Origin of the sequence: Marinigracilibium pacificum, assembly GCF_012926615.1 — a bacterium.
In the GTDB taxonomy this organism is placed as follows: domain Bacteria; phylum Bacteroidota; class Bacteroidia; order Cytophagales; family Cyclobacteriaceae; genus Mangrovivirga; species Mangrovivirga pacifica.
Map to the genome: position 1 here is coordinate 1 of NZ_JABBNU010000011.1, position 57,671 is coordinate 57,671.

Consider the following 57,671-nt stretch of genomic DNA (forward strand, 5'->3'; position numbering starts at 1 on the left):
GTCTATGAACATCCAAAGTTTGTCATGACTGTGATAAATGATTCAGGTTATTTTAAGAGTGATAACATAGCCTTTTATTTGACTAACGGTATTGAGGATCTTTCAAAACTAAATACAGCCCTATTACTATCATTAAAATCTAATTTAGAATCGGGATATACTGCTAGTGAAGAAGAAGAGCAGATTATAAGACTCAAGGAAGCTATTAGAGGCAAATTGATGGGAGTGAAGAGTAGTGAGAAGAGTGATTTTGATAATCACAAATTGAAACTAAAGAGAGGAGTGTTAACCATCGTTGCGGAAGGAAGTGATGAACAAACAAAATATGTTCATTGGCCTAAAACCGATGCATCAGGGGTTACTTTAGGAAAAGGTTACGATTGTGGTAATAGGTTGAGTGAAGATATTTATGATGATCTGTCAACAATGGGGATGAAAAAGAATCAAGCAAGATTAATATCTAAATCAGCTGGCTTAAAAGGGGGGGAAGCAAATGATTGGGTGAAAAAATATAAAAAAGAGGTAGGGGTAATTCCTTTAGCTGTGCAATATAAATTGTTTAATTTAGAGTATGAGAAACAAACAGAAACAGCAAAGGAATTGGCAAATACAAAGAAGAAATATAAGTCAAATATAAATGCAAGGGCACGTGAAATTAAGCATAATAAACCAGTAGATACTTATCGAATGACTGAATCAGAATGGGATAGTATGCATCCAGCGATTAAAGAATTTATAATTGATTTAAAATACCGAGGAGACTATGGATGGGATAGGATTGAATGGGTGAATGAAATTGTCAAAAATAAGGAGTTATCTGATCTAGAGAAGCTTAAAGCTTTAAAAAAGTTAAATGATGGTGCATTGCAAAAATATACAAAAGGGGTGCCTAGGAGATCACGATTGCGAAGTTCTTATCTGAGTTTAGTCATTGAGGCTATGGAATCAGGAAAGGAAATAGAAATTGAGAAATTTAATGCTGATGAGGATAAAAAGTATATAAATGAATTTATTGCTTATGATCAGAATCTAAAAAATAAAAATAAACTTTTAGCTTCTGTAGGTAAAGATGGGAAGAACAATCCTGCTGACATAAAAAAAGTGAAAAAGTGGTTGAAACAGAAAGGTTATTCTGTAACTGAAGGAAACAAATGGCAGGAAGCAGATCATCAATCTTTGATTTCTTTCCAGGAAGAATTGATCAATAAGAGTCTTTTAAAATCAAAGTACAAAGATGGTCGTGTTGATGTGAAAGGAACTACAATTAAATATTTATCTAAATAAATAATAAATGAAAAATGTTATAATGCTTTTAATGATATTAATGACAATTTCTTGTAATTCAGAAAAAAAACAGCACAAGTTACTTAGTTTAGAAGAATTAAATGATGCTGAATATTATTTTGGCTTAGATGAATTAGAAAACGTTAAAGAAATAGATAGTGTTTATGTCTATTTAGTCAAAGAAGAAGATCTGAATAGTGATAATAAATTACCAGATGAATTATTGAAATACGAGAATATACAATTATTATCTTTTCGAAACCTTTCTTTAACCAAGTTGAATTTTCATGATTTAATTCATTTTCAAAATCTACAAAATCTTAATTTGAGTAGAAATAAATTGGATAAAATTGATAAGGAAATATCTGAATTAAAAAATTTAAAAGTTCTATCAATTGAAGAAAATAATATTTCTGAATTACCTGATGAATTACATCAGTTAACAAAACTTGAAAAGTTATATATTGGCTACAATCCTATTAGTAGTGAAGAACTTTTAAAATTCTTATCTAAAAAAGATCCGAAACTTACTATTTATGCTGAAAAACAAATTGTTATTGATTCTGCTTTTTTACAATTATCTGATGAAGAAATGATGAATTTATATGACAGTCTAGGTGGTTATTAATGTTATATTTAGATAATTTATTTTGTTGCACCTCATAAATTTTTTATAAAGCGACAATCAAAGCGATAGAAACCTTTCAGCAGAAAGTGATGAAGGTGGGCAGTACAGTAGATGGCTGGATCCAGATTGGAGGGACAACCCATGGTGCCTTGATGAAAAGTACACCTGAGCTTACAGCAATGCAACTCAGGACTTACAAGCAGCGCCAGGCCCGATATGACAGCGATCAGTATTTTGCAAAGGAAGCCGAAAAAGCCATAGAGCGAACTAAGAAGCAAAAAGCCGCAAGGGAAAGAGCGAAGAAGGAGGCAGAGAAAGAAAATAAAGTAGAAGTATTGTCAAATGAAGATATAATAAAATCATTGATTATCAAATACAATGAAGATTCTCCAGCCCTAAGAAATGAATTAATTAGCTATTCTATTACTAACCCAAGTGTTGTAACTGAAGTGCTTAGTAAAGTTGACTATAGTGATACTGATGATTTATCGGTTGAAATATTGAAGTATTTCACACAAAAAAATAAACTGCATTTATTATCCAATGATTTATTAATGGTTTTAAAAACACATTTGATAGAAGGGTGGACTACAGATGAAGAATACAGATTAATTGAGAAAATTGAAAACTTAAATTCAAATAAGAAAAATATTAATGTCAAAAAGGAATTTGATAATAATCGAATTTTGAAGGATATAAAGAGTATAAGGATAGCTTTTAATGAAAATTTAGGTGGTTCCGTAGGCTTAGATTGCTTAAATAACCCTGTGGATGTTAGGGAGGTGTTTCTAAAATTGTCATCAAAAGGGTATGAGCCTTCAAAATCAAGTCTTGAAGATGGTATAATTAAAGAAAGTGATATTGAAATAATTAAAAAATTCCAGAAAGATGTATTAGGTTCAACAAATCCAGATGGTAAAATTGATCCTGGTAAAGGAACATTCAAAGCTCTATTTGGCAAAAACGGAGAATACAAAAGTGGGTTACCAAAAATTTATGCTGGTAGAAGTGAATTGAATAAATACTTAAATACATATAATTCTTCACTGAAGGGAGATGTTGGAGCGGACTCTAAAGGGAATAAAGCGGAGAATTTCAAAGAAGACGTTATTCAAGTTTCAGAAAAATTAGAAAGTAGAGAAATCAAAGTTCCAAAGGATAGTATTTTGAAGGGCTCTTGTTCAGGAGAATTTATCAGCTCAATTAAAAAATTCCAGAAATCAAAAGGTATAACTTCTGATGGTAATATTACCAAAGGAGGAAAAACTGATAAGATACTTAATGATTATGAAAATCAATATTTTAATAGAATTGAGAAGAAAGGATCTCCAAATGATTATGAAGGAGTAACAAATTCTGAAGATTATTATAAAAAAGTTGACACCCTTATTGAAAATTTGGATGTTTCCGAAGATCTAAAAACCGTTTTAGCTATTGCTAAAAATGCTGCCACTAATAATAAATATTATGAAAGTATAACTTCTGGAGTTAGTGCAAACTTATTGATAGAGAGTGAGGATGTTGAAAGTGGAGGATCATCTCTAAGTTCTGTATTTGAGACTAGGATGCGTCGATTACATAAGTTTTTAGTTTTGTGTGGTCTTTATAAAGGAGATATGAAAGTCAATGATGCTGTAAGGAGTGAAAAGAAAGCACATCAGTTTTCAGTTCAATATCAAATTTTGAAAGGAACTTACGAAAATAAAATTAAAGATAATTTAATAAAAATGTATAATAATGAAGAAGAGTTATATACATTAGAAAATTATATACAAGATATCCACAAAAATAAATGGGCTAAAAAATCATATTTTAAGGTCGATAATAAAGGTAAAGCTATTGATTTAGATATGGGCAAAGTAAGGACATATGTGGGAAATCTTGATTTTGGTAGAAAAAACATTAGAGACGCTGCTTCAGCTGGATTTAGAAATGAACCATTCTGCCTTCCTTTACCAGAGAAATTAGGAGTGTCGATGCATACAAAAGGAGGGGCTATGGATGTAGATAGACATAATTTTATTTATCAAAAGGAAGCAATGATAGATTTGATAGCCTTAACATTTGGAGTGGTTCGTTCAGGTGGTTGGGATGAAACTTGGCATTTTGAATTGAGTGATCTCGAGTTATCAAAGTCTGAAAAAGAAATGGCATTAGAAAAAAATAGATAATGAAGCATACAGAAATTTTAAAATTCGGATTTTTATTGTTTTTGCTAGCTAGTTGTAGTTTTAGCAGACAACACAATGGGGAAAGAGATTTGTTAGATATTAGGTTTGAACCTGATACTGCTCATTATTTTAATTCTAATATTTTGAATTTAAAACAAGAAGTTTTAGCGAAATATAATTCAATAAATAATTTTTATAAAATAATAAATAATGGAATTACCTATGTATTCACTAGGGAAGAATGGAAAATGTCTGGGAAAGGATTTAAAGTTAAGGAATCAGAAATAATCGATTATATAAAAGAGGAAATGGCTTCAGATATTGAGAAGTCTTCTCAATTGACAAATAAATTTAAAAGTAATTTAAAAGAAAGAATAAGTATTCTAGATCATCCGGCAAGTTTTGCAGAACTCATGATGGAAGATTCAGTTGGAAGTACTTTATTTTTGCTAAAACCAAAAAATAGCATTTCATATCATGAATACTATTCAAGATTTACAGATTCAACGACTTATAGATTAGAAGGTGAATTTATAGTGCCAGTTAGTGATGAGGGTGTTCAAAAAGCTTTGTTAGAATTAACTTGGATTATTGATGAAAACTCAGCTAGGATTCTTATTCCCTACAGTATGTTGGGAGAGGAAATGAGGTATTATTATAAAAAATATTTTTTGTTTTTTTATGAGAAACAAGATGGTCAATGGTTATTAGATGATGTAAAATCTGTTGATTATAAACCTGAAATAAATCTGGAATAGAGAATAGTCAGAATCAAGTTCTTTAGATTCAGCTGATACCGTTGCGATCAGCGAATTGTCAGCAACTATAAAGGCGATAGAAACCTTTCAGCAGAAAGTAATGAAGGTGGGCAGTACAGTAGATGGCTGGATCCAGATTGGAGGAACAACCCATGATGCCTTGATGAAAAGTACACCTGAGCTTACAGCAATGCAACTCAGGACTTACAAGCAGCGCCAGGCCCGATATGACAGCGATCAGTATTTTGCAAAGGAAGCCGAAAAAGCCATAGAGCGAACTAAGAAGCAAAAAGCCGCAAGAGAAAGAGCGAAGAAGGAGGCAGAGAAACAAGCTGCTAAACCATTATTACCAACCAAGGAGGAGTTTTTAAAAATACATGAAGACTCTGAAGATGAAGCAATAGCAAATGAATTACTATGCTATGTCTATGAACATCCAAAGTTTGTCATGACTGTGATAAATGATTCAGGTTATTTTAAGAGTGATAACATAGCCTTTTATTTGACTAACGGTATTGATGATCTTTCAAAACTAAATTCAGCCCTATTACTATCACTAAAATCTAATTTAGAATCGGGATATACTGTTAGTGAAGAAGAAGAGCAGATTATAAGACTCAAGGAAGCTATTAGAGGCAAATTGATGGGAGTGAAGAGTAGTGAGAAGAGAGACGATATATTTGAGATTAAAGAAAGTGATTCTGATTATCTTAAAGAGCTAAAAGAGAAAGAATTCAAGACTTATGTTGGGAAGGAATTTGAAGTGACTGGAGGTGATGCATGGGCTCGAAATGATGACTTTGAAGCAATAAATGAGAATGGAGAAGTAGTTGCTAAACCAACCAAAACTACTGTGAAAATTGTTCCTAAAGGGAACTATAAAGTGACCAAGGTGAAATTTAAATATGAGGATATTCCTAGAGATTCGTCAGGTAAATTAAAGGGGCAATCAGGTTTTCGATATAGAAGAGCCTATGCATTTATTGAGTCTGAAAATTGCTGGATAGATGTAGCTTCAAACTTTGTTAAAAATGATGTTAATCAATTTTCTGGTGAATTTTTAGATGTTACCCAAGTAGAGTATGTTTCAGAGAGTGACGACCATAAAACTGTTGCAAATAGGGATGCCAGAATTAGAGAAGGGAAAGAGACTAAATTTAAAACTACGAAAAGTAAGCTACCTCAAGGATCATTTGTAGTAGTAAAAGAATATGATGAGACTGGTGAATACACAAAAGTAGCTCTGATAACATCAAAGGAAAACAAACATACAATTAGTTCTTTAGAAGAAGAGTGGATTGAAGGGACAGAAGTTTGGACATCTGCTATTAACCTTGTAGATGGCTGGTCTGATATTAAAGCTGGGACAGCAAAATGGAGTGAAGGGAATTTTGTAGGGCACGATCATGTTATTGAATCACATGATGCGACGAACCAATTGTTAATGACACCTGCAGAGAATGTAATTAATATGGTTGCAGCAGCTGAAAAAGATGGTGTCTCGCTACCAATAAATAGTGGGTTTAGAGAATATCGAAAACAGGAGGAGTTGAAAGTCAGGCATAAAGGTGGCGAAGGGGGAATTCACTCTCCTGCAAGGTTAGGATGGTCAAAACATCAAAATGGTATAGCGTATGATTTAGGAAATGCAGATTATAATGATTCTCCAAAATATGCAAAACTACCTTCAGAGGGTATGAATGCCCAAAAGAAGAAAACCGATAAATGGCTGAGGAATAATGCTTGGAAGTATGGGTTTGTATTACCATTGTTGATGGTGAATGAACGACATCATTGGGAATTTATAGGTATGGAAAAGACTAAAAACATGGATACTTATGTATCCTTTCATTTACCTGTTGGATTTAAAGATAATAAAGGGAAGGATGCAAGAAAACCTCATAAGAACGAGAGCTTTAGCTTAAGGAAAAATTCATTAGGTGAGATGTATATAAAACTTGAAAAGGACTAAAATTGATCAAAATGAAAAAGATACCTTTAATATCATTAATAGTAATTCTTTTATGTAAGTGTAATTATTCAAATGAAAAACAATCTAAAATGAATAATGATTTAAACTTAACAACCCAAAATGAAAAAATGAAATATTTTGGGGAGCCTCTTACAGATAGTTCTAGGTTTGTCCTCTTACTTCAAGGCCTAAAGCTATATAAAGAAAAAGATACAACTAGTGAAGTTATAAAAGAAGTTAATGTAGGCGAACGGATTGAAATAGTTGAAGCGACAGATGAAATAATTAGAATTGGTAGTTTAAAAGGATCTATTATAAAAGTAGATTATCAAGGTACTATTGGCTATATTTTTTCTGGAGGATTAGGACATTATCCAATACCATCTTTTGCATTCGATAGAAAATTTTATCAGCAAGGTGATATGAAGTTATATGTTGCTGAATTAAAAAAATACGGTGCTGTTGTTGAGTGTGAAAGTGAAAATTGCGCAATTATTGAAATTTCAAATTTAGATTCCCAAGAAGCATATCTAATAGTCAAATTATTATGGCCAGGACTAATGGCTAATGTACCATTTTTGAACGAGGAAATTATAAATGATGAAAATGCAGAAACTATGGCAAATGCTATAATAGGATATGATTTGGAATTTGGTAATGAAACAGCTGAAGCGGTATATGGAGAAACAGAAGTATATTATGCAAATAAGGAAAATGATTCAGGTGAAGTAATATTTTGGAATTATGATTTTTATTTTCAGAATTATTCAATTCCAAATACTCTGTTAAGGTTCAAAAAAAGTAATCATGGAAAAGGAATTATTCACCAAGGTTTTGTTATAGATTAATTAAAAAATAGCATTTTTTAAGGACTATTAATTTTAATTAAGATAAGTCATGAGGGTATTGGGGTATTTTTACTTGATTTTTATTTTGGTAAGTTGTAATGGAAGGAATGAAAAAGGTAATTCAAATATAGGGAAATTGACCGATGAACACGGGCTTAATGAAAATTATAAAGAAGATTATCAAGTTGAAACTAAAATAAAACTCATAACTGATAACACTCGATTTGTGTTAATTAAGCAAGGATTATCTTTATATCAAAATCAAGACACGACCAGCGAAGTGATTACAATTGTTAAGCTAGGTGAACCAATTGAAATCCTGGAGGAATCTAACAAGGAAATCGAGATCAATAATTTAAAAGGCTCCATGGTAAAGGTGAATTATCAAGATACAAATGGCTATATCTTTTCTGGGGGGGTAGGACATTACCCAATTCCGACATTTGCAATGTCAAGAAATTATTATAAAATAGGTGATATCGAATTATATATTAAGGAATTACAGGGATACGGTATGGTAGTGGACTGTCAAAATGATAAATGTTCAAAGGTTTCATTCCCTAAATTAGATGCTCAAGAAGCTTATTTGATTGCCAAATTGCTATGGCCAGGATTAATGGGAAATATGCCATATTTAAAGAATCAAATTATTAAAGATGATAATGCAGAAACTGAAGGAGATTTTTACCTTTATGAAGGTGATTATGATAATGATGATGCATATTCAAAATACGGTACTACAGAAGTATTTTTTTCTAATTATTTAGATGAAAATAAAGAGATTAATAATTGGGAGTATTATTTTTTTTATGGTGATTTACCAAAAAATCAAGCAATAATAGCTTTTAGTTTAAATAAGGATGGTATTGGTAGATTAGTTCATTCATTTAATGAAGACTAAGCATAGATTATAAAAATATTTTATAGTGTTATATTTTTAATATAACACTATATACTTCTCATTAATTCTTTTCTAAAATTAATCATCGAAATCAGTTAATTTTGGTTTCTGCATATTAATATCCTTTTTTACTTCATGTAATGATACTTCTAAACAAAAATCAAAACAAAATGATAATTTGGTCTTGGAAAGTGAAATAAGTGACAACCAACTTAATGAAAGTATTTCCAAAGTAGAAAAGTTTTATTTTGAGTTATCAAATGAGGATTTCTTTGGCTGTGAATTTTCACCAGATTTAACTCATGAATTCAAATTAAAGAATATTGCATACCTCAATAACGAACAAAATTATCTTATTGCCACAGATAGCTTTGATTTTCAATTAGAAATAAAAGTATTTGAAAAGACAGATAAAAAAGACCAAGTGATAGCTGTGTTTAGTAGATCCTGTAATATTTGTGGTCAGTGTCCTCCTGAATACAAATTTTTTAAAATTATTGATTCTGGTTTAGAGGATATTACTACTAGCATTTTTGATCGCACTACTTTAGAAAAGAATTTAAATGTAAGTCATCTGGTTGGTTACCAATTAAATGATAATGACCTTATTGTTGTAACTAATTGTGAAACAGAAGAAGTAATAGCACATTTAGATTTTTATAATGATCAGTTCAAAATAAAAGAATTTTAGGAATAATTTTCTCAAATCCTATAATGTCATTAATGTAGTTTTGAATCCTTACTAGAATAGAAGCTATTTTTTTATAATTATTATCCAAAGGTTTGCAAATATACCCTGACCTTTTAAATCTTTTATAAGCAATTAAACTTGATACTAATTCCGAAGTTTCGGAACTTAATATTAAGTGGAAAAGGAAATTTCGATATTGATTACTGCCCTTGGACTCGGGTTACTAGTTGGGCTTCAACGTGAGCGTGGAAAAGCTAAAATCGCTGGTATACGGACTTTCAGCTTAATAACGCTATTCGGTGCCATCAGTGGAATTATTGCATATACAATTGATAATTATCTGGTTCTGGCGGGAGGCTTTTTTGCTTTGGCTATCCTGATGGGGGTAGCTAATTTTTTAAAAAGATCAGATCCTGAGCCGGATATTGGCCAGACTACTGAGATTGCTGTGCTGATAATGTACTCAGTAGGAGTTTATCTTTCTATTGGCAATCTTACCATTGGTGTAGTTATTGGTGCCGTCGTTGCTCTGCTACTTTATCTAAAGAGTTTCTTTACCAGAACAATTCCCAAGCTTAGTGAAAAAGACCTACAGGCCATTATGGTTTTTGTTGCTGTTTCCATGGTTGTATTACCAATCCTTCCTGATAAGAATTACGGGCTCTATAATGTTCTTAATCCCCATGAAATTTGGCTAATGGTAGTTTTGATTGTAGGGATAAGTGTTGCTGGTTACTTCGTGTATAAAATTTTTGGCAAAAGGATGGGAACAGGAATAAGCGGTGTCCTCGGGGGACTTATTTCCAGTACCGCCACCACTGCCACCTTTTCTAAGATGGCATCAGCAACAAAAGGTTCTGAACGGATAATTGGTTTTATAATCGTTGCAGCTTCAGCGGTATCATTTATTCGGGTGATCGTTGAAGTAATCGTAGTAGCACCGGAACTTACTATTAAGGTAATTCCTCCGTTGGCAATTATAGCATTTCTATTTACAGTAATTTCATTAGTCTTATTTCTCAAGAGTGAGAGGAAGCATGATCAGGCTGTCCCGGAACCTGAAAACCCTGCCCAGTTTAAGACAGCTATAGTTTTTGCTATTTTATACGGCGTGATTATCCTATTAATTGCTTTTGCTAAAGACAAGCTGGGGAGTGGAGGTTTGTATATAGTTTCGGTATTAAGTGGATTAACTGATATGGATGCTATTACCTTATCTATGGCCAATACAATGCAAAAAGGGACTATTGATCCTTCACAAGGATGGAGATATATACTCGTTGCCGGAATGGCAAACTTAGTTTTTAAAGGAGGAATGGTTGCTGTATTGGGAAATAGAGCAGTAAAGAAAATTGTCTTCCCTGTTTTTCTGGCAATTATTGGTTGTGGTATAATTCTGGTTCTTTTATGGTAGAAGTTTCCTTCTTCCTGGCTGTAATTTCTTCCTACCTGAATTAAATATTATTAAGTAACTTATAAGAACTAATCATTTTAAGTTCTTCGAGGACAAAGTATGACCCCACCAAATTAACAAAGATGAAAAATATATTGATTACTGGCTGCAGTTCCGGTTTTGGATACAATGCGGCAAAATTCCTGGCTGATAAAGGCCATCATGTGTATGCTACCATGAGAAATGTTGCAGGTAAGAATTCCGCACCAGCAAACGAGTTAACAGATTATTCAGACAACATTGAAGTTGTTGAGATCGATGTTACTAATGATGCAAGTGTTAATAAGGGTATCAAGAAAATTGACCAACTCGATGTCCTCATTAATAATGCCGGTTTAGGTTACGGAGGGCCCTTAGAGGCATTTACAGCACAAGAAGTAATTGATCAGCTTGATCTCAATATTGTAGGAACATTCAGGATGGCCAAAGCTGTCTTACCGATGATGAGAAAGCAAGGTAATGGACTGATCATTCAGGTGAGCTCTACAGCGGGCAGGGCAGCATTTCCTGGTTTTGGTGTATATCATGCAAGCAAATGGGGACTGGAAGGCATGAGTGAAGCATTGCGATATGAATTAGCTCCATTGGGCATTGAAGTTGTATTGGTTGAACCCGGACCTTTTGATACAAATTTCTTTGGAAATGTAGTGATGCCAAAAGATGAGGAGGTGGCAAAAGCCTATGGTCATGTTATGGAGTTTCAACAAGGATTCGGATCGCAGGTACAATCAATGTTTGAGGATAAAGATGCTCCAACAGATCCGCAAGTTGTAGTCGATATCTTTAATGAGTTGATTAATATGGAACCAGGAACCAGACCAATTCGAACTGTTGCCGGTCTTGATTTTGGTTACAGAGAATTTAACAAAGCAACTGAAAAATACCGAAAAGATACTCTCGCATTTATGAATATTTCCGAGTGGGATGGACCACAGAAAGCAAATAAATAGAGATTGCATTTGGTTTTATATACTTCTGTAAAACAATTACACTATAGGAATTAGGTTTGATCTTCTTGAACAATTTATTTAAAATTACATAAACTAATCTTTTAGTTTTAACTAAATAACTATATATTTAGTTAAATAAATGAATATAGTATGAAGGAGATAAAACTAATTGGATTGGTGCTGATAATAGTATTTTTCACCAATTGTAATCATGAAACTCAGTCAGGTTATGCCAATGACGAGGTAATGATGGACTTTGAAGTACATGAAGAAGCAATGGAGATGGTTCCTGCTACAATAATGGGACCACCGGCGCCACCATCATATAATTTGGTTAATGATTCTGAACAGATTACCAGAAAGGTAATTAAAAACGGGCTAATAGAATTCGAATCAGAGGATATTGGCAAGAGTTATAATGCAATCTCGACAATGCTTAAACGATTTGATGCTTACATTGAGAATGAAGAGGAGTATAAGTATAGCCAGACATTAAATTACAATGTAACTATAAGGGTGCCTGCAGATAAATATGATTCGCTCTTTAGTCAATTATTATCAAGTGCAGGAAGACTACTTCGGAAGCAAAGCAATGTTGAGGATGTAACTGAGCGATATTATGACTTGAAAACCAGGTTGAAAAACAAGAAGGTCCTTGAAGGGCGATATCTTGAGATCCTCAAGAAGACTAACAAAATTTCCGAGATATTAGAGATCGAATCAAAACTGGCAGAATTGAGATCTGAGATAGAAAATCTTGAAGGTAAATTCAGGTATCTGAGTAAGCAGGTGAACTACAGCACCATTCAATTGATTTTTCATCAGGATTTACCTTATGAATATATACCTGAAAAGAATATTGGTTTTGGAGAAAAACTAATGGCATCATTTGGAGGAGGGTGGAAGACCTTTTTATCATTTACTCTTGGTGTATTCCGCCTATGGCCATTTATACTAATTATGGTAATTATGATCACATTGATAAGAAAATATAGATTCAAATTTTCAAGAAGCAAGAAATAAATAAGGCCCCTTTGTGGGGCCTTATTATTATAATTTATAAGTATCGATTTTATTTGTATCCGATTGGTAATAAACAAATCCGGTAACTCCATCCATTTCATATCTTGGATTTCGATCATTACCCAGATCAATTTTTCCGGTAATCTGTCCTGTTTGTTTGTCTACCTTTAATAGGTAATTGTTTTTCTCAATACGAGATAAAATAACCATATATTTTTCTGCTTCTTTAGTTGCTTTAAAGCGCATGTTTGCTTGTTTAAAAGACTGTGTAGCAAAAGCACTTGCCTGGTCACCTAACTCACCATAAGCATTTCCAATTTCACCGGCTATCGCCTTTTCTACTTGTTGACCTGCCCCTGCTTGTTGAGCAGCCGAGGTAAATGCAGCACTGGCAGTGTATGATAATGCACCAATATATGCAGCTCTTACTGCCTGAGCGTAACGTAAAGCACGCATTAACCCTGGTTCTTTTGGTGCTTCATAATATTCATGATAGACTGTATTTCCGTCATTATTAATTAACATTATATTCTGCGAAGAAGTAACAAGAATTCCATTTTCAGAAAGTTCAATATATTCCGGAGATTCCTTGCCGTAAAATTCGATTTTACCGGATAATTCTTTAAGGACTCCTGAGTGTTTATCTAATACTTTCACAATTCTATCTCGTATATCATATGCATATAAGAATTGTTCGTTTTCTGCAATCAGGTTTGGATTAGTATTGATTGCATTTGAAAGCAATAGTGAGCCATCCACAATATTCAGGATATTTACTTCCTGATCAGTCGCATATAAAAGTCCATTTTTGATTGGCTCACCAAATACCAGTTCGCCATCAATTTTAACCGGCTTATCAAAAGTTAATATTCCCTGATTCGTATCCAGATAGTAGATATAATTCTTTTCATTAACATTTTTTGAAACTAATAATAGCCCGTCTTTTACATCGATAAATGTATAGATTCCACCTTTTATTTTAATTCCATTTCCTTTTTTACCCCATTTTCCTTCCTGGGTTTCGTGATCATACAAGTTGATCTTTGAATTTCCAGGGTCATTAGGCATAACTATCAGGTCATCGCCATGAAATGCAATTACACCCATTCTACCATTTACCATTAAAGGCTTTTCCCAATATTTTGATCCATCTGAAAGGTTGTAAGCATTGTACTCCGTTTGCATTGGAGGTAGTCCGCCATTTGAAGAAGTAAACCCTGTAGAACCTTCTTTTTCTACGCCGATATAAAAAATATCTTTGTTTGGATGTTGATGGAAAGTAACATTAATTTCCATACTTTGAGCTTGCTGGGAAGCTGCTTGTTTCATCATTGCCCCTAAGGCTCCAAGTTTTTCAAGCTGCTGGTTTACTTCTGAAATGTTATTTTTCCAAACTACTTTTCCGGTTTTAGTGTTGATTCGGTAATTGTAATATAAAGTCACAATCAATACTTCCTGATCATTAATTTCATTAGCGCTGATCAATCGCCCATAGTCATCATTGATTTCCCAAGCAACTTTCCCTGATTCTAGCGATGAAAAGAGTATTTTATCCTTGTTTCCGGCTGTTTTTCCTGAAATTAAAATTCCATTTGCCTTGTACAATATTTCCTGATCGTTGATATCTAATATTCCGGATTGTTGAGAGTTGAATTTCACTTTTCCGGTGTAAGGATCGATCATATGAACTTCATCGCCGGTATTAATTGAAAAAAGTGGAGAATTTCCTACCTGTGCGATATGGTCTGGAGTCAAATTGTTAAATGTATCATTGGTCCATAAAATTTCCCCACTTTCCGGGTTTATACATTGAATTCCGTTGTTGGTTCCAATGATATAATGACCAAATGATGAAACTTTTTGCCAATTTATGGTATTACCAAGGTCTTTTGTCCAGACTTTCTGAACTTGCGCCTGACTTACAATACTGATGGCACTAAGTAGAAGGATTGCCAATTGTTTGTTGAAAAAATTCATAAGGCATTTGTTTTAAGATTAAAAAATTTCATAAAGGCAACAAGCGTGCCATTAGTAAAATATTTAAAATTAGCCCTTTGAATTTTAAATTTTTGAACGAATAGGTGGAGTAAACCTTAAGTGAAAGATAAAAGCAGTAATCGAAGAATAACAGGATTTAATTACTTCTTCCTGTATTCGGATTCAGAAACTAGTTTAAAAAGATAAATCACCATATCATCATCTGTTTTTCCATCGATCATCAAACCTTTTGGAAATACTTTTTTATCACTGATTATGGTGTTTAGATTCTTTTCCCTGTAATTATAGGCTCTTTTGTCTTTAAACCGGGTTACTAATATGAAGTCGTATCTATCGCTATCAAGCACTCTTTGAACTTCATATCCGGAAATAAACCCTTTCTTTAAAGCAACTTTATTTTGCTTTTCCCAGATCTCTTCAAGATAATCCTCGAAGTGTCTGCTTTCTCCTTCCTTTACTTTTAAATATTGCTGAGAAACGATTTCCTGAGCAGAAAGATTGAGGCTAAAAAATAGTCCAAAAACAATGATTAATGCTGAAAAATATCTCATGATTATTGTATTTGTTTCAAATATAATAAAATCATAATTCTGTGAATTATAGAACTGAAATTATGTATTCAAATAGAAATGACAATCAATGATATCTGTTATTTTGTCTGGGAATAATTAAAGGTATAAAATTCATCGGCTAATCCGGTTTGGCGGATTAGATATATTTCGATTTTTTAAAAATTGTTCATTAATCATAAACAATTTGTTATGTGATAAGTTATTCGAAATAGAAATCACAAGGATTATTTATAGATTATGAACTTCACATTGCATCAACTTAGAGTTTTTGCTGCCGTAGCAGAGCAACAAAGCGTAACTAAAGCTGCTGAATCATTATTTATGACTCAGCCAGCAGTAAGTATTCAGTTAAAACATCTTCAGGATCAATTTGATGTGCCTTTAACTGAAGTAATTGGTAGAAAAATCCATATCACCGATGCAGGTGAAGAGCTTGCTGTTCTGGCAAAAGAAATATTAGATAATGTTGATGAGATCCAGGTTAAAATGTCCGCATTAAAAGGTGTGACTGCTGGCAAACTAAAACTTGGGGTAGTTTCAACGGGGAAATATTTTATGCCTCACTTCATAAGTGAATATCATGAGAAATATCCTGAAGTAAAGTTGATTGTTGATGTAAGTAACAGAAGAAAGGTTTTGTCATCACTACAAAGTAATGAGGTTGATTTTGCAGTTGTTTCGATTTTGCCTGAACTGGATGGAATTGAGCATTTAGAAATTATGCCTAATCCATTGTATGTTGTTTCAGGACCTGATAATAACTATGATGTAGGAAAGGAGATTAGTCCTAAAGAACTTGAACAAATGCCATTCATATTAAGAGAGGAGGGGTCGGGAACCAGGGCAATGCTTGAAAAGTACATTCAGGAAAATGATATTGATCCAAAAGTAATGCTTGAGCTTACTACTAATGAAGCTGTAAAGCAAGCTATAATGGCCGGCTTGGGAATCTCAGTGATATCGGCATATTCTATGAGGCTTGAATTGAAGAATAATGAACTGAAGATATTGCCTGTTAAAGGGTATCCATTAGTTAATACCTGGTATTTGGTCTGGCTTAAGGGGAAAAAGTTTTCTCCAGCTTCTTCAGAATTTCTGACTTTTATTAAAGAATCGAAAGAAAGAATTTACCAGGATAAATTTTCAGATTATTTTATAGGAAAACAAAAACTTGAATTGTGAAAATTCCGTAATCAAAAATTAATAAAGTTTCCACATATACTAAACCAAAAAAAGAGAGGGTTTTCCTCTCTTTTTTTATTTATAGTTAAATTTCTTCGTTTGCTAATTTGTTGATTAATTCATCAAAATGCTCTGCAAACCTGATGTAATGATCACCTGTTCCGGGTCCACTAAAACCAGTATGGATGTATCTGATATCTTTGTTTTTATCTAGAACAATAGTTGTCGGAAAAGCAATAACATTGTTAAGCATAGGCAGCGTTTTAGCAGCTTTTTCCTTATCAGCATTACCTGCTATAAGAATAGTGTAATCTACTTTTAGCCTGTCTTTCAATTTTGAAACTCGACCGGAAGCATATTCAAAATCATCTTTCTGCTCATATGCCAGACCGATGATTTCAACCGGTAAATCTTGGTTGTTATTATACCACTCAGCCAAAAATTTTGTCTCATCCATACAATTAGGACACCAGCTGCCTAAAAGTTGAATTATTACAACCTTATTATCATACTGCTCATCAGAAACAGAGACCATATTTCCTTCTAAATCAGGAAAACTAAATTCGAAAGAGTCATAGCCTTCTTTCATATATGTTAACTCACCGGCATCAGGAAGTGTAGCGTTTGGATCTGGAATAGCTGTCCAGTCTTCATACCAATGAATTCCAGACCAAAATGAACCAGTTAGTTCATTATTTTCATTAATCGATGCCAGGAATAAAAACGCATGATCACCATCAAATGTACTTAGCTTCAAACTATCACCATCAACTACTCCTGTTAAAAACCTATAGTCACCTAAAGGAGTAAGGAATGTTCCTTTTACATCATTTCCAGTTTGTACAAACTCACCTACAGATTCAGTAACAATACCTTCTTCATCAACGAATTTTACTGAATATTTTTCCGCAATTTTTACCGCTTCCTTATTATTTAACTGAAATTCAGGATCGTTTGAAAGCTCTCCTTCAATCGGAATCCTGTAGTCATCTTTCTTATAGTATTTTACAAATTCACCTTTGAAGCTGTCATTATTGAAAACAATCTCGAAGGCGCTATCAAAAATGTTAAGCGTAACTTTTGCCGAATCGTTAACTATCGAGAAAGTATCCGAGGGCATTCTTTCCTCTCCATTAACAAAAGTCATCAGATAATTTTGATTGTCGAATTTAGTTAGCTCGATTGTAAACGGAAGAGTCTGTCCTTTCATGTGCATTTCAGCTCGATACCTTCCGGCTTTAACAAAGTTGTTTTCCGTTTCGGTATTATTTTCTGAAGTACTTCCACATCCCCCCACCAAGATGAACATTGTAAATACAAATACAGTTTGAATCAGATTTTTAAGGTTCATATATCTCTTCGTTTGTCGTATTCAACGATTCTAAAGGCCTCAAAGATAATTTTTTTTATGAAAGAGTCGTCACTTTGACAAATAATATCACTCAATCACTAAATATGGTGGAATTTTCTCCCACCTTTTCCCACTTCATGCTAATAAAAATATTATTTAATTATAAATAATTGATAATCAAGTGTTTATCTAGTATTTGTTAGATTGTAAATAACTGATAATGAAATAATTAATATCTTTTGTTTGGAGCTAAATAATAAGAATTTTATATTAGGTGGTAAAAAGTGGGGGAAAGTGGTGGAAATTGTCATACTTTACTCTACATTTGTGGATTGAAAAGGAAGAAATAGTAAGCGCGCAACTTAATGGCCTTTTTTACAAGTGAATATGAAATAAAGCTGGATGCTAAAGGTCGGCTAACATTGCCGGCAAAGCTTAAGTCCGGTCTCCCTGAATCGAATGGGAGTGAGCTTGTATTGCGTAGAGGTTTTGAGCAGTGTTTGATACTGTATCCCATGACTGAGTGGAAAAAGATCTATCAGAAGATTGTGGGGTTAAATGAGTTTAATGAGGAGCACAGAAAATTGCAGCGCAATTTTTTCAGGGGAAATTCGGTTGTAGAATTAGATAGTTCGGGCCGTATCCTGATTCCGAAGCCAATGATGAGTTTTGCAAATCTTGATCGTGAAGTGGTAATGGTGGGAGTTGGAAATAAGATTGAGTTGTGGAACCCTGATGTATATAATAATTATTTGATCGATGACCAGCAAGAATTTTCTGATTTAGCAGGAAAGTATCTGGACACGAATTAATGTTCTTTGACAGCTATGATGTACCATAAGCCGGTAATGCTTGGAGAGTGTATTGAAGGTTTAGCCATAAAACCAGAAGGAGTCTATGTTGATGTTACTTTTGGAGGAGGCGGACATTCAAAACCTATCTTAAAGTTATTGTCGGAGGGTAAACTGTTTGCATTCGATCAGGATGTTGATGCTAAGGCGAACGCTGACCAAATTGAGTCGCCAAATTTCCAGTTTATTCAGAGTAATTTCAGGTATTTAAAAAAGTATTTAAAGCTGTACGGTATCAATAAGGTTGATGGAGTTCTCGCTGACCTGGGGATTTCATCCCATCAGATTGACGTACCGGAGAGAGGCTTCTCGACCAGATATGAAGCCCAGCTTGACATGCGGATGGACCAAAACTCTAACCTAACAGCCGAAGAGATTGTCAATACCTATTCTGAAAGTCAACTGCATCGTATCTTTGGTATTTACGGGGAATTGAAAAATGCCCGTACTGCTGCTGCTACGATTGTATCACATCGAATTAACAACCGAATTCAAACCGTTAATCAGTTAAAGGAAGTCTTAAAGTCATGCACGCCACGGGGTAAGGAAAATAAATACCATGCCCAGGTTTTTCAGGCTTTGCGTATCGAAGTCAATGACGAAATGAAGGCTCTTGAAGATTTTCTTATGCAGACTGCTGAAGTAATCAAGCCTGGCGGACGCTTGGTAGTTATGTCTTATCACTCTTTGGAGGATAGGATGGTTAAAAACTTCATTGCAAAAGGCAATTTTCAGGGACAGCCCGAAAAAGACTTTTACGGTAATCTGATTCGTCCTTTCGAACCGGTAAATCGAAAACCCATCATAGCGTCTGATGAAGAAGTGGCTGAAAACAGCCGTGCGAGAAGTGCAAAATTGAGAATCGGTGAACGATTAGAAGATGAGTAAAAACAAAAACAGAGTTAAGCAACAAAGTACGTCTACTGGTAGAAAAACGGGTTTTTTCTCTCGTTTTGAACAGGTAGTAAGCTTTGAATCTCTTTTTAGAGAAGGGCTTCCTGTAAAGTTTTTGCCATACATATTGTTTTATACTGCGATATGTATCTTTTATATCGGCCATACTCATTTTGTTGATAAGACCATTCTCAAGATTAATCGTCTTGAGCAAGAGGTAGAAGATTTACGGGCAGACTTCCAAACGTCACAAGCTGAGTACAAGATTCAAAGTAAGCAGTCTGAAGTGGCTAAAAGGGTGAAAGCCTTGAAGTTGAAAGAAAGTGATGAACCACCGTATAAAATTGAGTTGACGGAAAAATGAATATCAAACGTTCCATAGTACTGAGGGTAAGAATAGCCTTTATTATTATGTTCGTTTTTGCTCTTGCCATCGTTTATAAGATTGTTGAAATCAAGTATATCGAAGGCGAAAAATGGGTGAAAATGGCAGAGAATATTGGTTTTCGCGAGAAGGAGGTGAGAGCTGTCAGAGGAAATATCTACTCTGATGATGGTTCTTTACTGGCTACTTCTTTGCCTTTTTATCGTGTGGCTTTTGATGCGACCGTCAGTGATGATGAAATATTCAAATCTGGAGTCGATTCCCTTTCCATGATGCTTTCAAGTTATTTCGGAGACAGAAGTAAGGCTTCTTACAAACAGCTAATCAGTCAGGCACGTGCCAAAGGCGATAGATATATTATTCTGGGCAAACGATATATTAATTACAGAGAGAAGAAGGAAATGGAAAGCTGGCCAATTTTTAGAAAGGGTCAGATGAAAGGTGGGGTAATATTTGAAAAAGAAAACAGAAGATATAAACCGTTCAGACAATTGGCTGCACGGACTGTTGGTTTTACCAATAGTGATAAAAAGGGTGTAGTTGGGCTTGAGTTTAGTTTTAATCAGGAGCTCGCAGGTCAAAATGGCCGTGCTCTGTTTCAAAAAGTTGGAGGAGGGAATCTCAGACAAATTTTTGACGGTAACGAAGTGAAGGCTACTGATGGACTTGATATCCAGACTACTATTGATGTTAACCTTCAGGATGTTGCTGAATCATCATTGAGAACTCACCTTCAAAAACACGACGCAAATTATGGTTGTGTAGTTGTGATGGAGGTTGCGACCGGTGAAATCAAAGCTATTGCCAACCTGAGTAAAAATGATAAAGGTGAATACAGGGAACGATATAATTATGCTGTAGCAAGTTCTGTAGAGCCGGGGTCGACATTCAAGATTGCCTCTGCAATTGCCTTGATGGAGGAAACCGGACTTGAGCTTACTGATACCATTTATACCGGCAATGGAGAATATAAGTTTTATGATCGTACCATGCGTGATCATAAACCTGGTGGTTACGGTACAGTGACATTTAAAGAGGCAATAGAGAAGTCCTCAAATATTGCAATATCAAGATGGGTTGATGAGAATTTTAATACCAAGCCACAACGATTTATTGAATATATCAGAGCGTTCGGCTTATCTGAACCACTGAGTTTTCAAATGGTCGGAGAAGGTGAAACATACTTTAAAGATCCGAATTCTTCTGAATGGTATGGTACCACATTGCCTTGGATGTCAATAGGTTATGAGTTGCGTGTTTCGCCGCTTCATATTTTAACATTTTATAATGCTATTGCTAATAATGGAGAAATGGTTGCTCCTCTGATTGTTAAGAGTATCAGAAAGGCAGATAATGAAGTAGAAAGGTTTGGTACCAGAGTAATCAGAGATCAAATTGCTAGTGAATCAACTTTAAAGAAGATAAGACAGGCCTTGGCTGGAGTGGTTGAAAGAGGAACGGCCATGAACATCAAAGGAACGGATTATATGATTGCCGGTAAAACGGGGACAGCACAAAAATTAATAGATGGCAGATATACCAAGAATTACTACACGAGTTTTGCAGGCTATTTTCCGGCTAAAAAGCCAAAGTATTCTTGTATCGTCGTAATTGATAGTCCTAAGGGATATTTTCAATATGGTAGTGATGTTGCCGCTCCGGTATTTAAGGAAATCGCAGACAAGATCTTTTCTCTTGACCTGAATTTACATCAACCGATGCCTACTGAGTTTGCAGTTGAAAAAGGAGTATTTCCTGTAATTCAGTCGGGTTATTATGATGATCTGAATATGATCTGTAATCGAATGGGAATAAGTAATCATTTATCTGAACCATCAGACTGGGTTAAAGCCTCAATAGATGGGACAAGTATAAAGTGGAATAAAAAAACACAAACTGAAGGACTAGTCCCTGATGTGACTGGAATGACCGGACGCGATGCTCTTTATCTACTCGAAAATAGTGGGCTTAGAGTTGAAATGGCTGGTAAAGGTAGGGTAGCTAAGCAATCGCAATTACCTGGAAGCAAGTTGATTAGAGGTAGTTACATGACATTAACACTTGAATAAAATATAGTGAACAAGTTAAGCGACATATTATACAAAGTTTCAATCAGGCAGGTGAAAGGCGATACCGGGATGACTATCAGTGGTCTCGAAATTGACTCACGTGCTGTAATGCCTGACAGTTGCTTCGTCGCTATCAGAGGGACTGTCGCTGATGGACATAATTTCATTAGTAATGCTATAGAAAAAGGTGCTAAGGCAATCATTTGCGAAGCATTGCCTGATGAATTAAATGAAAAAATAACCTATGTGGCAGTTGAAGATTCAGCAGCTGCATTAGGTACCATGGCTTCGAATTTTTATGGAAATCCTTCCACTAAAATTCAGTTGGTAGGTGTGACAGGTACTAATGGAAAAACTACTGTAGCTACTATGCTATTTAGGCTTTTTCAGTCTCTTGGTCACAAGTGTGGATTGATTTCGACTGTTGAAAATAGAATTGGAGATGTTGTTATTCCATCTACTCATACTACTCCTGATGCTATCAGGTTGAATAGTCTCTTAGCAGACATGGTAAAAGATGGATGTACCTATGCTTTTATGGAGGTGAGTTCTCATGCATTAGTACAACACAGGGTTGCAGGGGTGAAGTTTGCTGGTGGTGTTTTTACTAATATCAGTCATGATCACCTTGATTACCATAAAACTTTTGATGCTTACATCGAAGCTAAGAAGTTATTGTTTGACGGATTGGGTTCCGATGCATTTGCTCTGGTAAATGTGGATGACAAGCGTGGGAAGATAATGGTTCAAAACACTAAAGCTTCAATAAATACATATGGTTTGCGTCAGCTTGCTGATTTTAAAGCCAGAATGATAAGTAATACCCTGCAAGGCATGGAGCTTCAAATCCATGACCAGCATGTTTGGTTTAAGCTAATCGGAAGGTTTAATGCTTATAATCTACTTGCTGTATATGGAGTAGCGGTATTACTTGAAGAAGATCCGACCGAGGTATTATCGGCAATGTCAGAATTAGCCGGTGCTCCTGGAAGATTTGAACTTGTGATTTCGCCTGCAGGAATAACAGGAATTGTCGATTATGCACATACTCCGGATGCTCTGGAGAATGTTTTAGAGACTATTACTGACCTTAGAACAGGAAACGAGAAAGTAATAACAGTAGTAGGGGCGGGTGGTAACAGAGATACTACCAAGCGTCCTGAAATGGCTGCCATTGCAGCAAGATTTAGTGACAAGGTTATTTTAACCAGTGATAATCCACGCTTTGAAGATCCAGTTGAGATCATTAAGGATATGGAGAAAGGTTTAGGGCCAAGTCAGTTGAAAAAGAAAGTTAGTCTGCCAGATCGTAAAGAAGCAATCAGGCTGGCAGTAAATTTTGCGGAACCCGGAGATATAATCCTCATTGCCGGAAAAGGTCATGAGACTTATCAGGAAATCGAAGGAGTGAAGCATGACTTTGATGACCGGGCTGTGTTGAAGGAGATGTTTGATATAATGAACGATTAAAAGCGATGTTGTACTATTTATTTGATTACCTGGAAAAACATTTTGATCTGCTTGGGGCAGGGGTATTTCAGTATATCTCTTTCCGTGCAGGAATGGCAGCATTGTTTTCATTGTTGATAACAATCATTTTCGGTAAAAAAATAATTCTCTGGTTGCAAAAAAAGCAAGTAGGAGAAACTGTAAGAGATCTTGGATTACAAGGACAGCTACAAAAAGCAGGTACTCCTACCATGGGTGGAGTAATAATACTGTCGGGAATTTTAATTCCTGTATTGCTGTTCGCAAAACCTGATAATATATATATCCTTCTGTTGATTGTAACAACATTGGTTATCGGTACAATTGGCTTTCTTGATGACTATATCAAAGTATTCAGAAAGAATAAGGAAGGATTGAGAGGGAAGTTTAAGATGATCGGACAGATTTCCTTAGGTCTGATCGTCGGACTGACTATGTATTTTCATGATGATGTGGTGATCAGGCAATTTGAAGAAGTAGATCCTGTAGCTCAAGTTGAAAATGTAGAGGTAGCTCAGGAATACGAAGATGTGAAGTCTACGAAAACGACTTTCTATTTTCTTAAAAATAATGATTTTGATTATAAGGAATTAACCGAGTTCATTGGTCTTCCTGATGATTTTACATGGCTGATATATACTCTGATAGTTGTCTTTATTGTAACTGCGGTTTCTAATGGAGTCAATATTACTGATGGTATCGATGGACTGGCGGCTGGAACTTCTGCAATTGTTGGTTTAACTCTTGCAATATTGGCTTACCTGTCTGGAAACGTTGTGTTTAGTCAGTATTTAAATATCATGTATATCCCGATGTCGGGTGAAATGGTGATTTTCTGTGCTGCATTTGTTGGAGCATGTGTTGGATTCCTTTGGTATAATGCTTATCCGGCACAAGTATTTATGGGTGACACAGGTAGTTTACCACTAGGAGGAATAATAGCTGTATTAGCATTAGCAATAAGAAAAGAATGGTTAATACCTGTGTTATGTGGAGTGTTCCTTGTTGAGAACTTATCAGTAATACTTCAGGTGAGCTATTTCAAATATACCAAGAAGAAGTATGGTGAAGGACGTAGAATATTCCTTATGTCTCCGCTTCATCATCATTATCAGAAAAAGAATTACGCAGAACCGAAGATTGTAACACGATTTTGGATAGTAGGAATCTTGCTGGCAATTATTTCACTAGCAACTCTGAAATTAAGATAAATGGCAGATAGAATAATCATATTGGGCGCTGGAGAAAGCGGAACGGGTGCAGCCTTGCTCGCAAAGAGCAAAGGGTTTGAAGTATTCCTTTCCGACAAGGGAGCTATTGCCGATAAGTATAAGCAACAGTTAAGTGATGCTGGTGTGTTTTTTGAAGAGGGCGGACATGATTATTCTAGATGGGTTGGTGCAGTTTTGGCTGTTAAATCTCCAGGTATACCACCTCATGCGGAACCGATTGCCTGGTGTAAGGAACAAAGTATTCCGGTAATCGGAGAAATCGAATGGGGTGCAAGGTTCACTAATAAACCTATTGTTGCTATAACAGGAACAAACGGTAAGACGACTACTACTTTATTAGCTCATCATTTGATAACCAGTAGTGGTTTGAATTATGCTTTGACCGGGAATGTTGGGAAGAGTTTTGCAAATGCTGTTATATCTGATGGAAAGTACGATGGATATGTAGTTGAGATCAGCAGCTTTCAGCTTGATGATATTGTTGAATTCAGACCACATATTGGTGTCTTATTGAATGTGACACCTGATCATCTGGATCGATATCAATATAATATGGATTTATATCTGGCTTCAAAAATGAGGTTGGTTATGAATATGAATGCAAGTGATTATTTCATTGCAAACACTGCAGATGAATATACTTCAAAAGGAGTTGATCAGGGATCGGGTGATTACAAGTTGATTTCTATTAACAAGGAAGGTAATACAGCTGATGTGTTGATAAGTGATGAGGCAATAGCTTTTGCGGTTGGAGGGAAGGAATTTGTTGTAGGTAATGATGAGTTGCCAATCAAAGGTCCGCATAATCAGGTGAATGCTGCAGCTGCTATTTCTGCAGCATTATTGACAGGTATTGAGCCTGAAGTGATTAAGCAACATTTAAAAAGCTTTGTAAATGCCCCTCATCGTTTACAGCTGGTAAGAGAGATAAATGGTGTAGAATATGTGAACGATAGTAAGGCTACAAATCTTGAAGCAGTATTCTATGCAATCAAGAGTTTTAAAAAGCCAATAATCTGGATTGCAGGTGGTGTTGACAAAGGAAATGATTATGAATTAATAAAACCTCTTATCAGAGAAAAGGTAAAATCTTTGGTCTGTATGGGGGTAGATAATAAAAAACTGGTTGAGTCATTTACAAACGAAATTAAGGTGTTTGATACTGATTCAATTAAAAAAGCATTGGCAGTGGCATATACTGAAGCTCAACAGGGTGATGTTGTGCTGCTTTCACCGGCTTGTGCCAGCTTCGATTTATTCAAGAATTATGAAGATCGCGGCAATCAGTTTATTGATGCTGTAAACAAATTAGGAGAGGGGGTGAGCAATGACTGAAAAAATTAAAGTATGGGCTCAGGAAAACCTGAAAGGTGATCCGGTAATCTGGGGTGTAATGTTCGGTCTTGGGCTGATCAGTATTTTTGTGGTGTATTCTGCGACTAGTACGCTTGCTCATAAAAATCAATTTGGTAATACCGAGTACTACCTTTTCAGACATACTATCCTTGTGTTTCTGTCATTCTTTACTGCTTGGCTGGCTCACAAAATTGATTTCAGGTATTTCAGTCTGTTGTCAAAACTGGCCTTATGGATAAGTGTTCCATTGCTATTGTACGCATGGTTATTTGGTAATACAATTAATGACGCCAGTAGGTGGATAACAATACCTTTAATTAACCAGTCTTTTCAGCCTTCTGACCTTGCCAAAGTTGCTTTGATAGTAGCATTAGCTTCTATGTTAAGTAAGAGGCAAATGAAGATCGAGGATGTCAAGATAACGTTGGTTCCGATTTTGATCTGGATCTTGATTGTATGCAGTTTAATTGCGATGACTAACATGAGTACCGCAATATTATTGTTCCTGACATGCATGTTGCTGATGTTTATTGGACGAGTTCCTGTAAAATATCTGGCTCTGTTAGTACTTGTAGGAGCCATTGCAGGTGCAGCAGCATTCACTCTTGGTCAGCGTGCAGAAACAGTGATAAGCAGGGTTGAACAATTCCTGGATGATGACCAGGTAGGGTATCAGGAAAAGCATGCTAAACTGGCAATTGCATCTGGAGGAACATTTGGTAAAGGTCCGGGTAAAAGTGATGAAAGAAACTTTCTTCCTTCGGCATATGCCGACTTTATATATGCAATTATACTTGAGGAGTATGGATTTGTCGGGGGGATCCTGGTATTGATTCTTTACCTGGTGCTTCTGGTGCGGGGTATGCGGATGGTGTCAAATAGTGAGAAGGCCTATGAAGGTCTTCTGAGTGCAGGGATATCCTTCTCCCTGGTACTTCAGGCTATGGTAAACATGGGTGTGGCGGTAGGCTTAGGTCCTGTTACAGGACTTCCTCTACCATTTGTAAGTATGGGAGGTACAAGTTTGTTGTTTACTGGTCTTGCATTTGGAATAATGCTAAGTGTAAGCAGGGGGCCTCAGGCATCTATTAATGAAGGAAGTGTTAAACAAGGAAAAAACTTTGCTAAGGCTGCATAATGAGTGATAAAAAACCATATAGAATAATCGTTAGCGGTGGTGGTACCGGTGGCCATATCTATCCTGCTATTGCCATTGCTCAGGAGTTTCAGCGCAGACATAAAGATGCGAAGATCCTGTTCGTGGGTGCTAAGGGTAAAATGGAAATGCAAAAGGTGCCTGAAGCTGGATTTGATATAAAAGGTTTGTGGATAAGCGGTCTTCAAAGGAAGGCTACAGTTAGAAATCTGCTTTTCCCGGTGAAGTTGATGAAGAGTCTTGTAGATGCCCGAAGAATTGTCAAGGCATTTAAACCTGATGTAGCTGTTGGAGTAGGTGGGTATGCTGCTGGTCCATTGTTATATGTTGCTGCGAAAAGAAAAGTACCAACGTTGATTCAGGAGCAAAACAGCTTTGCCGGATTAACTAATAAGTGGTTAGCCAAGAGTGTTCAGGTTATTTGTGTAGCCTATAAAAATATGGGAAGATTCTTCCCTCCATATAAAATTAAACTTACCGGTAATCCGGTAAGAGCTGAAATAGCTGAGAACCTTCCGTCAAGAGAAGAGGCAGCAAAACACTTTGGATTTGATAGTTCCAAGCCAGTTTTATTGATTATTGGTGGTAGTCTGGGAGCTAGAAGTATCAATGAAGGAGTATTACTTAACCTGAGAAAATGGACTAATGAAGGAATTCAGGTTCTTTGGCAGTGTGGGAAGTTTTATGAGGAAGAAATGGAAAGGCGTGTTGCCAAAATCACTGGATTGAATATGTCAATGGTGAAAGTGACTGCCTTTATTAAAGAAATGAATATGGCTTATTCATTGTCTGACCTGGTGGTAAGTCGTGCCGGGGCATTGTCAGTATCTGAGTTATGCCTGGTAGGGAAACCGGTGATATTCATTCCTTCGCCACACGTGGCAGAAGATCATCAGACAAAGAATGCTCAGGCACTTGAAGAAAATGGTGCTGCAATTTGCCTGAAAGATTCAGAGCAAACTGAAAAGCTGGGTGCTCTTGTGTCAGGTACTATCAAAGATGAAGAAAAGAAAAAGACATTAGGTGAGGCTATTAAAAAGATGGCATTACCAAATGCAACAAAAGATATAGTAGATGAAATTGAGAAATTGATAAAGTGAAAGTAACAGATTACGATAACGTGTATTTCCTTGGAATCGGAGGCATTGGTATGAGCTCTCTGGCCCGTTGGTTTGTAGATAGAAACAAACAGGTAGCTGGCTATGATCGTACACCTTCTCCTTTGACAGACAGATTGTCTGCTGAAGGTATGGATATTCACTTTGAAGATAATCTGAACTTTATCCCTGATCAATTTAAAGACCCGGAGACAACATTAGTGATTTATACTCCGGCAATTCCTAAAAACCATGCTGAGCTTAATTTCTTTAACTCAAGCGGATTTAAGGTTTACAAAAGATCTGAGGTTCTGGGTCTGATTACTAAAGACCATAAAACTCTTGCAGTAGCCGGTACTCATGGTAAGACAACCACAAGTACTATGCTTGCCCATCTTCTTTTTGATGCAGATATGAATATGGAGGGTTTGTTGGGGGGAATAGCTACAAATTATAACTCTAATCTTCTTCTCAATAGAAAAGACGAGGATCCGGTAGTTGTTGTAGAAGCTGATGAATTTGACAGGACTTTCTTAAGGTTAAATCCTAATTCTGCAATCATTACAAATATGGATGCAGATCACCTGGATATCTATGGTGATCATAGTGAACTGGTAAAGTCATTTAATGATTTTATAAAGCTGATACCTAAGGGGAATAAGGTTTATTTCCACTATTCGCTAAAAGATAAACTTGAAGATCAGGTTAGAGCGAATGGACAGGTAGGTATTAGTTATGGTATAAATGAAGGTGATATTCAGGCATCAAATATCAGGGTTGAGAATAATGCTTTTGTTTTTGATTTTGAGTACAAAAGTGCAGGGATAAAAATTGATGGACTGGTATTGCATCAACCGGGATTTCATAATGTATTGAATGCAATAGCAGCAGGTGCTATGGCTCTGGATAACGGACTGAGCGTTGAAAAACTGGTTTCAGGTCTTGATAGCTATCTGGGAGTCAAGAGAAGATTTGAATATATCAGTATTACTGAGAAGTCAGTTTTTATTGATGACTACGCTCATCATCCGACTGAAATCTCATCACTGGTTGATTCGGTAAGAAAGTTATATCCGGAGAAAAAAATGACATTGATATTTCAGCCTCATTTATATACGAGAACAAGAGATTTTGCCGATGGTTTTGCAGCATCTCTTGATAAAGCTGATGATGTGTTATTACTACCGATATATCCTGCAAGAGAAGAACCAATAGAAGGGGTAAACTCAGAGTTGATATTGGGTAAAATGAATAACCCGAATAAGATTATTGTTGAAAAAGAAGACCTGCTAGCCTTGCTAAGAGCTCGTGAGCCGGAGTTGATTCTAACTGTTGGAGCCGGAGATATCGATAGAGAGGTAATCAGGATAAAAAATATGATTGAGGCGGAGCTATGAAGTTTTTAAAGAAAATATCGATAAAAACCCCGGTGAAGATAATCATCCTGTTGGTTGTATTTTTCACCCTTGCGGGATTTGCCGGGAGCAGATATGGAAATAAAGTGTGCAATAAAATTGATGTAAAGCTTATCGGAATTGAAGATAACTACTTCATCAATGAAGAGGATGTTGTTTCTGCTCTTAGTTATGACGGGGTGCCTTTGTCAGGAAATAGTTTTGAGAATATCAACCTTAAAGATCTTGAAGGAAAGATTCGTAAGCAACAGTATATCAAATCTGCTGAAGTATTCAGAGGGCTGGGAGGAAACCTGGTGGTTGAGGCTGAATTGGTAAAACCGGTTGCACGATTAGTACAGAATATGGCTGCAGATGCATATCTGGGTGTAGATGGGAGAATCATTCCTATATCAGATCGATATACACCGAGAATGATGATTATAACTGGAGATTATGTTAAAACAATCATAACGGAAAAGGTTACTGAGCAGCCTGAAAGTCCGATAATGAATTTGATTGAACTGATAGAGAAAGATGAGTTTTTAAAAGCTCAGATATCTCAGATTGATATAGATAAGCAAGGAAATGTTGTTTTGTACCAGCAGGTAGGTAAGCAGCGTATCGAACTGGGAAAGCCGGTTAACCTTAAAAGTAAGTTGAAGAAGCTGGAGATCTTTTACAGTGAAATTCTGCCCAGGAAAGGATGGAATTATTACGAAAGGGTAAACCTTGCTTATGATGACCAAATAATTTGTGAATAGAATAAAAAAAACACCACCAATAAATTAACAGTATCATGGATAACGAGAAAATAGTTGTAGGCTTGGATATTGGAACCACCAAGATCGCAGCCATTGTAGGAAAGAAAAATCAGCATGGGAAATTGGATGTTCTGGGTATGGGACAAGCAGTTTCTGATGGTGTTGTGCGCGGTGTAGTAAATAATATTGACAAGACCGTTGCCGCTATACAAAAAGCTATCAGGGAGGCTGAAGAGCAGTCTGGTATTGATATCAACGTTGTGAATGTTGGTATTGCAGGTCAGCACATCAAAAGCTCAATGCACCATCATAGTATAACACGGATGACAGATGATGATGAGATCCAGGTTGAAGACGTAAACCGTCTTACAAATGAGATCTATCGTATTATGATGCCAGCCGGTAGTGAAATCATCCATGTGATGCCACAGGATTATATGGTAGATTATGAAGAAGGAATTTTAGATCCTGTAGGTATGGCTGGTACTAAGCTGGAAGCTAATTTTCACGTAATCACAGCCAAAACAAATGATATTAAGAATATTCATAAATGTGTTCAACGAGCAGGACTTGAGGTTGAAAATTTGATACTGGAGCCTCTTGCATCAAGCTTGTCTGTTCTTAGTGATGAAGAAAAAGAGGCTGGTGTTTGCCTTATAGATATCGGAGGTGGTACTACTGATATTGCAATTTTCCATGATAATATAATCAGACATACTGCCGTGGTTCCGTTTGGCGGTGATATCATCACTTCTGACATAAAGCAGGGGTGTAGTGTAATGCAGCATCAAGCTGAGTTGCTTAAAACCAAATTTGGAAGAGCAATAGCAGAAGAGGCAAGCCCAAATGAGATTATTAGTATCCCTGGTTTAAGAAACAGACCTCCAAAGGAGATTTCAATAAAGAACTTAGCCTTCATTATCGAGGCAAGAATGGAAGAAATTATCGAGTACGTGCATAGTGAGATAATTGCTTCAGGATATGACGAAAAGCTTGCAGCTGGAATTGTGGTCACTGGTGGTGGTTCACAACTACTTGGCATTAAGCAATTGTTTGAATACATGACAGGAAAAGATGTTCGCATCGGATTTCCGAACGAGCACCTGGGTAAAAGCAAGATCAATATCGTCAAGAGCCCGATGTATGCAACGGGTGTCGGGTTGGTATTGACAGGTTTCAGATCACTTGATGAGAGGGAGGAAAGATACAAATCATATCCTGCTAATCGTGAAGTTGGTAATGAAAACACAACAACCAAGGCCAACGGTGGTGATTTCTTCAGAAAGATCATTAGCAAAACCAAAGGGCTGTTGATTGATGATATCGACAATACAAATTATTAAAAACAAAAAAGAACTAACTAACCGTCTTGGGTAATTCCGGACGGCACAATAACCACAATTAAACCGTAGAAATTATGTCAGACAACGGATTTACTTTTGATATTCCTCAGCATCAGAAATCGATCATTAAGGTGATCGGTGTAGGAGGTGGTGGTAGTAATGCTGTAAACCACATGTATAATCAAGGCATTAAAGACGTAGAATTTGTCGTAGTTAATACCGATTCACAAGCTTTAAAGGCTAGTCCTGTACCAAATAGACTTCAGATCGGTACCAACCTAACTGAAGGACTAGGCGCTGGTGCTAATCCTGAAATTGGTAAAAATGCTGCGATTGAAAGTAAAGAGGAGATTAGAGAATTTCTAGGTGATGGCACCAAAATGGTGTTTGTTACTGCCGGAATGGGTGGTGGAACAGGTACAGGTGCAGCACCTCAAATTGCTCGAATTGCCAAGGATATGGACATACTAACCGTAGGTATTGTTACTGCTCCTTTTGGCTTTGAGGGTAAAAAGAAAATGGCAGCCGCAGAAGCAGGAATCAGAGATCTTAAAGATTGCTGTGACACTGTGATTGTCATTCTTAATGATAAGCTTAGGGAGATTTTTGGAAATCTTGCAATCAGAGAAGCTTTCGGTCGTGCTGATAATGTTTTGACCACTGCTGCAAAAGGTATCGCCGAAATCATTACTGTTCCTGGATATGTCAACGTCGACTTTCAGGATGTTAATACGGTAATGAAAAATAGTGGTGCTGCAGTAATGGGCTCAGCTCAAACTGAAGGTGAGGGTAGAGCACTTAAAGCAGCTGAAATGGCTATTAGCTCACCATTATTAAATAACAGGGATATTCACGGTGCTCAGAAGATTCTTCTTTCAATAATTTCAGGAGAAGAGGCTGAGTTACAAATGGACGAACTAACTGAGATTACAGAATATATCCAGGAAGTAGCCGGTGATGATGCTGAAGTGATCTTTGGTCACGGAATGGATCCTGATCTGGGAACTGCCCTTAGGGTAACACTTATCGCAACTGGTTTTGATGCTCCCAGTACGATAAAAGAGAATATAGAAGCAACAAACTCGAAGAAGGTCTTCGACTTAGAATCAAACAGGCAAATTAAATTATTCGGAGACGACAGTAGTTCAAAGTCATCAAAAAAAGAAAATCTTGATAATGGACCATCTCATTCACATGAGTTCATTGCAAGGGATGAAGAAAAAGATATCGCCAACAATCTTTTTGATCTTGATGATGATTTTGAAGTTGTCGACGAAGAGGAAGTTACCAATGATGTCATTAGTTCATCTTCAGATAATGGAGAAATCAAAAGAACTTTTGTTTTCAGTGAGATCGACCTTAAAAAAAAGAAACTTCAGGAACAGGCTTATGAGCGTAAGCAAAAGCTAAGCAATTACAATAACACTCCTGAAAAGAAGGATGAAGACTACAAGGAGAAATTCAAAGTACCAGCTTATTTAAGAAAGAAGGTTGATTTGAAGAATCCTCAGCATTCATCTGAGAGAAATGTAAGTAAATATAACTTAAACGACGACAACGAGATCCTTGGGAATAACAAGTATCTGCATGATAATGTAGATTAATCCCCAGCGATAAATTTATAATCATTCATTCTTTTGGAATACGTCCAAAAGTAAAAAGTTACATGCAGTTATGGTGGTGTAGAAAGGACATAGGCTGCCACTTTTTCGTCTGGATTGATAAATTTTTTCCATAAACTAAAATTTCGGGGCGAAGGTCTGTGTTCCTTTTTTTAAGCTTTCATTAGCTGTAAAAGTACTTTTTTGTATTTCGGTTAGTTAGGTGGTAAATACCGGCCACATTTTTTGCAGAACGATGGTTTACAATTCTTGCTGGCCGGTATTTTTTTTCTAACCTATAAGACTTGGTTAGTTAGGTAGAATGCCGGAATTTTTTGCGTTTCCCCTGGTCCGGGATTAGCTTTAGTGCTACGCTTCCGGCATTTCTTTTTTTAAAATTCTAGAAATGCATCGACTTGCTCGTCGATTAATTGCTTATATAAGTCATTAAGGATTTCTTCTCCATCAAAATTTTTATGAATAAATGATAGCTTTGGCTTCTGTGCCAGCACATTTGTTCCACAATAATTTAATATATCTGTAAGGTGACTCAAAGCTAGTCCTGCTCCCTGAACTCCTGATGAAAGTCCCACTAACGCACTTTTCTTTTTAGCAAAAGTATTAGGGTACTCCATGCCATCAATAAATGCTTTCAATACTCCCGGAAATGATCCATTGTATTCAGGAACAATAAAAATGTATTTTGTAGACCTTAACATTTGCTCCCTGAATTCGTTGAAAACCTTGTGTTTACCGGCGTTTTCATACAATGCCGAGAATACAAAGTCTTCGGGAAGCTTGTTTAAGGATATTATTGATGCCTCTATCCCTCGATCTTTAAGGCAAGATTGATAATATAGTGCCAATTTTGGGCTTACGGCATCTTTTCGGTTTGTGCCACTTATAATTGTGTAGATTTCTTCGTTTTTCATATAAAGAATATGCAATTCGCATACTTACCTTTTAGAACGGTAAGGGCTTGTATTTATTCTGAATTAGTTAATTATTTGGGTTCGTTGCCCGGCTTCCATTTTATATTACATCCCATACTTGGGAGTTGTTCCTGAGAGACATCATCTCCTGATAATACAGCTTCCAATACTTCAGATAAGTCATCTCCCGTTACAGGAATATCATTGCCCGGACGTGATTCATCAAATCTTCCTCTGTATATGCAAAGTAAATTTTCATCAAAAACAGAAAAATCAGGAGTGCATGCTGCGTCATATTTTTTTGCGACTTCCTGTGATTCATCAAATAAATATGGAAAAGGAAAGTTTAATGCAGTAGCAAGTTCTTTCATCTTTTCAGGTGAGTCTTCTGGGTATTTTTCTATGTCATTAGAATTAATGGCAATGAAATTTATACCTTCAACCTCATACTTATCTGCAATTTCTACGAGTTTTTCTCTAATATGTATCACATAAGGACAGTGATTACAAATGAAGGCAACCACAGTGGCTTTTGAACCTCGCAGATCATTTAGTGAAAAAGTTTTACCGGTAATGGTATCCTGAAGTTCAAAATCAGGAGCATTAAATCCTAGCGGTATATTTTTTGTTGGTGTAAGAGCCATTGGTTTCTTTTTTTGTATCAGTTCAATTGTCAATTATGATTCAAAATTATTGATTAATAGAAAGGAATGCATCCCGGGATTGAATAAATTGATTTCAAAATTGATATTTTTAAGGCCAAACATATAAAAAATAATCCATTATGCTTGATCAACTTAACGAATCACTGGCAGTAATTAAAGAATTGGATATTGAAAAACCTGAATTTGGTATTATTCTCGGTACCGGACTTGGGAAGCTTGTTGACAAAGTAGACATTCAACAGACGATTTCTTATGATGAAATCCCTCATTTTCCAATTTCAACAGTAGAGTCCCATTCCGGGCGATTGATTTTCGGGAAAATTGAAGGTAAATCAGTTGTAATTATGCAAGGTAGATTTCATTATTATGAAGGATATTCCATGCAGCAAGTTACCTATGGAGTTAGAGTTATGAAACTTCTGGGAATTAGTAAGTTGATAATTAGTAACGCAGCCGGAGGTCTTAATAATGATTACGAGAAGAGTGATCTCATGATTATCGAGGATCATATTAATTTATTCCCTGAAAATCCGTTAAGAGGAAAAAATGAGGATGAACTTGGTCCTAGATTCCCTGATATGTTTGAGCCATACGATAAGAAAATGATAGCTATGGCAATGGAGTTTGGCAGGGATGAAAAAGTTCGAGTACACAAGGGTGTTTATGCGGGTGTACAAGGGCCAAACCTTGAGACTCCGGCGGAATATAAATTCCTTAGAATAATTGGTGCTGATGCTGTTGGAATGTCTTCAATACCTGAAAATATTGTAGCTGTTCACATGGGGATTCCTGTTTTTGCAATCTCGGTAATAACAGACCTATGCACCCCTGAAAAATTAAAACCAGTATCCATTCCGGAGATAATTGCATCTGCAGAGGTAGCCGAGCCTGCTATGACTCGAATTATCGCAAAAGTAATTGCAGAAAGTTAATTTTGAAAAATCAATTTTCCGGTACTGATCTCCTCAACAGATACTTCATCTGGAGAATTTATAGAAATTACATTTCCAAAACCATAGATTAATCCTGTTAACTTGACTTCAGGGTTAATCTTTGCATCATTTTTTCCGCTGTATCTTAAATCAAGGTTTTGAACAAGTAATTGAGAAGCATCAAAATGTCCGAAGTTGTTACTGTAATAAACATGTAGAGAATCAGCTTTACCAGTCATATTAATGTTAGAAAAGCTATTGTTAGAAATACTGGCAGCCTTTACATTAGCAAAGTTAATATCCATATCGCCCATACCATCTTTTACAGTAAGCGAAAAGAGGTCAATATCATTGCTTGTATTTAATTCTATTTCACCATAACCTTCATAAAGAATATTGATTTCAGGTTGTATCGGAATGTGGATTTTAGTCTCAACTGGAGATCTAACCCATGAGCATGTATTTTGATCGGTGATATAAAGTGTATCCCGGTAAACAGTTGTTTCAATTTTTGATAATAGATTAGCAGGACCTTCAACTTTTATTGTTTCAGTTTGATCATCGCTAAAAGAAACATCTACACCTGTTGAAAGAATAATGTATTTATATGAATCAACAGCTCTTTCTTCAAAAGAATGGTCACCAGCAGATTTGAAACAGTCAAAAGCTTCCGGATCATTGCATGAATTATAGACTATTACAATTGTAAGCAATAAAAATATATTTAATCCTGTTCTCATAACGCTCCAAATATTCCAAATTCTAAATTTTCAGCTTTTCCGCCATGGGCTCTTAACCCTAAATGAACTCCAAAGTTTTTAGTTACATGGTACCTTGCAGAATATCTTTGATAGATATGCTGTCCTCTTTGTGCTTTATTATATACATAGTATCCTAATTGAAATAAAGATGCAAAACGACCCATATCGACTTGATATCCTGCTGTCAGTCCAACTCTTCTAAAGTCCGGAGGTGTGCTATTCATAAACTCAGGCATTCTGCTCATGTGCTTTTTTATCGCCAGGTTGTGAAAGTAATCAAGTCCTACAGCCCATTTACCTCTGTTTTGTACAATTGGATAATAAAGGAACGAGGCATTATAAAATTCTTCTCTTTCATCAGTATCAAATGAACCTTCTTGTTGTACTCCTGAAGAAACTGTTAAAGCAAACTTCACATCCGTAATATCTTTATGTGAAATTTGAGTTTTAACTGGCTCTTGATCACTAAAGTCTTTAGCAGGAGTATATTTTAATCCTAAACCACTATTTACAAGATTGATTCCTTTATTAGGGTCTGAAATAGAACCGTTACTTGCATGAAACATACCGATGCTCAAGTACACTTTCCAGTTTTCATTAACCAGGTAATTAATAGTCAGGTCAGCCCTCATGACAGTATTAAAAGCCGTACCTAGTAAAACATTTTTGTTATTAGTCTCAGCATCAAAAGGCTTGTTTGTGTAGCTAATTCCTGCTCCAGGAGCAAAATCAATCACAACTTTTCTGGTTGTAATCAAATTAAATTGAATTGTCGAAGTTAAGCCTAGCAAGCTCCCCATATATTGTTGATTCAAATCAAAATAATTGAAAGAGAACTTAAGGGTAGGCAGGTTGTAATCTTTCTCCCATTGACGGTAGCCGCTTGTACTTTTCAGTAAGTGAAATGCAAAGCCCGTTGGTCTGGCATTTTGTGACAGGATACCAACTTCAGGACCATGTTTCATTATAAAACCTCGGTTAAATTCTGCACCATAAGTATATTGGTATTGAGAATTCTTTCCTTGCCCCACTGTTAAAAAATGTGAACCCAAAACCAGGGTTAAAACGCTTAAAATCCTGAAATTCATTAGCTTAAAAGAAAATAAGAGGCGCAAATTTACCAACTGGGTATGTAATAGACAATATAAAAGGGATCACAAATTAAAATTCTATTAAATTAGCACATAATTTTCATAGCTTTGCATCCAAATAGTGCAATGTCAATAACCGTAAATAACATATCGAAGAAATTCGGCAATCAGCTCGCAGTTAATAACTTATCTTTTGAAGTTTCCAAAGGAGAGATACTGGGGTTTCTTGGTCCCAATGGCGCCGGAAAATCAACAACCATGAAAATATTGGCTGGGTATATTCCTCCTTCCGAAGGAAATGCTACAGTTTGTGGTTTTGATGTCGAGAAAGAAGCCTTATCTGTTCAGAAGAATATTGGATATCTCCCGGAGCATAATCCAATGTACCTGGATATGTATGTTCATGAGTTTTTAAAATTTTGTGGAAAGCTCCAGGGTTTAAGGGGAAGTAGCCTGAATTCCAGAGTAAAAGATATGGTTGAGCTTTGTGGGTTATCCAGAGAGCAAAATAAGCAAATCGTTACTTTATCGAAGGGATACCGACAGCGTGTCGGATTGGCAAAAGCATTGTTACATGATCCTGAAGTGTTGATACTCGATGAGCCAACAAGTGGTCTTGATCCAAATCAGATTCTGGAAATCCGAAGCGTGATCAAGGAAGCTTCAAGAGATAAAGCAGTAATCTTTTCAACTCATATAATGCAGGAAGTTCAGGCATTGTGTGACAGAGTTGTTGTTATAAATCTTGGATCAAAAGTAGCTGATAAACCAGTTGAAGGGCTTGGACAAGAGCTATTTAAAGAAAAGGTTGTGATCATTGAATTTCTTGAGGATGCTTCCGAAGAAATTTTTCTAAATATAGAGGGAGTGAAGTCTGTTAAAAAAGTTACAGGTAAGAAATTCCTTATTAGTAGTGCTGAAGAAAAAGATATTCGTCCGGTTTTATCTTCATTTGCGGCAGGTAACAACCTGACAATTGTAGGGCTACAGCAAGAGGAGCGTACACTTGAAGAAGTATTTCATAAATTAACAGGAGGGGGGAAATAAACTATGTGGACAATTTTCTCTAAAGAACTCAATACTTTTTTTAATTCATTAATTGCTTATTTGGTAATTAGTGTGTTTTTAACTGCTGTCGGTTTATTAGTTTGGGTTTTTCCGGATACTTCAGTTTTGAATTATGGATATGCAGATTTGGAAACGTTATTTGCATTTAGTCCATATGTGTTTATGTTTCTGATTCCGGCCATCACTATGCGAATGTTTGCTGAGGAAAAGAAATCCGGAACAATGGAGCTGCTGTTTACCAATCCGGTAAGTGATAATGCCTTGATCCTGGGTAAATATCTATCTTCTCTGGTTATAGTCTTTTTAGCAATAATTCCTACGGTTGTTTACTATTATTCATTAGTGAAATTAGGGCAACCTGAAGGCAATATAGATAGTGCAGCAGTATTTGGTAGTTATGTAGGTTTACTTCTTTTAGGTGGAGTATTTGCAGCAATAGGAATATTGTCAAGTGCAATTACCGTGAATCAGATAACATCATTTATCATCGCTGTGTTTCTTTGTTTCATAATGTATTCAGGATTATCATCACTTGCCAATGTAAATGTTTGGGGTGATGCATCATTACTTTTGTCTCAATTAAGTTTGAGTTATCATTACGAGGCATTAGGAAAAGGCCTTATTGATTCAAGAAATGTAATTTACCTGGTATCAGTGATAGTAATTATGCTTGCTATTACCAAAACTGTGTTGTCATCGAGAAAATGGTAAATCAAAAGAAATTAGCATCAATATTGAATCTTGTCATTATCATATTATTTATGGTATTGATAAATCAGTTGGCATTCAGATATTTTACAAGAATAGATCTTACAGAAGATCAGCGATATACAATCAAGGAGCCTACAAAGGAGCTTCTGGGGCGGTTAGATGATGTAGTGTATGTTGAAGTATATCTTACCGGGGAATTACCTGCCGGATTTGAGCGTTTTAAAAAGGGTATAGCTGAAATGTTGAAGAACTTTCAGGTTTATGCTGGTAAAAATATCCAATATAAATTTGTGGATCCGTCAATTGCCCAGTCAACTCAGGCTCGAAATGCTTTTTATCGAAGACTTGTTGATAAAGGGATTCAACCAACTAATTTATTTGATAATGAAAATGGAAGTCGAGTTGAAAAGCTTATTTTTCCAGGAGCCCTTGTTTCTTATGGAGGTACTGAAGTAGGAGTAAATCTATTAAAAGGTAACAGGGGAGAAACCGCAGAAGAAAAATTAAACACCTCTATTGAAGGGCTTGAATATGAATTGGCATCAGCTATTAAGCAGGCTTTGGGAATTGAAAGACCAAAGATTGGAATACTTAATGGTCATGGTGAAGCAGATTCGGTATCAATTGCCGGGGTTTCAAATTTGATTGCTGAAAAATATGATGTAATTGAGTTGGATTTGACAAAAGCAAAAGACCTTTCAGGTTTTGATGCAGTTTTAGGAATTCAACCTAAAAGCCGATTTGATGAATCAGATTTATTTAAGCTTGATCAGTACCTTGTTACCGGTGGGAATTTATTGCTATTCGTAGATGCTGTAAACGTAAATATTGATAGCGCAGGTAATGGTACAGGAGGGACAATAGCTGTGCCCGTAGATTTAAATTTGACACCTCTTCTCTTTAAACACGGTTTAAGAATTAATAATAACCTTATTCAAGACCTTAATGCAGGATCTTACCCTGTGGTAGTTGGCAACTTTGGTCAGGATCCTCAGATAAAACCATTACAGTGGCCTTATTTCCCATTATTTAATAATTATACTGATCATGAAATAGTGAAGGGGCTGGATGTTACAGAAGGTAAATTTGTTAGTACAATTGATACTGTGGCAAGTCCAGGTATTAAAAAGAATTTCCTTATTTATTCAAGCCAGTATTCACGTGCATTAAATGCTCCTCTTCCTGTTGATATTAATGATATGCGGGATATTGTTGAGGAGAATTTTGTAAATCAAATCCCTCTCCCTGTAGCTGCTCTAAATGAAGGTAGTTTTACCTCAATGTTTGCCAATAGGTTTTTACCTGAAGGTATAAATAAGTCTTCGTTTGTGTCATCTGGTGAAGGAGGGAAGTTACTTGTAATGGGGGATGGAGATTTTCTTATTAATGATATCGGAATACGTCAGAATAGACCACTTCCAGTTGGCTTTGATCAATTTACCCAAACTCAATATGCAAATGGAGAATTTCTGATGAATGCTTTGAGTTATATGATTGATGATCAGGGTATCATCCTGGCAAAGAATAAAGAGATAAAAATCCGACCTTTAAATAAGGTTAAAGTAGAAAATGAAAAAGGCTTCTGGCAGCTGGTAAATCTTGCATTACCGTTGATCCTTATAATTCTATTCGGAATAATAAAGGCGGTAATCAGAAAAAATAAATATACTCGATTTGGTAATGGTCAATAATTCAAATAAAATACGAATTGCAGTTATAGCCGTTTTGCTTCTGGCAATATTTGTTTTACCTGGTATCATTGATCGGGATCAAAGTCTTGAAGTTGAACCAGATAAATTTGCTGTTTCTGATACAACAGGGTTAGACAAGATTGTTTTAGGGATGCCAAATCAAGATTTTGTTTTAGAGAAAAAGAGCGGAAGATGGTTTATCGGAGATATGGCAACAGATGCCGCATTGGGTGATGTGATTCTCGCGGTTATTAACAGGTTAAATATTAAAAGATCCGTTCCGGAGTCTCAGGTAAATGAGGTTGTAAGTGAGTTAAAAGCAACTGGAGTTAAAGTTTCTGTTTATCGTGATGGAAATCTTGAACAAGAGTATATAGCCGGAGGTAATGCCAACAGAACAATTTCATACCTGGCAGACACTGATTTTAAGAATGTTTATATCGTGAATATTCCAGGTTATCAGGATTACGTGACCGGTATTTTTACCTTAAACAAATTAGCGTGGAAATCAAAAGATCTCTATCAAGGGGATTTCAGAACTATGAAATCTTTTGCAATTGTTAATGGCAAAGGAGATACAGCAGTAAGCCTAAAAAGTAGAGGGGTCTATTTTGAAGTTAATAATTTATCAGGTCAGCTTGATTCTACAAGGATGGATCAATATTTAGGAACTTTATTTAACCTAAGAATCGATACTCACCTGGATCCCAAAGATTACCCTCAATACAGTGATTTTGTCAATTCAAACTCACCATCATTTAGTTTTATAATTGATGATGTGAGCTTTCAGCAACCATTGTCATTAGCATTTTATCCGGTTCCGGGTAGAGAAGGGTTTTATTTCTGTAAAGAGAATGATTTATTGGCTGTTTTTAGGCAGAATGACCTTGAACAGTTAATTGTTCCACCTCAATATTTCCAGAAAGATCAAGGAGGTAATCAAAAACTTTTCTGATTTAGCAATTCATATTTTGAGATTTGAATTTTTTGATTTACTTTGTATCATAAAGTACTTTTGAAACATGGAAAATAGAGAAAAATATATAGATGATCTCAGGGATATTCGTGAAATGATGAATAGATCTTCACGATTTATTTCATTAAGCGGAATGGCTGGGGTGTTCGCCGGGATTTTTGCTTTGATAGGAGGGTATCTGGCCTATATGTTGATTTATAATGGAGATAATCAGGTGGGTAGGCCTCCAATTGTTTTATCTAAAGATGCAGTTATACAGTTATTGATTATAGCTGTAGTTGTCATCTTTGCAGCTATCTCTGCCTCTATATTTTTCACAGTTAGAAAGGCTAAAAATAAAAATCTGCCAATTTGGGATACACAAACAAAGCGTTTGCTGGAGAGTTTTCTTGTTCCATTAGTTGGTGGCGGGTTAGTATGCTTAATCTTATTATTGAAAGGATATATCACTATATTACCTGGTTTGACACTTGTCATATATGGTATGTCATTAATTAACGCTTCTTCAGTAACATATAAAGAAATCAAAAGCCTTGGTATTGCTGAGATGATTCTTGGAATAATTGCTACAATATTTACTGGATATGGATTGTTTTTCTGGATGGTTGGGTTTGGAGTATTACATATTGTATATGGTATTATAATGCAAATCAGACATAGTTAATTGTGAAGGAGTTTTTAAAAGATCTGAATAAAGCATTTGAAAATAAAGTCAGGCTGGGAATTATGTCAGTTTTGATGGTGAATGAGTCTGTAGATTTTACTGAGCTTAAAAATCTACTTGGAGTTACAGACGGAAACCTGGCTGGTCATATTAAATATTTAGAGAAATCAGAGTTTATTTCCTTTGAAAAAGCATTTATTGATAATAAACCAAATACAAAATATATGGCAACTAAAAAAGGTAGAGACGCATTTACCAGGCATATAAAAGCTATAGAAAACCTATTGAAATAATTTTTTTACCACACTACTTTGAAATATAAAGTACTTTAAAAATCTTAAAAAATGGAACCTGAAAACAATGAAAGACATGAAGTCAAATCAATATTTGACAGACTTGTAACGAGCATTAGAAATTCAGTAATGTTAAAAATGCTCGTTGTTGGAATTTTAATTCTTCTTTTGCTGATTCCTTCCCAAATGATTATCAGTTTGATAGAAGAAAGAAGAAACTTGAATGATTTCGTAACTGATGAGGTAAGTGAAAAATGGGCAGAGGGTCAAACAATAGCTGGACCAGTTCTTACAATTCCAGTAATAAGCAAAAAAATAAAGAAGCGGACCGAAAATAATGAAATTGAGTATTCATACACCACAAGTTATCTTCATGTACTTCCGCAAACGTTGAATATAAATGGGGAAGTAGTACCTAAAAAGCTAAGCAGAGGTATATACGAGGCGGTAGTTTATGAAGGAGATATTAAAATAGACGGTGATTTTACTTTTGATTCCAAGGAAATAATTTCAAGTAATGATAGCATAGACTATAAGAATGCATTTCTAACTATTGGTATTTCAGATTTGAGAGGAGTTGAAGAAAGAATAGTTATAAACTGGAATGGGAATAAGGCTAAGGTGAAGCCGGGTAGTAAGGTCAGAGATTTAATTGAGTCTGGCATTACAGCAACAGTTAATGCAAATGAGATAGAAGGTAAAACCATTCCTTTTTCATTGAATGTCAAATTAAAAGGTAGCTCAAACTTGTCATTCGTTCCTGCGGGAGGGGAGACAAACGTCAACATGAAATCAACTTGGCCGTCGCCAAAATTTGATGGAGCAATTATTCCTGACAAACGTAATGTGACTGATGCAGGCTTTACCGCATTTTGGCAGACTCTTGAGATAAACCGAAATTATCCGCAAATGTGGTATGGAGATGAATATGATCATGCATTTAACTCTTCAGCTTTTGGTTTATCATTGTTGAATCCTGCTGATCAATATCAAAATACTTTAAGGGCTGCCAAATATTCTGTTTTAACAATTACCTTAACCTTCCTTGTTTTTTTCTTAGCTGAAGCACTTAAAGGGCAAAGGATTCATCCGTTTCAATATATTCTGGTAGGGTTTGCTCTCTGTTTATTTTATGCATTATTAGTAGCGCTAAGTGAGCATATGGATTTTAATGTAGCCTATCTTATTTCATCAGTTTCTATAATAGGAATGATTTTCTTTTACTCACTTAAAGTCTTTCATTCTAAAAAATATGCATTGATGCTACTTGGGTTACTTACGGCTTTATATAGTTTCCTTTATGTAACCCTAAAATTGGAAGACTATGCCTTATTAATGGGAACAATTGGTCTGGCAGTAATTCTTGCATTAACAATGTACTTGACTAGAAATATCAATTGGTATAAACTTAGCACAGAAACAGCCTGATACTGTACTTAAATTATTATTTTGATAAAAGGAGATGCTCTAAAATAATAAAGCATCTCTTTTTTTGTGTATGATTTACCAATAACAAGTTGCTTTGAAATCAATTATTTATATTTAATCATATACTAAATAACCGTGATTATTTAAATGGCAATATTAGGTAATATTATTAAGTCAGCATTAGAGTTTAGTGAGAAGGCGCTTCCGGAGGCATCACCTGTTGAAGAACAAAAAGAAGTTTTGCTAAAACTACTTAAAAAAGCTTCAGCCACTGCTTTTGGTAAGTATTATGGATTCAGTAATATTTTGAAAAGCAATAATCCTGAAGGTGATTATAGCAAAAGTGTTCCATTTCATGATTATGATGCCATTTATGATCGGTGGTGGAAGCAACAAATAAAAGGAATCGGCGACATAACCTGGCCAGGTAAGCCTGACTATTATGCATTAAGCTCAGGCACTACAGGAAGTAAGCCAAAGAAAATTCCTGTGACGAATGATATGCTTAATTCTATAAGAAAGGTGGGAGTAATGCAGCTTTTGTCGGTATCCAACTTTGATCTTCCTGCTAATTTTTTTGAAAAGGAAATTATGATGCTGGGAAGTAGCACAGACCTGAACTTTTCAGGTGATCATTATGAAGGTGAAATTAGTGGAATTTCAGCAAGCAACATTCCATCATGGTTTAGAGGTGTATATCGCCCGGGTGTGGAAATTGCATCCACAGATGACTGGAATGAACGAATTTCTAAAATTGTAGAAGACGCTCCATCATGGGATATAGGTGCGATTAGTGGAATTCCGTCTTGGAATGAATTAATGATTAAATCTATTGTTAAGCATTATAAGCTTGAAAATATTCATGAAATCTGGCCCGATTTATCAGTCTTTGTTTCTGGGGGAGTTGCCTTCGGACCATATAAGAAAAGCTTCGACAAACTTTTAGGAAAGCCAATCACGGTAATTGATACCTACCTGGCATCTGAAGGTTTCTTAGCTTATCAATCAAGACCAAACAAAGACAGAGCAATGAGGCTTGCTGTAAATGCAGGGATTTATTTTGAATTTATTCCTTTTGATGATAAATACTTTGACGATACCGGGATGGCTTTGCCTGAAAGTCCGGTAGTTAATCTTAGTGGAGTTAAAGAGGGAGTAGATTATGCTTTGGTTATATCAACTGTGTCAGGAGCATGGAGATATTTAATAGGCGACACAATTAAATTTACAGATGTAGAAAAGGCTGAAATTGTTATAACTGGTAGAACCAAGCATTTCTTGAATGTGGTAGGTTCTCAATTATCTGTTATGAAAATGAATGATGCTATTAAGCATATTGAAGAAAAATTTAAAATGGCAATTCCTGAGTATACCGTTTCTGCAGTACGTGAGAGCGATGGAGAATATTACCATCATTGGATATTAGGATCAGAAAATGCTAAAGACCCAACCGAAGTGGGGGTAGAATTAGATAAATATTTATCAGAGGTTAATAAAAACTACAATGTAGCAAGAGGAAAAGCTTTACGTGGAATCAAATTAAAGATTGTTTCACCTTCGGTTTTTTATGACTGGAATGAAACCGTAAAGAAAAAAGGAGGCCAGGTTAAAATGCCTAGAGTAATGAAAGAAGAAGATTTTATTGAATATCAGGAATTTATTCAACAGAAAGTTTGAGGATTAGTCAGTTGTAATATCATTTTCCTTCTCGATGATAACCATAACCTCTTCAGGCGACAAATAAAGCTCTCTGATTCTTTCTCTGTAGTCTTCTGGAATATCAGATCTGGTAAGAATAAACTCTTTTGTCTTTTTTACCATTCTTCCTAAACCATGATTAATTGCATATATATCTGCTGTTTGTTCAGAGCTCATCAAGAAGGTTTTGTTTAATGTGTAACTCAGGCCAAATCCTAACATGTTAATGCATGACCTGTCTTTATAATCCATTATATGCCCTAATTCATGAGCCAACCAACCAATTAAGACATCATGAGGAAGTTCTTCAACAGGAATGGAGCCATTTGTGAGCTGAAGCTCAGGTGTGATTTTTACCTTATAGCTTCGATTTTCCTTTCTTTTAAAAATATCCTTAATATTAGGCTGAGCCTGCATAAATGATTTTCGGATATTTTTAGTAAAAACGAAATCTATTTTAGTGTCAATAAGTTCAGGATAAAATTGAAGTGTTTCATATACCTGGTCTTTTATTCTTTCAGGGATATTTTTTCCAGCCATCACTCTAATCGAATCAGAATTCTGAGCTAGGCAAATTCCTGATTGATTGATTAGAAAAAATAGTAATAAAATGTATTTAGCTGAATAGTTGATCTTCATGTTTGCAAAGCTACAAAACATAATTTGAAAAGGAAAGTAATTGATATTCAGTGTACTTATGATGTAATATTAAATAAGAATATTATAAGTTAATTGATTAAGAAGGATGTTTGTGAAACTATTTTCAGATATTTATTTGAAATTGCTTTGATATGTTATTGAATACGGTAATTTTATTTCTTTAAAATTCCTTTAAGGAAAATGTAAGGAAAAGCTATTTGTTTTTTTAAACTTAAGCTCTTTATTTTATCTTTACGCCCATTAAACTGAATCTAAGATTTAACAGTTACTATGAAGTTCATCGTTTCATCATCAGCTTTATTGAAGCAACTATCCGGAATCAACGGAGTTATCACGTCAAGTCCGGTTGTACCTATATTAGAAAATTTTTTATTTGAAGTTAGTGAAGGCAAGTTAACAGTAACAGCTTCAGACCTTCAGACCAGTATGATTACTGAGATTGATGTTGAATCAAAGGAAAGTGGAAGTATTGCTGTTCCGGCAAGAATTTTACTTGACACTTTGAAAAATCTTCCTGAACAGCCGGTAACATTCTCGATTGATGAAGATACATATGCTGTCGAAATCAGTTCTGATAATGGTAAGTATAAGCTTTCTGGAGAAAATGCAACAGATTTTCCTAAGGTACCGACAGTTAATGATGGTTATTCTTTTAATATCAGTACAGATATCTTCTCTAAAGCAGTAAATAATACAATCTTCGCTACTAGTAATGATGAACTTAGGCCAGCAATGACCGGTGTTTACATGAAGTTAACTGATACGAATGCTACATTTGTTGCAACTGATGGACATAGGTTAGTAAGATATCGAAGGGTAGATGTTGCTGAAGATATTGATCATCCGATCATTATACCTAGAAAAGCATTAAACTTATTAAAATCTACTCTTCCTTCTGATAATACGAATGTTAATGTTGAATATAATGCTACAAACGCATTCTTCAAGTTTAACAATATTCAGATGATCTGTAGACTTATAGATGAGAGATTCCCGGATTATGAAAATGTAATTCCGATGGATAATGATAATGAAATGTCAATTGATAAATCTGAATTTTTAAGTTCATTGAGAAGGATCTCTATCTATGCGAATAAGACAACGCATCAGGTAAGGCTTAAAATTACAGGAAGTGAATTACAGATATCTGCAGAAGACCTTGACTTTAGCAATGAGGCTAATGAAAGATTAAGCTGCGAACATGATGGAGACGATCTTGAAATTGGATTCAATGCTAAATTTTTGATTGAAATGTTAAACAACATTGATTCAAAAGAGGTAATGATGAAGTTTTCAGCTCCAAACAGAGCAGGTCTGATCTTCCCTAAAAATGGTGATGAAAATGAAGATGTGTTGATGTTAGTAATGCCTGTTATGTTAAGCAATTATAATTAAGAACATCACAAAATATTAATAAAATCCTCCCCATCGGGAGGATTTTTTTTTATAATTTTGGTTGATTTAGAAATAGTAAATAAAAATATAATCCCATAAAATTATCAGTATGAATAGATTTAGATATTTCGGAAAACTATTCTTTTTATCAATTTTTGTGATATTATCTTCTTGTGGATCTACCGATGGAGAAGGTTCTGAAAAAGTAATTCTTCAGAAGGTTGAACAACAATCCAGCGATCATGACAAAGTTCAGGTGTTCACTGGTGGACCTGCTTATGAAACAAAAGTTGATCTTCCGACTCCTTTAGAATTAAGTAAAGTCAAAAATATTATACTCTTAATTGGTGATGGGACAGGGCCTGCTCAGGTCTATTCGGGAAAAACAGCTAACAAAGGAAACATATTTTTGGATAATTTTCCGGTAATTGGAAAGTCTAAAACTAATTCATCAGATGATTATGTTACAGATTCTGCTGCAGGAGCTACAGCTTTAAGTGTAGGGGAAAAGACCTATAACGGAGCAATAGGTGTAGGTCCAAATGGAAATCCGCTTAAAACTATTCTGGAGATGTCTGAGGAAAAAGGGCTTTCGACAGGGCTGGTTGCTACAAGTACAATAACTCACGCTACTCCTGCATCTTTTATTGCCCATCAGCCTCAGCGGAAAATGCATGAGGAAATAGCAGCAGATTTTCTTAAAACTGATATTGACTTGTTTCTTGGAGGAGGATTAAAGTTTTTCACTGATAGAAAAGATGGCAGAGACCTAACTCAAGAATTGAAATCCAAAGGTTACTCGGTACTTACTGATGTTAATCAGCTAAAAGGGTATTCAGGTTATAAACTGGCTGGACTTTTTGCTGAAGACGAAATGCCTAAGTATCCGGAGAGAAAAGAATTTTTGCCTGAAGCAACAAAGAAGGCGATTGACATACTTTCTAAAAACGATAAAGGTTTTTTCTTGATGGTAGAAGGATCTCAGATTGATTGGGGTGGGCATAATAATGATTTGGCTTATGTGATTAATGAGTTTGGTGACTTTGACAGAGCAGTGGGTGTGGCTTTGGAGTTTGCTGCTAATAATAAAGAAACACTAGTTATTGTTACTGCTGACCATGAAACAGGGGGGCTGTCTCTTATTTCAGGAGACATTAATAAGGGGAGAGTTGAAGCTTCATTTGCTACCGGTCATCATACCGCTGTTCCGGTTCAGGTGTATGCTTATGGCCCATATCAATCATTATTTCAAGGAACTTATGAAAATACAGCTATTTTTAGTAAAATGAAGGAAGCATTTGGATTTTAATTAATCAAAATTATATGTCAAAGCTCTTTTATTTGACTAGTATCAGGTCCAGGTCCCTATCTCTTGCATTACTTATTTATAGGGTTGCATTTGGAGCAATGCTATTAAGTCATGGTTTACCTAAGATGATGGAATTTGAATCATTGAGTCAGTCTTTTCCTGATCCATTAGGCATTGGGTCTGTACTAAGCTTGATTCTGGTTATAATAGCTGAAGTAATTTGTTCGGTTTTTGTGATATTTGGTTTAATTACTCGCTTGTCAATTATTCCTATTCTAATAACCATGCTGATCGCAGTATTTATAATTCATGGTAATGATGAATTTTCAAAGCAGGAGTTAGGTTTACATTATTTGATTGGCAGTGTGTTTTTTCTAATAGTTGGGCCTGGAAATTATTCTCTTGACAAATGGATACTTAAGATGCGCAAAAAGAAATTCTTTAAATAAAAAAAGTCCGGTAAATACTTACCGGACTTTTTTATATTCTTATGATTAAAGGATATTTATTGTCCTAATATCTTAGCATCAATAAAGAATTTAGAATATACATTTACTGTGTGATCTTGACTCAGAATTTTATCGGTCGTTACGTCGGTCGTTAATGTATAAGAACCAGCTTTAATATATTCCACCAATTCAACGTCTTGTGTTTCCAGGCTAAATGTATTTACACCAGCTGGAACATTTGTTTCTGTTGCAATAAGCTTTTTAGAAAGACCATCTGCCTCAATGTAAATGCTAATTTCATTTAAGAAGTCAAAATTTGCTTCCTGCGGAGCTGTCAAAGTCAGTGTCAGCTCAGTTAATTTACAAGATTCAACAAGGTTAACATTTGAGTTGTTATTCTCAAATTCTTGTGAACCACTAGACTGCATTGCAGGTGTTGAAATATCACCTAGAAATAGAGTAGGAGCCTGTCCCGGGATTGTAAATGAAGTTTCTTCATCATAATAAAACTGTGTTAAACTATCTAAAGTATCACAGCTTGAAATTAAAAATGATACCAGAATAAAGCTTAAAAAAGTAATTTTCTTCATAATTATGATTTTTAATCATCAATGAACAGAGAAGCAGCGCCTAGAATTCCTGCGTCATTTCCTAGAGATGCCTTCTTAATTTTCAGATCTTCTGTGTAATATTCAGGAAGATACTTATTTAAGACATTCATTATCTCAGGTTTGATTAGCTTTAATCCTGTAGCAAGCCCTCCGCCAACATATATGTCGTTAATATCAAAAAGTCTAAGTGAGGTAACCAGAGCCTTGCCTAAAAGGTTTCCAATTCGAGAAAAAACTTTCTTTCCTACAATGTCATCTTCTAATCCTGCAAGAGCAACGTCTTTTGGCCTGAAGGATTTTAACTCGTTTATTTCACTTTCCGGATGCTCCTTTAGCAGATTTAAAGTCATTTTCATGATTCCTTTTTTACCGATGTGGGCTTCGAGTACTTTCCCGTCATCCGAAATTATATGGCCTAATTCCATAGCATTTCCCTTTCCACCTGTAAATATTTTTTTATTCAGGATTAAACCAGACCCCACTCCGGTGCCAAGAGTAATGAATAAGAATGTTTTTGGCATATGATCAGAACCAAAATTATACTCTCCTAATGCTGCTGCATTTGCGTCATTTTCTAGTTTGAATTTTTTGTCTGGAAAGGCATTTTCTAATTCCTTAAAAAACTTGGTTCCTCCAATATTTGGGATATTTGGAATCTCGATAATTTTTTTTCTGTCATTAGAAAGTGTCCCTGGTAAACCAATTCCAATTTTATCTATTTCGGGGTATCGTTTAATTTCATTTCCCATTACCTCAATAAAATGATTGATAAAAGTCATTTCATCCGGTCGGTCTTTGGTTGTACTGTACTTTATTTTATCAATGATTTTTCCTTTTTTGCTAACGACTCCTATCTTAATGTTGGTTCCCCCTACATCGACCCCAAAATATTTTTCCATGGTGAGTAAATTGGTTTGGTTTATTTAAAATTACTTAATAGCTGATAAAACTTAAAATGCTGAAGTGTTTGGTATCTGGTAATTAGGCGGTAAGCCTTTATGTTTTCGAAGTAAAGTTGAAATTGCACCGGTCTTAAGGCTATTAGCCATAAAGTGAAAGGCAGATTTTGTCCTGACTCTGTCAAACTTAATTTCTCCATAATGAAAGTGTTTATCACCAATCACATTATCTTTTGCAATTAACCTGTTTGCTAAAAAGGATTCGATGGGTTTATGATTTGAGTTTTTATGTTTTCCATAGAGTTCGACATTTAAATCTGTATATGGCATTAACATCCATCCTTTCGATTTATAATCATTTCCAGAGAAAGAAAAGGTGATTTCATGCAGGTTACCATCTATTTTCATATGAGTTAATGGAGTTACAAATGAATTTAATGATGACATTTTCATTCTGTCGAGTTTGCCACTTGTGTGAAATGTTTGATATTCATCATCATAACTGCCATTTATATTTACTTTTAAGGATGTCCCACTCATAAAAAGACACGATACATTTATATTGTATTTATTGTTTTTTAAAATATTGTTTTCAAGATTGGTTAGGTTGGTAATGTCAGATTGTAATGAGGTAATATTGATCATCAATAAATCAGCATACTCATTTACTTGCTTTTCTTTATAGATTATAGATGCATCTTTGATTGTCAGATGGGGGATATTAAATTTAATGGGTGCAGAAAGTATCATTCCGGCGAAAAGATCTTTCGTTGGCTGTGGATAAAGATGAATGTTTTTGTTTCTGAAGAGTTCTAAGCTTACTGAGTCAATTAGCATTGAATCAAGATCAATGTATGCATCAAGGCTATCAATAACAGGGTTGTACATTATCAGCTGATCTACAAATATTCTGGGGATATCAACTTGTTTTCCAACTTTTAACGATGTTGTTTCTAAATCTTCTACCGGAGAATAATTAATGCCGGAAATAGTAAGGTTTTTATCTTCAAAAGATATAGAGGAAACTTCATATTTAAAGAGGCTATCTTTATCATGATAGGTTATTTGATTAATATCAAATTTAGCATCCCTGAGTAAAAATGGTGTTTCAGATTTAATCCTTGAACTATCAGTGGTAATTTCAGATACATTAATATTAATTGGACCTGCACTCATAATAAGTTGGTCATTATTATGAGAATAGTAATTTTTATAATAGCTGTCTTTGATTTCAAATCCCTTAATTAGGATTCCTTCGGAAATTATATTCCATATATTTTCATGTTGTTTTTTGCCAGTGGTCGTTAGTGAATCTTTAACTTCATTTTTAGTACCACTATAGTGAGAGATATCAAGATTATTTATGAATAACTGATCTGCGACAAATTTTCCGTTAAAGTATAGCTTACTGAAGGATACTCCTGAAAGTTTAAATAATTGAGCCTTTGCTTTTATTATGTCTTTGATTGAATCATTTTCGAGCGTTTCTTTGGGATGAATATCCACCCCCTCAAATGTTATACTTCGTTCGAAAATTGATAGGCGAACATTTTCAATATCAAATGAATATTCGGATCGGGAATTATTAATGATCTTTTTTACATGGTCTTCAGAAAAGTATTTTAAGGAAAAGCCAATAATTAATAATATACCAATAGTACTAAATATGAATACTCGTTTTTTACTAAAAGAGGATGATTTCATTTATATAAGATAATATAATTAGCTTATATAATCATTATTTAAACCCTGAAATGAAGGCTAAATGTAGTCTCTTTGCCTGGGGTTGAAAAGATTTTGATATCACCACCATGAAGCTGCATAATTTGTCTTGCTAGTGCGAGTCCTATTCCTGAACCTTCTTTTTTGGTAGTATAAAATGGAATAAATATTCTGTCTAGTTTTGATTGTTCAATTCCAGGCCCATTATCTGTTACAGAAATACATCCCAATCCTTGTCCATTATTGAAAGCCTTAACTGTGATTTTTCGGTCGTCTTGCTCTAAAAGTGCTTCCTTTGCATTTTTTAGCAAGTTAATTAATACCATTTCAATTAATTCTTCATCGGCATTGATGACCATTTCTTCAGGCTTGATTTCATAATTCAATTCAATTTTTTCATTCTGGAAGTCTTCTTTAAGAAGTTGGGATATTGACTGAAGCAATATCTTAACGTTTACAACTTCAATATTTGTTTCAGGAATGTTACTGTATTCACGATATGCATTAACGAATCTGAGTAATCCCCTGCTTCTGTTTTCGATAGTTTTTAATCCATCACAGATATCCTGATATGATTCTTCTTCTATACTATAATCACCTTTTTCAGTCTGTACAGCATCTTCGATAATAATGTCGTTAAGCGAACTGACCAAAGTTGATATCGGTGTAATACTATTCATTATTTCATGTCTCAAAACTTTGGTCAGGTTTTGCCAGGCATCCAGCTCATGTTTTCTAAGTTCATTTTGAATGTTTTGAATAGCCACAAGTGTCCAGTATTGACCGTCCATTTTTAGTCCGGTAGAATTAATAGAGAGCTGTGTTTCAGGATTAGTCTTTATTAGAAAATTCTGCCCCGGACGCATTTTAGTAAATGTTTCGTGAAGTTGCTGGTTTACTACTTCAAGGTCTTCGATATTCTTCATTTGTCCGATACCCAGAAGTTTTTTAGCTGAATTATTTATAATTCCAACTCTGCCATTACTGTTAAATGAAATAATGCCGGTTTGAATGTGTTGAAGGACAGTATATAATACCAGGTTTTGTGTTTCTGCCTCGGATCTGATTTTTTTAAATGCATTCAAAACTTCATTGAATGCTTTATTCATTGTTTTGAATGTTTTACCTTTTTTATTGTTGGTGCTGAAGTTGGAATTAAAGTCAGCATATCTGATTGATTCAAGAAATTTGGTAACCTTTTTATTAAAGTCGTTACAGTAATGAATCAAATTAAACATTACAATTACAGCAAAAAGAACCCATATCGAAAACAATAGGGAAAATCCTGTGGATAGGTAATTATAAGCAGCCATGCTGATAAATACAGCCATAAAAACTACTCTGATAGTAACACCGAATATGAAATTTTTAAAGACCATATTTTTCTAATCTTCGATATAAGGATGATCGCGTTAGTCCAAGCTCCTGAGCTGCTTGTGTAACATTCCCATTAAACTTTTTAAGTGCTTTTCTGATTAGTATCTTCTCAACTTCCTCTATATTAAGCTGATCAAGATTATCTTCATGGAAACTCTTGGTTTGAGAGGCGCCAAGGTTACTGAATATATCTTCGGGTTGAAGAATCTTTCCAGTTGTAAGTATTACAGCTCTTTCTATGGCATGCTGAAGCTCACGAACATTACCCGGCCATTGATATTTTTGCATTCTCGATATAGCTGCCTCGCCAGCTTTAACAACATCTTTATTGTATTTCTTGGCATAATGACTAATAAAGTGGTTTGTAAGCAGAGGAATATCTTCAATTCTATCTCTAAGTGCGGGTAACTGAACTTCAATTGTATTGATTCTGTAAAGTAAATCTTGTCTAAACCCACCATTGCCGACCATTTCTCCAAGAGGCATATTAGTAGCCGATATTAGCCTAATGTCTACATCAACAGGTTTATTACTACCGACTCTGGTGACCCTGCGATTTTGAAGTACTGTTAATAATTTGGCCTGATGAGAAGGGGAGATATTTCCTATTTCATCAAGAAACAACGTGCCTTTATGAGCCATTTCAAATCTTCCTGCTCTGTCAGCTTTAGCATCTGTAAATGACCCTTTTACATGACCGAATAATTCACTTTCAAAAAGTGTTTCGGTAACTGCTCCTAAGTCTACAGACACAAAGGCTTCGTCATTTCTTAAAGAGGAACGGTGAATTGCCCGCGCAATCAATTCTTTCCCCGTACCATTTTCTCCGGTGATCAATACATTTGCATCGGTAGCTGCAACTCTTTCGATAGTATCAAATACCCGTTGCATTGCTGGGCTTTGCCCAATTATCTCTGAGTATTTCTTATCAATATCTGCATACAATTGTTGCTTGACATTCTTCAATGCATCAATTTCCAGTTTGCTTTGCCTTAGCCTCAATGCCGAGGATAGTGTGCCCAGTAATTTTTCATTTTCCCATGGCTTTAAGACAAAGTCTGTGGCGCCTTCTTTTATAGCTCTTACAGCCAGATCAACATCACCATATGCAGTAATTAGTACTACAACAGCTGAAGAATCAATTTCAAGAATTTTATTAAGCCAATGAAAACCTTCTGATCCGCTACTAACATCTTTCGTGAAATTCATATCAAGAAGAATCACATCATAATGATCATTATTAAGAAGGTTTGGGATATTCTCAGGTTTACTTTCCGTATCTACTCTTAGGAAATGTCTCTTTAGAAAAATCCGTGCTGCTTTTAGCAGATCTTCATTGTCATCTACAATTAATAGGGTGCCTTGTTTTACTTCGCTCATATGGTCAGGTAAAATTACGATAGACTGTTTGCTAAAATCATACCATAAATACCAGTTGTTGAATATAATGCCGGTATCTAGTGACGTTAACTGTCAAAAATGATTCTTCAGGTCAATTCAGGCTATATTTTAAGTCTTGGATTTATTTAATAGAATTTTTTATTAATATAATCAAAAATATTCAGCGGTGTCCGTCAGCGGACGGTTTTGTTCGCTATGATACAGTGAACTAATAAAAATCCCCCAAATTGGGCCTTATATTGATGTTTTTTATTGGCACGACTTTTTCAATAGTACAATCGGAAATATATTTTTTATGGATCGAAAAATTGAAAAAAAGCAATGGACCTGGAAAAAGATTAGTGGAGTAGCAGTAGCAACTTTGCTGGTCGGTTTTCTTGCATACCAATTGATTTTGGGAGATAACAGAAGTTCTTTAAATGTAGAATCTGAGAGAATAACTATAGCCGAAGTTAAGAGAGATAAATTTCAAGAGTTTATTCCTGTTAATGGAAATGTTGCTCCTGGAGAAGTCTATTATCTCGATGCAATTGAAGGTGGGATTATAAATGATGTCATCAGGGAATCAGGCGCTATGGTTAAGGAGGGAGATACTATCTTAATACTTAGTAATTCAAACCTTCAACTGGATGTAATGCAGAGGGAAACTCAATTATACGAACAAATAAATAACTTAAGACAAACCAGATTGCTCCTTGATCAAAACGATTTAAGTCAGCGGGCTCAGTTAGCAGAAATAGATTATCAGATAAACATTTTGCAACCACAATTTGAGCGAAGTAAAAAATTATATAAGGAGAAATTGATAAGTGAGCAGGAATATGAGCAGATCGACGAGCAGTTAAAGTATAACAAAAACAGACGTAAATTAACTTATCGCTCATATAGAAATGACTCTATAGCCAGGGCTATCCAAATGAATCAGCTTTACCAGTCTGAACAACGAATGCTCCGTAGCCTCGATGCTGTAGGTAAAATTTTGGATAACCTTATCATTACTGCTCCGGAATCAGGACAGTTATCTGCTCCGCAGCTCGAAGTTGGACAATCTGTGGGTTCTGGTATGAGACTGGGTCAAGTTGATGTAATGGGGAATTATAAAGTAAGAGTAGGAATTGATGAACTGTATCTTCCAAGAATTGATATAGGCCAAAGAGGAACTTTTACATTCGCGGGGAAAGATTATTCGCTGGAGATCAGCAAGATTTATCCAAATATCACCGATGGAAAATTTCAGGTTGATATGATATTTAATGGAGAAATTCCTAATGGTATAAGACGAGGTCAGACCCTAAGAATTCGTCTGGAATTGGGTAATCTGGAAGAAGCTTTATTACTGCCGACTGGTGGTTTCTTTAATGATACCGGAGGAAGATGGATATATGTCCTAAATAGTGATGAGACTAAAGCATATAAGAAAGAAATAAGTATCGGAAGAAGAAATCCTGATTATTATGAAGTATTGAGTGGACTTGAACCTGGTGACAGAGTGGTGATATCCGGTTATGATAATTTCGGTGATAATG

The 57,671-nt window shown here is 35.4% G+C and carries 51 protein-coding genes (1 of these 51 running past the window's edge); 38 read left to right on the top strand and 13 right to left on the bottom strand.

What is annotated here, in order from left to right; translation table 11 throughout:
- The 11 genes from HH304_RS16760 to HH304_RS16810 all read left to right on the top strand — a co-directional run.
- On the top strand, positions 1 to 1,284 hold a 1,284-nt coding region (locus tag HH304_RS16760; protein WP_271711672.1), incomplete at its 5' end, for a lysozyme family protein.
- A gap of 7 nt (positions 1,285 to 1,291) precedes the next feature.
- Entirely contained in the window at positions 1,292 to 1,912 is a 621-nt protein-coding gene (locus HH304_RS16765) for a leucine-rich repeat domain-containing protein (protein ID WP_169684226.1), read from the top strand.
- Between the two features lie 86 nt (positions 1,913 to 1,998).
- Entirely contained in the window at positions 1,999 to 4,083 is a 2,085-nt protein-coding gene (locus tag HH304_RS16770; RefSeq protein WP_169684228.1) for a hypothetical protein, read from the top strand.
- Positions 4,083 to 4,841 carry a hypothetical protein gene (locus HH304_RS16775; protein WP_169684230.1) on the top strand — a complete coding sequence of 253 codons (759 nt, stop codon included), beginning with the start codon at positions 4,083 to 4,085 and terminating at the stop codon, positions 4,839 to 4,841. Before HH304_RS16770 ends, HH304_RS16775 begins: the two co-directional genes overlap by 1 nt.
- Positions 4,842 to 4,896: 55 nt before the next feature.
- Positions 4,897 to 6,813 carry a D-alanyl-D-alanine carboxypeptidase family protein gene (locus HH304_RS16780; RefSeq protein WP_169684232.1) on the top strand — a complete coding sequence of 639 codons (1,917 nt, stop codon included), beginning with the start codon at positions 4,897 to 4,899 and terminating at the stop codon, positions 6,811 to 6,813.
- A gap of 11 nt (positions 6,814 to 6,824) precedes the next feature.
- Positions 6,825 to 7,661 (top strand): SH3 domain-containing protein, encoded by an 837-nt coding sequence (locus HH304_RS16785; RefSeq protein WP_169684234.1) that lies wholly within the window; start codon positions 6,825 to 6,827, stop codon positions 7,659 to 7,661.
- A gap of 49 nt (positions 7,662 to 7,710) precedes the next feature.
- Complete coding sequence (locus HH304_RS16790) at positions 7,711 to 8,562, top strand: SH3 domain-containing protein (protein WP_169684237.1); 852 nt, start codon at positions 7,711 to 7,713, stop codon at positions 8,560 to 8,562.
- 184 nt (positions 8,563 to 8,746) lie between these two features.
- Positions 8,747 to 9,253 carry a hypothetical protein gene (locus HH304_RS16795; protein ID WP_169684239.1) on the top strand — a complete coding sequence of 169 codons (507 nt, stop codon included), beginning with the start codon at positions 8,747 to 8,749 and terminating at the stop codon, positions 9,251 to 9,253.
- 175 nt (positions 9,254 to 9,428) lie between these two features.
- Positions 9,429 to 10,667, top strand: a complete 1,239-nt coding sequence (locus HH304_RS16800; RefSeq protein ID WP_169684242.1) for an MgtC/SapB family protein — start codon at positions 9,429 to 9,431, stop codon at positions 10,665 to 10,667.
- Positions 10,668 to 10,789: 122 nt separating this feature from the next.
- A complete protein-coding gene (locus tag HH304_RS16805) occupies positions 10,790 to 11,656 on the top strand; it encodes an SDR family oxidoreductase (protein WP_169684244.1) in 867 nt (288 codons plus the stop codon).
- Positions 11,657 to 11,806: 150 nt separating this feature from the next.
- Positions 11,807 to 12,679, top strand: coding sequence for a DUF4349 domain-containing protein (locus HH304_RS16810; RefSeq protein WP_169684247.1), 873 nt, complete (start codon positions 11,807 to 11,809; stop codon positions 12,677 to 12,679).
- Positions 12,680 to 12,706: 27 nt separating this feature from the next.
- On the opposite strand, the gene HH304_RS16815 is transcribed toward HH304_RS16810, so the two are convergent.
- A complete protein-coding gene (locus tag HH304_RS16815; RefSeq protein ID WP_169684249.1) occupies positions 12,707 to 14,656 on the bottom strand; it encodes an outer membrane protein assembly factor BamB family protein in 1,950 nt (649 codons plus the stop codon).
- Between the two features lie 161 nt (positions 14,657 to 14,817).
- Positions 14,818 to 15,228 carry a hypothetical protein gene (locus tag HH304_RS16820; protein WP_169684251.1) on the bottom strand — a complete coding sequence of 137 codons (411 nt, stop codon included), beginning with the start codon at positions 15,226 to 15,228 and terminating at the stop codon, positions 14,818 to 14,820.
- Positions 15,229 to 15,486: 258 nt separating this feature from the next.
- Between HH304_RS16820 and HH304_RS16825 the strand changes: the two genes are divergently transcribed.
- Positions 15,487 to 16,431 carry a LysR family transcriptional regulator gene (locus HH304_RS16825; RefSeq protein ID WP_169684254.1) on the top strand — a complete coding sequence of 315 codons (945 nt, stop codon included), beginning with the start codon at positions 15,487 to 15,489 and terminating at the stop codon, positions 16,429 to 16,431.
- Positions 16,432 to 16,516: 85 nt separating this feature from the next.
- Here the strand turns inward: HH304_RS16825 and HH304_RS16830 are convergent, their stop codons facing one another.
- Positions 16,517 to 17,782 (bottom strand): peroxiredoxin family protein, encoded by a 1,266-nt coding sequence (locus tag HH304_RS16830; RefSeq protein ID WP_169684257.1) that lies wholly within the window; start codon positions 17,780 to 17,782, stop codon positions 16,517 to 16,519.
- Between the two features lie 365 nt (positions 17,783 to 18,147).
- Between HH304_RS16830 and mraZ the strand changes: the two genes are divergently transcribed.
- The 13 genes from mraZ to ftsZ all read left to right on the top strand — a co-directional run bounded on the left by mraZ (position 18,148) and on the right by ftsZ (position 33,415).
- Positions 18,148 to 18,594: a division/cell wall cluster transcriptional repressor MraZ gene (gene mraZ, locus HH304_RS16835; RefSeq protein ID WP_169684261.1), complete on the top strand. Its 447-nt coding sequence runs from the start codon at positions 18,148 to 18,150 to the stop codon at positions 18,592 to 18,594.
- A gap of 15 nt (positions 18,595 to 18,609) precedes the next feature.
- The gene (rsmH, locus tag HH304_RS16840; RefSeq protein WP_169684264.1) at positions 18,610 to 19,521 is read left to right on the top strand and encodes a 16S rRNA (cytosine(1402)-N(4))-methyltransferase RsmH; all 912 of its coding nucleotides are present in this window, start codon (positions 18,610 to 18,612) and stop codon (positions 19,519 to 19,521) included.
- Positions 19,514 to 19,891, top strand: coding sequence for an FtsL-like putative cell division protein (locus HH304_RS16845; protein ID WP_169684266.1), 378 nt, complete (start codon positions 19,514 to 19,516; stop codon positions 19,889 to 19,891). Before rsmH ends, HH304_RS16845 begins: the two co-directional genes overlap by 8 nt.
- A 47-nt stretch (positions 19,892 to 19,938) precedes the next feature.
- The gene (locus HH304_RS16850; RefSeq protein ID WP_333908765.1) at positions 19,939 to 21,981 is read left to right on the top strand and encodes a penicillin-binding protein; all 2,043 of its coding nucleotides are present in this window, start codon (positions 19,939 to 19,941) and stop codon (positions 21,979 to 21,981) included.
- Between the two features lie 6 nt (positions 21,982 to 21,987).
- Complete coding sequence (locus HH304_RS16855) at positions 21,988 to 23,451, top strand: UDP-N-acetylmuramoyl-L-alanyl-D-glutamate--2,6-diaminopimelate ligase (protein WP_169684272.1); 1,464 nt, start codon at positions 21,988 to 21,990, stop codon at positions 23,449 to 23,451.
- A gap of 5 nt (positions 23,452 to 23,456) precedes the next feature.
- Positions 23,457 to 24,680 carry a phospho-N-acetylmuramoyl-pentapeptide-transferase gene (gene mraY / locus HH304_RS16860; protein WP_169684275.1) on the top strand — a complete coding sequence of 408 codons (1,224 nt, stop codon included), beginning with the start codon at positions 23,457 to 23,459 and terminating at the stop codon, positions 24,678 to 24,680.
- Positions 24,681 to 26,036: a UDP-N-acetylmuramoyl-L-alanine--D-glutamate ligase gene (gene murD, locus HH304_RS16865; RefSeq protein WP_169684277.1), complete on the top strand. Its 1,356-nt coding sequence runs from the start codon at positions 24,681 to 24,683 to the stop codon at positions 26,034 to 26,036.
- On the top strand, positions 26,029 to 27,195 hold the full coding sequence (locus HH304_RS16870; protein WP_169684280.1) for an FtsW/RodA/SpoVE family cell cycle protein: 1,167 nt from the start codon (positions 26,029 to 26,031) through the stop codon (positions 27,193 to 27,195). Before murD ends, HH304_RS16870 begins: the two co-directional genes overlap by 8 nt.
- Positions 27,195 to 28,313 (top strand): undecaprenyldiphospho-muramoylpentapeptide beta-N-acetylglucosaminyltransferase, encoded by a 1,119-nt coding sequence (murG, locus tag HH304_RS16875; protein WP_169684283.1) that lies wholly within the window; start codon positions 27,195 to 27,197, stop codon positions 28,311 to 28,313. Before HH304_RS16870 ends, murG begins: the two co-directional genes overlap by 1 nt.
- A complete protein-coding gene (gene murC / locus HH304_RS16880) occupies positions 28,310 to 29,707 on the top strand; it encodes a UDP-N-acetylmuramate--L-alanine ligase (protein WP_169684285.1) in 1,398 nt (465 codons plus the stop codon). Before murG ends, murC begins: the two co-directional genes overlap by 4 nt.
- Positions 29,704 to 30,468 carry a cell division protein FtsQ/DivIB gene (locus HH304_RS16885; RefSeq protein ID WP_169684287.1) on the top strand — a complete coding sequence of 255 codons (765 nt, stop codon included), beginning with the start codon at positions 29,704 to 29,706 and terminating at the stop codon, positions 30,466 to 30,468. Before murC ends, HH304_RS16885 begins: the two co-directional genes overlap by 4 nt.
- Before the next feature lie 35 nt (positions 30,469 to 30,503).
- Positions 30,504 to 31,811 (top strand): cell division protein FtsA, encoded by a 1,308-nt coding sequence (gene ftsA, locus HH304_RS16890; RefSeq protein ID WP_169684289.1) that lies wholly within the window; start codon positions 30,504 to 30,506, stop codon positions 31,809 to 31,811.
- A gap of 74 nt (positions 31,812 to 31,885) precedes the next feature.
- Positions 31,886 to 33,415 (top strand): cell division protein FtsZ, encoded by a 1,530-nt coding sequence (gene ftsZ / locus HH304_RS16895; protein WP_169684292.1) that lies wholly within the window; start codon positions 31,886 to 31,888, stop codon positions 33,413 to 33,415.
- Positions 33,416 to 33,804: 389 nt separating this feature from the next.
- Here the strand turns inward: ftsZ and HH304_RS16900 are convergent, their stop codons facing one another.
- Both HH304_RS16900 and HH304_RS16905 read right to left on the bottom strand, forming a co-directional pair.
- The gene (locus HH304_RS16900; protein WP_271711673.1) at positions 33,805 to 34,344 is read right to left on the bottom strand and encodes an NADPH-dependent FMN reductase; all 540 of its coding nucleotides are present in this window, start codon (positions 34,342 to 34,344) and stop codon (positions 33,805 to 33,807) included.
- A 71-nt stretch (positions 34,345 to 34,415) separates the two neighbouring features.
- Positions 34,416 to 34,988, bottom strand: a complete 573-nt coding sequence (locus HH304_RS16905; protein WP_169684294.1) for a thioredoxin family protein — start codon at positions 34,986 to 34,988, stop codon at positions 34,416 to 34,418.
- 140 nt (positions 34,989 to 35,128) lie between these two features.
- Here HH304_RS16905 and HH304_RS16910 point away from each other — a divergent pair, with 140 nt between their 5' ends.
- A complete protein-coding gene (locus HH304_RS16910; RefSeq protein WP_169684297.1) occupies positions 35,129 to 35,941 on the top strand; it encodes a purine-nucleoside phosphorylase in 813 nt (270 codons plus the stop codon).
- Here HH304_RS16910 and HH304_RS16915 read toward each other — a convergent pair.
- Positions 35,938 to 36,681, bottom strand: a complete 744-nt coding sequence (locus tag HH304_RS16915; protein ID WP_169684299.1) for a GIN domain-containing protein — start codon at positions 36,679 to 36,681, stop codon at positions 35,938 to 35,940. The two genes, HH304_RS16910 and HH304_RS16915, sit on opposite strands and share 4 nt — an antisense overlap.
- Positions 36,678 to 37,790, bottom strand: a complete 1,113-nt coding sequence (locus HH304_RS16920; protein WP_169684301.1) for an acyloxyacyl hydrolase — start codon at positions 37,788 to 37,790, stop codon at positions 36,678 to 36,680. Before HH304_RS16920 ends, HH304_RS16915 begins: the two co-directional genes overlap by 4 nt.
- Before the next feature lie 129 nt (positions 37,791 to 37,919).
- On the opposite strand from HH304_RS16920, the gene gldA reads away from it, so the two are divergent.
- The 8 genes from gldA (at position 37,920) to HH304_RS16960 (ending at position 46,301) form a co-directional block, all read left to right on the top strand.
- Positions 37,920 to 38,840 (top strand): gliding motility-associated ABC transporter ATP-binding subunit GldA, encoded by a 921-nt coding sequence (gene gldA, locus HH304_RS16925; RefSeq protein WP_169684304.1) that lies wholly within the window; start codon positions 37,920 to 37,922, stop codon positions 38,838 to 38,840.
- A 3-nt stretch (positions 38,841 to 38,843) separates the two neighbouring features.
- Complete coding sequence (gene gldF, locus HH304_RS16930; RefSeq protein WP_169684307.1) at positions 38,844 to 39,572, top strand: gliding motility-associated ABC transporter permease subunit GldF; 729 nt, start codon at positions 38,844 to 38,846, stop codon at positions 39,570 to 39,572.
- Positions 39,566 to 41,263, top strand: a complete 1,698-nt coding sequence (gldG, locus tag HH304_RS16935; RefSeq protein WP_169684309.1) for a gliding motility-associated ABC transporter substrate-binding protein GldG — start codon at positions 39,566 to 39,568, stop codon at positions 41,261 to 41,263. Before gldF ends, gldG begins: the two co-directional genes overlap by 7 nt.
- Complete coding sequence (locus HH304_RS16940) at positions 41,253 to 42,218, top strand: hypothetical protein (RefSeq protein WP_169684314.1); 966 nt, start codon at positions 41,253 to 41,255, stop codon at positions 42,216 to 42,218. The genes gldG and HH304_RS16940 overlap by 11 nt, the downstream gene beginning before the upstream one ends.
- Before the next feature lie 67 nt (positions 42,219 to 42,285).
- Positions 42,286 to 42,903: a hypothetical protein gene (locus HH304_RS16945; protein WP_169684317.1), complete on the top strand. Its 618-nt coding sequence runs from the start codon at positions 42,286 to 42,288 to the stop codon at positions 42,901 to 42,903.
- Between the two features lie 2 nt (positions 42,904 to 42,905).
- A complete protein-coding gene (locus HH304_RS16950) occupies positions 42,906 to 43,196 on the top strand; it encodes a winged helix-turn-helix domain-containing protein (protein ID WP_169684320.1) in 291 nt (96 codons plus the stop codon).
- A 51-nt stretch (positions 43,197 to 43,247) separates the two neighbouring features.
- A complete protein-coding gene (gene creD / locus HH304_RS16955) occupies positions 43,248 to 44,624 on the top strand; it encodes a cell envelope integrity protein CreD (protein ID WP_169684323.1) in 1,377 nt (458 codons plus the stop codon).
- A 147-nt stretch (positions 44,625 to 44,771) separates the two neighbouring features.
- Positions 44,772 to 46,301: a GH3 family domain-containing protein gene (locus HH304_RS16960; RefSeq protein WP_169684325.1), complete on the top strand. Its 1,530-nt coding sequence runs from the start codon at positions 44,772 to 44,774 to the stop codon at positions 46,299 to 46,301.
- 3 nt (positions 46,302 to 46,304) lie between these two features.
- Here HH304_RS16960 and HH304_RS16965 read toward each other — a convergent pair whose 3' ends face one another.
- On the bottom strand, positions 46,305 to 46,961 hold the full coding sequence (locus tag HH304_RS16965) for a hypothetical protein (RefSeq protein WP_169684327.1): 657 nt from the start codon (positions 46,959 to 46,961) through the stop codon (positions 46,305 to 46,307).
- Between the two features lie 291 nt (positions 46,962 to 47,252).
- On the opposite strand from HH304_RS16965, the gene dnaN reads away from it, so the two are divergent.
- From dnaN to HH304_RS16980, 3 genes are all read left to right on the top strand, one after another.
- A complete protein-coding gene (gene dnaN, locus HH304_RS16970; RefSeq protein ID WP_169684331.1) occupies positions 47,253 to 48,377 on the top strand; it encodes a DNA polymerase III subunit beta in 1,125 nt (374 codons plus the stop codon).
- 109 nt (positions 48,378 to 48,486) lie between these two features.
- Complete coding sequence (locus HH304_RS16975) at positions 48,487 to 49,686, top strand: alkaline phosphatase (protein ID WP_169684334.1); 1,200 nt, start codon at positions 48,487 to 48,489, stop codon at positions 49,684 to 49,686.
- Between the two features lie 14 nt (positions 49,687 to 49,700).
- A complete protein-coding gene (locus HH304_RS16980) occupies positions 49,701 to 50,135 on the top strand; it encodes a DoxX family protein (protein WP_169684337.1) in 435 nt (144 codons plus the stop codon).
- Between the two features lie 56 nt (positions 50,136 to 50,191).
- Here the strand turns inward: HH304_RS16980 and HH304_RS16985 are convergent, their stop codons facing one another.
- From HH304_RS16985 to HH304_RS17005, 5 genes are read right to left on the bottom strand one after another with little or no spacing between them, the layout of a single operon-like run.
- A complete protein-coding gene (locus HH304_RS16985) occupies positions 50,192 to 50,725 on the bottom strand; it encodes a hypothetical protein (protein ID WP_169684339.1) in 534 nt (177 codons plus the stop codon).
- 11 nt (positions 50,726 to 50,736) lie between these two features.
- Positions 50,737 to 51,645 carry an ROK family protein gene (locus HH304_RS16990; protein ID WP_169684342.1) on the bottom strand — a complete coding sequence of 303 codons (909 nt, stop codon included), beginning with the start codon at positions 51,643 to 51,645 and terminating at the stop codon, positions 50,737 to 50,739.
- Between the two features lie 51 nt (positions 51,646 to 51,696).
- Positions 51,697 to 53,349, bottom strand: a complete 1,653-nt coding sequence (locus HH304_RS16995) for a hypothetical protein (protein WP_169684345.1) — start codon at positions 53,347 to 53,349, stop codon at positions 51,697 to 51,699.
- Between the two features lie 38 nt (positions 53,350 to 53,387).
- Positions 53,388 to 54,746, bottom strand: a complete 1,359-nt coding sequence (locus HH304_RS17000) for a sensor histidine kinase (RefSeq protein ID WP_169684348.1) — start codon at positions 54,744 to 54,746, stop codon at positions 53,388 to 53,390.
- The gene (locus tag HH304_RS17005) at positions 54,736 to 56,124 is read right to left on the bottom strand and encodes a sigma-54-dependent transcriptional regulator (RefSeq protein ID WP_169684350.1); all 1,389 of its coding nucleotides are present in this window, start codon (positions 56,122 to 56,124) and stop codon (positions 54,736 to 54,738) included. Before HH304_RS17005 ends, HH304_RS17000 begins: the two co-directional genes overlap by 11 nt.
- A gap of 316 nt (positions 56,125 to 56,440) precedes the next feature.
- Here HH304_RS17005 and HH304_RS17010 point away from each other — a divergent pair, with 316 nt between their 5' ends.
- Positions 56,441 to 57,671: the 5' portion of an efflux RND transporter periplasmic adaptor subunit gene (locus tag HH304_RS17010; RefSeq protein ID WP_169684352.1), read on the top strand. It continues 20 nt past the right edge of the window; 1,231 of the gene's 1,251 nt are visible here — the first part of the coding sequence; the start codon lies at positions 56,441 to 56,443; the stop codon falls past the right edge of the window.

What these genes read in the sequence shown, in the direction of transcription:
- HH304_RS16765 (WP_169684226.1), top strand. Translation starts at nt 1,292, where the DNA reads ATGAAAAATGTTATAATGCTTTTAATGATATTAATGACAATTTCTTGT.
- HH304_RS16775 (WP_169684230.1), top strand. Translation starts at nt 4,083, where the DNA reads ATGAAGCATACAGAAATTTTAAAATTCGGATTTTTATTGTTTTTGCTA.
- HH304_RS16785 (WP_169684234.1), top strand. Translation starts at nt 6,825, where the DNA reads ATGAAAAAGATACCTTTAATATCATTAATAGTAATTCTTTTATGTAAG.
- HH304_RS16790 (WP_169684237.1), top strand. Translation starts at nt 7,711, where the DNA reads ATGAGGGTATTGGGGTATTTTTACTTGATTTTTATTTTGGTAAGTTGT.
- HH304_RS16805 (WP_169684244.1), top strand. Translation starts at nt 10,790, where the DNA reads ATGAAAAATATATTGATTACTGGCTGCAGTTCCGGTTTTGGATACAAT.
- HH304_RS16810 (WP_169684247.1), top strand. Translation starts at nt 11,807, where the DNA reads ATGAAGGAGATAAAACTAATTGGATTGGTGCTGATAATAGTATTTTTC.
- HH304_RS16815 (WP_169684249.1), bottom strand. Translation starts at nt 14,656, where the DNA reads ATGAATTTTTTCAACAAACAATTGGCAATCCTTCTACTTAGTGCCATC.
- HH304_RS16820 (WP_169684251.1), bottom strand. Translation starts at nt 15,228, where the DNA reads ATGAGATATTTTTCAGCATTAATCATTGTTTTTGGACTATTTTTTAGC.
- HH304_RS16825 (WP_169684254.1), top strand. Translation starts at nt 15,487, where the DNA reads ATGAACTTCACATTGCATCAACTTAGAGTTTTTGCTGCCGTAGCAGAG.
- HH304_RS16830 (WP_169684257.1), bottom strand. Translation starts at nt 17,782, where the DNA reads ATGAACCTTAAAAATCTGATTCAAACTGTATTTGTATTTACAATGTTC.
- mraZ (WP_169684261.1), top strand. Translation starts at nt 18,148, where the DNA reads ATGGCCTTTTTTACAAGTGAATATGAAATAAAGCTGGATGCTAAAGGT.
- rsmH (WP_169684264.1), top strand. Translation starts at nt 18,610, where the DNA reads ATGATGTACCATAAGCCGGTAATGCTTGGAGAGTGTATTGAAGGTTTA.
- HH304_RS16845 (WP_169684266.1), top strand. Translation starts at nt 19,514, where the DNA reads ATGAGTAAAAACAAAAACAGAGTTAAGCAACAAAGTACGTCTACTGGT.
- HH304_RS16850 (WP_333908765.1), top strand. Translation starts at nt 19,939, where the DNA reads ATGTTCGTTTTTGCTCTTGCCATCGTTTATAAGATTGTTGAAATCAAG.
- mraY (WP_169684275.1), top strand. Translation starts at nt 23,457, where the DNA reads ATGTTGTACTATTTATTTGATTACCTGGAAAAACATTTTGATCTGCTT.
- murD (WP_169684277.1), top strand. Translation starts at nt 24,681, where the DNA reads ATGGCAGATAGAATAATCATATTGGGCGCTGGAGAAAGCGGAACGGGT.
- HH304_RS16870 (WP_169684280.1), top strand. Translation starts at nt 26,029, where the DNA reads ATGACTGAAAAAATTAAAGTATGGGCTCAGGAAAACCTGAAAGGTGAT.
- murG (WP_169684283.1), top strand. Translation starts at nt 27,195, where the DNA reads ATGAGTGATAAAAAACCATATAGAATAATCGTTAGCGGTGGTGGTACC.
- HH304_RS16885 (WP_169684287.1), top strand. Translation starts at nt 29,704, where the DNA reads ATGAAGTTTTTAAAGAAAATATCGATAAAAACCCCGGTGAAGATAATC.
- ftsA (WP_169684289.1), top strand. Translation starts at nt 30,504, where the DNA reads ATGGATAACGAGAAAATAGTTGTAGGCTTGGATATTGGAACCACCAAG.
- ftsZ (WP_169684292.1), top strand. Translation starts at nt 31,886, where the DNA reads ATGTCAGACAACGGATTTACTTTTGATATTCCTCAGCATCAGAAATCG.
- HH304_RS16900 (WP_271711673.1), bottom strand. Translation starts at nt 34,344, where the DNA reads ATGAAAAACGAAGAAATCTACACAATTATAAGTGGCACAAACCGAAAA.
- HH304_RS16905 (WP_169684294.1), bottom strand. Translation starts at nt 34,988, where the DNA reads ATGGCTCTTACACCAACAAAAAATATACCGCTAGGATTTAATGCTCCT.
- HH304_RS16910 (WP_169684297.1), top strand. Translation starts at nt 35,129, where the DNA reads ATGCTTGATCAACTTAACGAATCACTGGCAGTAATTAAAGAATTGGAT.
- HH304_RS16915 (WP_169684299.1), bottom strand. Translation starts at nt 36,681, where the DNA reads ATGAGAACAGGATTAAATATATTTTTATTGCTTACAATTGTAATAGTC.
- HH304_RS16920 (WP_169684301.1), bottom strand. Translation starts at nt 37,790, where the DNA reads ATGAATTTCAGGATTTTAAGCGTTTTAACCCTGGTTTTGGGTTCACAT.
- gldA (WP_169684304.1), top strand. Translation starts at nt 37,920, where the DNA reads ATGTCAATAACCGTAAATAACATATCGAAGAAATTCGGCAATCAGCTC.
- gldF (WP_169684307.1), top strand. Translation starts at nt 38,844, where the DNA reads ATGTGGACAATTTTCTCTAAAGAACTCAATACTTTTTTTAATTCATTA.
- gldG (WP_169684309.1), top strand. Translation starts at nt 39,566, where the DNA reads ATGGTAAATCAAAAGAAATTAGCATCAATATTGAATCTTGTCATTATC.
- HH304_RS16940 (WP_169684314.1), top strand. Translation starts at nt 41,253, where the DNA reads ATGGTCAATAATTCAAATAAAATACGAATTGCAGTTATAGCCGTTTTG.
- HH304_RS16945 (WP_169684317.1), top strand. Translation starts at nt 42,286, where the DNA reads ATGGAAAATAGAGAAAAATATATAGATGATCTCAGGGATATTCGTGAA.
- creD (WP_169684323.1), top strand. Translation starts at nt 43,248, where the DNA reads ATGGAACCTGAAAACAATGAAAGACATGAAGTCAAATCAATATTTGAC.
- HH304_RS16960 (WP_169684325.1), top strand. Translation starts at nt 44,772, where the DNA reads ATGGCAATATTAGGTAATATTATTAAGTCAGCATTAGAGTTTAGTGAG.
- HH304_RS16965 (WP_169684327.1), bottom strand. Translation starts at nt 46,961, where the DNA reads ATGAAGATCAACTATTCAGCTAAATACATTTTATTACTATTTTTTCTA.
- dnaN (WP_169684331.1), top strand. Translation starts at nt 47,253, where the DNA reads ATGAAGTTCATCGTTTCATCATCAGCTTTATTGAAGCAACTATCCGGA.
- HH304_RS16975 (WP_169684334.1), top strand. Translation starts at nt 48,487, where the DNA reads ATGAATAGATTTAGATATTTCGGAAAACTATTCTTTTTATCAATTTTT.
- HH304_RS16980 (WP_169684337.1), top strand. Translation starts at nt 49,701, where the DNA reads ATGTCAAAGCTCTTTTATTTGACTAGTATCAGGTCCAGGTCCCTATCT.
- HH304_RS16985 (WP_169684339.1), bottom strand. Translation starts at nt 50,725, where the DNA reads ATGAAGAAAATTACTTTTTTAAGCTTTATTCTGGTATCATTTTTAATT.
- HH304_RS16990 (WP_169684342.1), bottom strand. Translation starts at nt 51,645, where the DNA reads ATGGAAAAATATTTTGGGGTCGATGTAGGGGGAACCAACATTAAGATA.
- HH304_RS16995 (WP_169684345.1), bottom strand. Translation starts at nt 53,349, where the DNA reads ATGAAATCATCCTCTTTTAGTAAAAAACGAGTATTCATATTTAGTACT.
- HH304_RS17000 (WP_169684348.1), bottom strand. Translation starts at nt 54,746, where the DNA reads ATGGTCTTTAAAAATTTCATATTCGGTGTTACTATCAGAGTAGTTTTT.
- HH304_RS17005 (WP_169684350.1), bottom strand. Translation starts at nt 56,124, where the DNA reads ATGAGCGAAGTAAAACAAGGCACCCTATTAATTGTAGATGACAATGAA.